Below are 57,671 nucleotides of genomic sequence, written 5' to 3'. Positions count from 1 at the left end.
GCTGCCGCGACGCGGGTCGTCCAGGTCGGCCGGGGTGAGGCGGTGGTGGGTGACGTGCACGGTGGTCTCGGTGATGCCGTACATGTTCACGAGTGCCGGACGGTCCAGTCCGTGCCGTTCGGCCCAGGGGCGCAGCCGCGCCGGGCGCAGGGCCTCGCCGCCGAAGACGACGTAGCGCAACGCGCCGGTGTCCCCGGCCCGTTCCAGGTCGGCGTCGATCAGCTGCTCGAACGCGGACGGCGTCTGGTTGAGGACGGTCACGCCCTCGCGGTGCAGCAGTTCCAGGAACTCCCGCGGTGAGCGGCTGACGGCGTACGGGACGACGACGATCCGGCCGCCGTGCAGCAGGGCGCCCCAGATCTCCCAGACGGAGAAGTCGAAGGCGTAGGAGTGGAACAGCGTCCACACGTCGTCGGCACGGAAGTCGAAGTGCCCGGCCGCGGCGGCGAAGAGCCGTACGACGCCTGCGTGCGGGACGGGCACGCCCTTGGGACGGCCGGTGGAGCCGGAGGTGTGGATGATGTAGGCGATGTCGGACGGGCTCACCGGCCCGTGCCGGTCGGCGTCGGTCAGGTCGGCGGCGGAGCGGCGGGCGAGGTCGGCCGTGACCTCGGGGTCGTCCAGCAGGACGGTGGTGACAAGGTCCCCGGCGAGAGGGGCGTGGGCGTGCTCGGTGACGAGGACGACGGGCGCCGCGTCCTCGACGACCAGCCGCAGCCGTTCGGCCGGGTGGCCGGGGTCCAGGGGCAGGTAGGCGGCGCCGGTCTTGAGGACGGCCAGCAGGGCGGGCAGCAGCCGCACGCCGCGCTCCAGGGCGAGCGCCACCACCCGGCCCGGGCCGGCGCCGTGTTCGGTCAGCAGCCGGGCGAGCCGGTTGGCCTCGGCGTTGAGGGCGGCGTACGTGAGCCGTTCGTCCCCGCAGGTGACGGCGGTCCGCTCGGGACCGGCCTCCGCCCGTTCCTCGAACAGTTCCGTGAGGGTCCGTTCGACGGGATACGTGTGGACGGGGGTGTCGCGGGGGTGTTCACCCGGCAGCAGGACGTCCAGGTCGCCCAGTGGTGTCGTCGGCTCCGCCTCGGCCAGCCGACGCAGCACCGTGAGGAACCGGTCGCGGTGCAGGGCGAGTTCGTCCTCCTCGTACAGCGCGGGGTTGGCGTCGAAGGCCAGCCACAGTCCGCCGGGGCGGGCTGCGGGGCGCACCGAGATCTGGAGGTCGTCGACGGCTCCGCCGGACAGGTGGTGCCAGGTGGTCGGGTGTCCGCCGAAGACCGGGGACTCGTCGAAGGGGACGATGTTGAGCACCGGCCCGTACAGCCGTCGTCCGGTGCCCAGCAGGCCCAGGTCGCGACGGAGGAACTCGCCCCGGTAGCGCTGGTGGCGGCGCAGGGCCTTCAGTTCGTCCGCGACGGCCCGCGCCAGCTCCGCGACGGGCGTGTCGGGGGCGGCGGCCACGCGCAGCGGGAGGACGTCGGAGGCGGTGCCGGGGGTGCGCAGGGCGGCGCTGCCCAGCCGGCTCATCGTGGCCATGCCCAGCACCAGGTCCCCGGCGCCGGTCATCCGGTGCAGGTGGACTGCGGTGGCGGCGGTCAGCAGGTCGGTGCGCTGCACGCCGAGGCGGGCCGCCGCGGCGTCGAGGGCGTCGGTCTCGGCGGGTGTCAGTTCGGCGGTGTGGCGCAGGAAGGGCGCGGTGGGGGCGGCTGTACGGGAGGTGAGCCGGGCGGGCTCCGGCAGGCCGGTCAGGCGCCGCGCCCAGTGGTCTCGGTCGCGGGCGTACGCGTCGGAGGCGCGGTAGGCCGCGTCCTCCTCCTGGAGCCGGCTCACCGGCGCGAAGCCGCAGGGGCCCGGCTCCCGCCCCTCGGCCAGGGCGTTGTACGTCTCGGCCAGGCGCCGCCCGAGGAGCTTGTAGCTGTAGCCGTCGAGCAGGAGGTGATGGGCCCTCAGCAGCCAGAGGAAGCGGTCGGGGCCCAGGGTCAGCAGGGTGTGCGCGAACAGCGGGCCCTTCTCCAGGTCCACGGGGGCGGCGAGGTCGGTGCGGACGTGGGCCCACGCGGCGGCCTCGGGATCCTCGGTGCCGCTGACGTCGACCCGGTGCAGGGGCCAGTCGTCCGCGTCCGGAGCGCAATGGCAGCGCGGGCCGTCGTCGCCGTCGGCGAAGCGCAGGGCGAAGGTGTCGGCCTCACCGACGGTGCGCCGCAGCGCGGTCTCGAACAGGGCGGTGTCGAGGGGACCGTGGATCTCCACCGCCTCCGCGGTGTTGTACGCGGCGCTGTCCGGTGCGAGCCGCCCGGCGTACCAGAGGCCCTCCTGGGCTCCGGACAGCGGTCGACGTGCGTCCTCCTGGAGTGACATAGCACAACCCTCACGTGGCAAGCCGTAATGTCCCGGACGGCGAGGCCCGGCCGGATCGGACGGGTGCGGCCACCGCTCCGTGCCGTCCTCGCGTGTGTGTACGCGCCGGGCCGGTCCACAGGGCGGAAGAGGAGGCCGCACGCCGAGGGCAGGGGGATCAGGTCACCCGCCCCGGTTTCACGGCACAGCACGGTGGTGCACCGGAACCGGCCGGGTCAAGGCGGACCGGGTTCCGGGGACGCCGATTCAGGGGTTTCCCTGAAGAATGCGGAGCCGGGGATTGTGCGCCCCGGTTCAACTTCTAGGGAAATCACGCGACTTCGCTTCACGCCGGGTTCTCGGCTGGATTCGGCCGCGTTCCGCCGTGCACTCTCGAATGGCCCCCTCGAACCCCCGCGGCCAGTCGCGGCGGCCAACCGATCCCGGGCCGTGGAAACCCCGAAACCGAACGACGGAAAGAAGGCTGACGGCATGCACCGTGCGCTGTGTCCGGTCGAGACGCTCTACGTGGGCCAGAGAAGCAGAGCCGTTCTGTCCTGCACCCTGCGCGGACCCGTGGACGTCGCGGCACTGTCGGCCGCGTTCGACGCCATGACGCAGGCGAACCCGCCGCTGCGGTCGCGCATCGAGCAGGGCGGCGCGGGCCACGTACTGGGCGTTCTCGGTGAGGACGAACGGCCCCGTCTGGTCACTCGGACCGGTGACGAGACGGAGGCCTACGCGGCGGAGCTGAACAGGCCCCTTCCGGTCGGGGGCCCGCTGAGCCGTGCCGTCCTGGTCAGCTCGCCGGACGGCGAGAGCCACCTGTTCGTACTCGTGGTGGACCACACCATCACCGACGGCCACAGCAGCATCGCGCTGCACAACGCGCTGTGGGACCGCTACCGGGCGCTGGTCGACGGGGAGTCCACGGCGGAGGCCGCCGATCGCGACCTCCCGCGCTGGCCCGAGCCCGTCAGCCGGCTGCTGCCTCCGGCCGACGAGGCCGACACGGCGAAGTACCTCGACGGTCGCCTGGAGGAGATACGACGGCACCCGGTCGAACTGGTGCCGTACGACGCCGCCACCGGCAACGCGGACGGGCACATCGAGGCCGGCAGGCTGACCCTCGACCCTGACGTCACCTCACGGCTGCGCCGGACGGCGCGCGACTCGGGCGTCTCCGTGCACGCCCTGATCGCGGCGACACTGCTGGCGACGGCCCGGCGGCGCCTGGACGGCGACGGACCCCGCACCCTCGGCTGCCTCTCCCCCATCGACCTGCGCTCCCGGCTGTCCCCGCCACTGCCCGCCTCCGCCCTGGTGCCCGCGGTCACCACCCACCTGCAGACCCTGGACGTGTCAGAGACCTCCGAGCCGTTGGAGCTGGCCCGCGCGGTGCACGCCCGCCTGGGCGACTTCCTCTCCCGCGGCGACCACTTCCACGAGATGCGCATCACGCCGGAGATCCCCCGCACCCCCGCCCTGCAACTGGCCACGGTGATCGCCACCAACATGGGCGTCGTCCCCGGTCCGCGGCTGCCGAGCGGGCTGCGGGCGGTCGACGTACGTCTGGTGCCGGCCCGCGAGCACTACTTCCCGCAGGCGGGACGCAGCCCCGTCATGGCGTGCGTCGTCTCCTTCGAAGGCCGGCTCTCCATCGAGTTCCCCCACTCCACCGCCTGTTACAGCCCGTCCTTCATCACGGCGTTCCGCGACGACGTGCGCGCCGGGCTCCTCCGCTTCGCGAGCGCGACGGAACCGGGGCGCGCCCACGCCGCCACGGGCTGAGCACGGCCCCTCCCCCGCCCCGCACCCCGCCCGGCTGCCGTAAGGAACCTGCCCGACATGACCACCGTCAGCGAACTCCCCTCTCCCCTGACGCTGCTCCCCCGAGCCCAGGCGGGCGACGAGCAGGCGTTGAACCACCTGCTGACCGGCATCACGCCCTACGTCGCCCGCATCTGCCGGTCCATCACCCACGACGACGGCGCCGACGCCACACAGGAGGCGCTGCTCGCCATCTACCGCGGTCTGGGTTCCCTGCGCGAACCGGCGGCGTTCTACGGCTGGGTGCGCTCGGTGACGGTCCGTGAGGCCGTCCGCACCGCCAAGCGCTTCGGCGAGGAACGCTGCTGCTCCCAGCTGGAGTCGCGGCAGGAGGCGAATCCCATGGACGCGGTGCACATCAGCGATGTGCTGGAGCGTCTGTCCCAGGCGCACCGGCAGGTCCTCACCCTGCGTGCCTACGGGCTCAACGAGGAGGAGATGGCCGAGGTGCTCGCCCTGCCCGTGGGCACCGTCCGCTCCCGTCTCTTCCGTGCCCGCCGCCGGTTCCAGGAGGCGTGGCAGCCCTCGGCGGCGTGAAGCGGGGCCGGCGCCCCCGGGTGCCTGCTCCACGACGAAGGCGGCCGTGTCGGCGCGGGTCACCGCCACGGCCGCCGCCCGGGCTCCGTGGAGCCCGGTTCCGTACTACCGCACACGCTCCGCGAGGACACGCGGGGGCCACTGTCCGGAGGCGAACATCCCGAGCGCGTGCGCCCGCGCCACCAGGGCGGGACGGTTGGGCGCGTCGAAGCGCCGCAGCATCTGCCCGACGCGGTACTCGATTCCCTGACGGCTCAGATAGAGGCGGGAGGCCAACTGCACCGTGGATTCGCCACTTGCGACACCTTCCAGAACCTGCGCGTCGAGGGCGCTGAGCACGGGACCGTCGGGAACCGCGTCGTCGGCCCGGCGCAGAAGGACGACGACGCCGACGATCTCACCCGCGGGTTTCCCGATGGCGATTCCGGTGACTTCCGCCGGGAAATTCCGGCCGGTGCCGTCCCGCCCCGTCACCCTTTCCGTGAATCGCCGGCAGTGCCCCGAGGAAAGGGCGGCGAACTGTTCCCGGAGTCGTGCGGGAACAGGTGAACGCAGAAGGTCGAGCAGGCCACGGCCGCATATCTCGTCGGCACTCAGGCCGAAGTGGCGGGCGAATTCGGGGTCTGCGGCCGTGACGGCCAGGTCCCCGGGGGACACGTGGGCCGTGCAGGCGCCCGCCGGGGCGGCGCCGCCCGGCGCGCCGCTTCCGGCGAGGGTGCGGCGGGCGGGGGAAACCGGAACAGCGGCTTTCTTCTTCTTGCGGGGCGAGGCGTCGGGGAAACTCGTGGTCGCCACGGACGTACCGTCCTTCTTCCTGCGCGTGGGGGCTGGGAAGGCTGAGCGAACGCGGAGCGGACCGATGCGCTGTGCCTGGGTGTCGACGAGCGTCCGGTGTCGGCACGTCACCTCGTCGGTGGCCGGGCCGGGTGTCCGCGTCGTCCCGGGCCGGCCGGCAGCGGGGCGCCGGACTCCCGGGGCGTTCAGGGGAAGCAGAGGAAGCGGCACGGAGGCGGCCGGCATCCGACTGTCGTGGATAACGTTGTCATGGCCATTCGATCTCGGTGTCCGGATTCGACGGGAAGCCGCCGGGCGGACCGGCGGGCCGCACGTCCGGCCGTCGCGAGGAGACCGGACGGGACATGTGCAGCACGAAAACCTCCACACACCGAAGAGGGGATCGCATCAAGGGGACGCCTTCGAGATTAAGGGTCGGCAACCCCTGTGGCAAGGGTTTGCCAGGTGACCTCGGTAACCTGTCAACTCCCTTGCAAGCGGACTGTTTTCGGGCAGCGCGAGAATCGATCCAAACATTCCCCGCGAGGCCGGAAACCGCCTCGACGAGGGCCATGTGACGTGGTTTTAACAGCTTGTCGCCCCTTGCCGCGGTTCATAAGGTGTTGCCAATCCACGCGCCCGACCGGGCAGGCGGGGCGCGCAGACCCTGCCGATCGCGCCACGGAACCAGAGGGGGGAGATGCTCGAGCAGCCGCATTTCGGCCGTCGGCTGAAAAAGCTCCGGCTGGCACGGGGCCTGAGCCAGGCCGGTCTCGTCGGCGAAGGCATGTCGACGGGGTACCTGTCACGTCTGGAGTCCGGTGAACGGCCTCCCACCGAACGCGCCGTGTCCTACCTCGCCCACCGCCTCGGCGTCGACCCGTCCGACCTGACCGCCCCGTCGGACGGCAGGTCCCTGACCGGGGTACTGGCCGCCGTGGTCTCGGCGCCGCCCGGCATGGACGGCACAGCGGCTCTCAGCCGCGCGGTCGAGGAGGACGCGGGCGACGATCCCGCCGCCCGCTGGCAGGCCCTGTGGCTGCTGAGCTGCGCCGCAGGCCGCGACGGCGACTACGAGCTGGAGCGCACGCGACTGCTGGAACTCATCCGGTTGAGCGATCTGCTGGAAGCACCGGAACTCCGGGCCCGGTCGCGCGTCCGGTACGCCCGCTGCACCCGCGCCCTGGGCGACCTGCGCACGGCGGAACCGGCGGCCGTGGAGGCGCTGTCCGTCGCCCGCGCCGAGGAGCTGTGCGTGTCCGACACGCTGGCCGCCCTGATGGTGCTGATCAGCGTCGAGACGGAGCTCGGCAAGCTGGAGACGGCCGGCCGGCACGTCGCCGAACTGGAGCGGGATCTGCTGCCCCGGGCCACAGCCGCCCAGGCGGCCGAGGCGTTGTGGACGGCCGCCGTGGTCAGCAACCGCCAGGGCGACGACGCGACCGCCCGGGCCAGGCTGGACACCGCGCTGGGATTGCTGAAGAGCCAGGACGACCTGACCCTGTGGACCCGGCTGCGTGCCGCCGCCACCGCCGCCGCGCTGCAGATGTCACCACCCCGGGTGGACGCCGCCGAGCGCTGGCTGGACGAGGCCGCCCGCGTGCTCGGCCTGATCGGCACCCCTCTGCAACTCCAGGAGCTGCGGGCGCTCCAGGCTCATCTCGCCTTCCATCAGGGGCGGTTGGACGACGCCCGGGCCCTCGGTCAGGCGCTGCTCACCGAGGAGGACCTGCGTCTCTCCTACCGTGACCGGGTACGGCTGTCGGTCCTCGACGGCCGGCTGATGATCCTGGCAGGCCGCGCCGACGAGGGCATAGCCGCCCTGCAACAGCTCGGACGGCAGGCGGCGGAGTCCGCACACCTCGACCTGGCGGCCCACATCTGGCAAGCCCTTGCCACGACCCTCGCCGACGTCCGCTCCCCCGAGGCGCGGACGCAGGCACCGGAGCGGGACGAGCACGGCCCACGCCGCACCTCCGCTTCCTGAACGGCCCGCACACGCCCGGCGCTTCGGGGCTCGTGGGCGGTGTTCCCGGCACCACCTGGCCACCGAACCAGGAGTGGCCGGCCTCGCAGCCGACCACCCATGGCAGCCTTGCCCCCAGCTCGCTCCGGCCCAAAGCGCCGATCCCGCCGGGCGGGAGGCCACAGCCGGCGGATCCACGACCGGGCCGCGTCGCAGTGCGGCCCTGGCACCGCGCAGACCGCCGGCACCGGATCCGCGGCCGCCGCAGTGCCGGCAGCCCGAGGAGATCTCCTCCTACGTGGCTACTGTCCACTGTCCTGCCACGCCGACCTCGGGCGAGCCGTCAGCCGCTGACCTCTTCGCGCTCGGTACGATCGTGGCCCGGGCCGCTGGTCAGTGATTCCAGTAGTCGCGATCCGGCAGTTCGACCCACACGTCGGGAGGTCCGACGACGGCACGCCTTTCGGTCAGCCGCAGTCCCGCGAAGGCGCAGCAGTAGGCCACGGCGTCGTGCTGGTAGAGGTACGAGGCAAGCACTTCCTCAGAGGTGTCGTTCTCGTACGGTCCTCCGCCCGGGTGGAGGTCCCAACCCTCGACCCTTCCGTGCCGGGCGATGCTGCCTTGGTTACCGCTCTTGGGGTTGGCGTACAGGCCGTAGCAGACCGTGTCGGCGGACAACCGGGTCAGTACGCCCGGCATTTGCGGCGCGTATCCCCAGGGCTGGGTGACGACGCAGCCGCCCGGCACGGACGTCACACCGATGATCCGCAAGCTCTCGTCCATGTCGTACTCGTACGGACCTTCCAGCAGTTCATCGATGACTTCGTCGTCCACCGGCGCCGCCTCCAGACGGCGCACCGCCTCGGCCGCGTCGATTCCGGCCACGCAGGCCAAGCCCGTTCCGTCGTAGTGGAAAGTGCCCAGTGCCGTGGTGAGCCGATCGGCCTCCTCCGCTGCCGCTCGCTCCGTGTCCGTCAGGCGCACCCCTTCCGGTACCGGGAACAGGTCCGGCGTCGGTCCAGCCAGGCTCAGACGCCCCGGCGACCAGCCGCCGATCGACAACCGCCAAGGATCCGCCCCGGCAGCGACCAGAGCTCGTGCGTTCTCCGGCTTCCTGGACAAGACGGCCTCCCAGAGCGCCGTCACCCCGTCCTCCAGTGCGTCCACGTCCGCTACGCGGCCGGCCAGCTCCGCGACGACTTCGCGGGATCCGGACACCGCTGCGCGATGCAGTGGCCGGCCCCCGCTCCATTTCTCTGGGTCGGCGCCCGCGGCGAGACGCCGGCGAATGTCGTCGGCATCCGTCCAGTCCCAACCCATGCCGGCCCAACCGTCACTTCCTGCTGCCACCGATCCCCCTCCATCGTGTCCCATACCTTCCGGCTCCACGCTCGCACACGAGTCCGACATCAGGACCGGCCGACCACGATCGGAGCGGCCTGACCAGAGACACATCAACGCGTCCGGTCAGGCACTCGATGGTGCGCCGATCGAGGTGCGGTGACGGCTTATCAGTCGCGTCGTGGCTCATGCTCTGACCGGGAAGGTTCGCCGGGGGCGACAGCCTCGCCTCGATAGTCTGCGCGGCGTGATCAACTCATATGCGAGTTCCGACGATGCCGCGGTCGCGATAGCCGGGGCGCGGGCCGGCGCGGACGTGGTCCGCACCATGTACGGCCGGCGACTCAACCGCATCGACAAGGGTGCCGGGGACTTTGCCACCGCCGCTGATGTGGAGGCCGAGAAGGCGATCCTCGGCGTCATTCGTGCCGCACGGCCCGAGGACGCGGTGCTCGGCGAGGAAGGCGGACAGCAGGGCGCCGCCGGCGCTGTGCGTCAGTGGCTGGTGGACCCCCTGTGCGGCACGCTGAACTACGCCGTCGGCAACATGCTGGTGGCCGTCAACGTTGCGCTGCGCGATGGAGCAGCGGCAGTGGCCGACCCCTTCAGCGGCGAGGTCTTCTTCACCGACGGGGAGACCGCCTGGGTGCGGCATGGCGGGGCCGACGACGCCCTACTGACGCCCTCGTCCGCTGCCCGGCTGGTGGATGTCAACCTTGATCCGCCGTTCCCGAGTGCGCCCGGATTCCGGACCGTGGATCTGCTGGCCCACCCTGGATTCGTCAGATCCTTCCGGCCTCGGGTCGTGTCCACGACCCTGGCGCTGGCCTGGGTGGCTGCGGGCAGGCGCGCCGCGTATGTCACCGATGGCGGCGACCTCTCCAGGAGCGTGCACTTCGCGGCCGGCATCGCTTTGTGCAGGGCTGCCGGCTGCGTTGTCACCGGGATCGACGGTGCCCCGGTCGGTGAGGCAGGTCGCGGGCTTGTGGTCGCCGCCGACGATGAGACCCACGGGCTGCTGATGTCGATGATGCGCAGCCGAAGCTAGTGCTCCGCAAGGCTTTCGCCGGGCTGAAAACTGTCCGGCAACGGCCGAGAGCGCCCGGGGCCAGCAGACGCTCGTGGCGTGCGTCGACGTCGTTGATCTGGAACGGCGTCGGCAGCCAGAGCCTCCTCCGCCACGTCGTCGGAGACGTCGCAGGGCGACACTGGCTGCTCGTGAGCCTCACGCTTTCGAGCGCCGCGCGGCGGGCAAGGAAACACCCCCGACCGTCGGCTCACGGCCGGCACCGGCTTCTTGTCGCCGCTACCCGCCGCGACGGCCCGTCGCCCTGTCAGGCGGCCCGCCGTCCCACGGTCCCGCCTCCCCGGTGCCGTCCAGGAAGCCGAAACCACCCGTGATGACGATTCTCAGGCGCCTTCCCGCCGGTGGCTCCGGTAGTCGTTCAGCCAGCGGAGACCTTCGCTCGTGCCGGCGCGGGGGGTGTACTCGCAGCCGATCCACCCGTCGAAGCCCAGCTCGTCGACCACGTCGAACAGGTGGCGGACGTTGAGCTCACCCCGGTCGGGCTCGTGGCGGTCGGGCACGCCCGCGATCTGCACATGACCGACCCGGCCGGACGGCAGGTCGCGGCGCAGGGTCGTGGTGAGGTCGCCCTCGACGATCTGGCAGTGGTAGAGGTCGAGCTGCACCTTGAGATTCACGGCTCCCACCTCCTGCACCACGGCGTGGGCCTCGGCCTGGGCGCTCAGGAAGTATCCGGGCATGTCGCGGCCGTTGATCGGCTCGATCAGGATGTCGACGCCCACCGCGGCGGCCCGCTCCGCGGCCCAGGCCAGATGGGTCAGGTAGGTGCCGCGGTGCGCGGCTCGCTCGACCGGTGTCGCGTCCGGCCGGACCAGCCCCGCCATCAGGTGCACCCGCGGGCAGCCCAGCGCCGCCGCGTACTCCAGTGCCCGGTCGACCCCGGAACGCACCTCCGCCTCACGTCCGGGCAGTGCCGCCATCCCGCGCTCTCCGGACTCCCACGCTCCGGGAGGCGCGTTGAACAGCACCTGTTCGAGGCCGTGGTCGTCGAGCCGGCGGCGCAGCTCGGTGGCGTCGTACGCGTAGGGGAAGAGGTACTCGACGGCCTGGAAGCCGTCGGCCGAGGCCGCGGCGAAGCGGTCGAGGAATTCGTGCTCGTTGTACATCATGGACAGGTTCGCTGCGAACCTCGGCATGCTGGCTCCTGGGTTCCGGCCGGGGACGGCCAGGGTCAGTGGTTGACGACGTGCTTCTTGGTGGCGAGCACCGCTGCGGCTCCGACGACGAGGGCGAGCGCCGCGACGTACATCGTGATCATCGCCGAGCCGGTGTCGTCTTGAGCGCGCCGATCACAGGTAGCCCGCGAGAGCCCACAGGGCCACCGGGCCGAGGGTCCTCGGCCATGAGGTCCCGGCTAGGCCGTCTCTGTGGCATGAACAGGTCCGGCCGTCTGCTCGTGCAGGACACGCACCGCGTCCTCCGCTCCGCTGCGCGGGCTGGAGAGCACGGGCTTGCCTACGGCTTCGGCGATCGCGGGAGCCAGCCGCGCCATGGACGCCTGGGCCAGCACGATCGCGTCGACCTGCGTGGCCAGCGCCCGCGCCCCGTCCAGCACCATCGCGTCGTGGCGGTCTCGGTCACCGGACATCAGCACCGAGAAGGCGCCCTCGCAGAGCCGCTCCTGGACGGTGATGTCGCGACCTGCCACCCGCGCCTTCTCCTCCACGAGGGAACGGGTCGGCGGCAGCGTCGTGGGGACCGTCGCCAGAACGCCGATGGCGTCCGCGGTCTCGACCGCTGACGCGGTCATCGCGTCGTCGATCTTGACGATCGGGACGGAGACCAGGCGTCGGGCCACGTCGATGGCCGGACCGACCGAGGAGCAGGCGGAGAAGATGACGTCGGCCCCCGCGGACTCCGCCGCCTGGGCCAGGTGCACCATGCGCTGCGTGCTGGCAGGTGAGACCTCACCGTCGCGCACCACGGCTGCGAGCACGTCACTGTCGACGAAGTGCAGGACCTTGGCGTCCGGCGCGAGTTCCGCGAGGTACTCGTTGATGACCGAATAGGGGTTGATGAACAGCAGGCTGGTGTGCAGTACGGCGATCGAAGCAGAGGTGGACATGGTGGCGCTCCAACGGGGTGCGGTATCGGCCCGCGTGCCGAGCAGGGCACGAGAGCGCGAGACAGAGCAGTGCGAACCGCGCGCAGCGCGCACGGCCGGGGGAACGTACGACGGTCTTGTGCCCGTCGGTGTGGTGCGACTCGGGGGACGCGGGGCTGAGTTCAGGTCACGCGTGTCCCCCCTCGGCCCGGGGGCTCAGGCGGCCGATGACCTCCAGGGCGGCGTCCCGGACCGCGTCGCGGCCCGCCGCCCACAGGGAGGCGATGTCGGAACCGGGCAGCGCGGACGGGAGGGTCGCGCGGACGGCCTCCAGACAGGCGCGGCGCAGTTCGGCGTTGACGTTGACCTTGGCGACGCCTCGGGCGAGGGCGCCGTGCAGCTCCTCGACGGGCAGACCGCTGGCGCCGTGCAGGACGAGCGGGACCGGTACGGCCTCGTGGATCGCGGCCAGCCGTTCCAGGTCCAGGCGGACCGGGTGCGTGGTGAAGCCGTGGACGTTGCCGACGGCGACGGCGAGCGCGTCCACGCCCGTCGCGGCCACGAACTCGGCCGCTTGCCGCGGATCTGTCATCGCCGCGGCCTGCGCGACGGCGTCGGTGGAGACGTCCTCGTCGCCCGGCAGGGCACCGAGCTCGGCCTCCACCCAGGCACCGTGGTGACGAGCCCGCCGGACCGTCTCCTTCGTCAATGCGATGTTCTCGGCGAACGGCAGATGGGAGCCGTCGACCATGACGGAGGTGTAGCCCGCCTCCAGGCAGGCCGTGATCTCGTCCAGGTCCCGGCTGTGATCGAGGTGCACCCCGAGGCGGGCGGCGGAGTGTTCGGCCGCGTCCAGCGCAAGCCGCATCAGGGCGTGGCGCCCGGCGTGCTTGAAGGGGCTGGAGCCCGCCTGGATGACGACCGGCCGTCCGGCGTCCTCGGCGGCGGCCGTGATGCCCTGGACCGTCTCCAGGTTGTAGGCGACGAACCCGGCCAGGGCGTGACCGGCGGCCGCTGCCTCCTTCAGGGCATCGGTTCCGTGCAGCAGCATCAGGCGCTCCTCAGCAGGTCGAGGGCGTCGGCGAGCGCGTCGGTTCCCCCGACGTTCCCGGCGAAGACGATGTAGGGGATGCCGGCGGCAGGGCCGTCCGCGGGCTCCCAGAGCGAGACGATGCCGGGGAGCAGCGTGCCCCGGGCCCAGGCACGGCGGATCCGAAGGCCGTGGGTGGCGGTGTCGCTGGAGGTGATACCGCCCTTCGCGACGACGAAGGCCGGCCGCCGGGTGGCGTTGACCTGGCGCACGGCCTCCACGAGCGCGGCGGAGACCCGGCGGGAGATCGCCAGGCTGTCGTCCGCGTCGGCACCCGTCACCAGTACGCGGGAGGTGCGGATCACGGCGTCGGCCGAGTCCAGCGCGCCGGCGGCCGCGGCCGCGACGTCGGCGATGTGGGCGTCACGCCGCTCCTCGTCGAGCAGGAGAGCCACGTCCAGCTCGTACTCGGCGATCCCGCCTCGCTCACGCAGCCGGTCCAACTGCCGCGTCGTCAACGCGACATGCGACCCCACGGCGATGAGACCGTGCGGGGCGTCCCCGCGCAGCGGGCGCAGCTGCGCCGGGGTGAGCGGTGCCCGCGCCGCCTGTCCGGCGCGGGCCCTGACGAAGGACGGCCCGACCCGGTAGAGCAGCCGCGTACCGTTCTCCTCCGCCTCCGCGAGGGCAAGGGCGAGCACCCGCAGGTCGTCGTCGCACACCGCGTCGACCACGGCCGTGCGTCCGCCGCGCAGTGAGGACAGCAGCCGCGCGGTGTGCGCCGGGCCGCCGCCGCGCAGGTCGTCGAGGGTGACGCGCAGGACCTCGTCCGCGGGCACGCGTCCGCCCGTCCTCTCCTCGACCCACTCGGGCAGCGACGAGCTGCGGTAGCCGAAGGTGGCGTCGCGGGCGAACTCGCTCTCGCCGACAGGCAGCAGCCCGTCGGCCGTCCGCATCCAGTGGCGGGAGCCGACGGTCAGCCGCCCCGCCTCGATGTAGGCGGGGACCAGTACCACTCCGTCCGGAGCGCCGACGTCCAGCTCGGCCAGCTCTTCGGCGAGGACATCGGTCTCCAGCGGGAAGTGGCCGCGCAGTGTCGAGTCCCCCCGGCTGGCCAGGACGTAGCCGGTACCCTCGGCCGCCGCCGCGGCGTGCAGGGCGCGGACCACCTCGCGGTTGCGGGCGGTCGCGTCCGCGGGGGACAGGCTGCGGGTGTTGGTGAGCACGAAGAAGACGGTGCTGTCCTGCCGCAGCGCCCAACGCAGGTCGTCCACCGTCCAGGACGTCAGGACGGGCACGTCGGCGACCGTCTGGGTGCCGGTCGGATCGTCGTCGAGGACGACGAGACGGGGGCCGCCCGACACGCGGGCGGCCACTTCCGCGGCGCTCACCTCGCGGACTGGAGGCAGCCCTCCCAGCACCGCGGCCTCGGGTACGGGCCGCGTCTGGGCATGGAGGGGTAGAGACATGGCGAATTCCTGACCTGTTACGAGTAGGTGCGCGGGAACGTCAGTCGAGGTCGCGCTTCATCACGTCACACGAGGCTTTGCCCGGGTCCCCCGACGACCTCGGGACGGAGCAGCTCGGCGAACGCACGGGCGAGCAAGAGGACCTTCTCCAGGGAGAGTTCGGCGAACCCGCGTCCGGTGCTGAGGGTCTCCTTGGCGATGCCGGCCACCGCCTCGTAGCCGAGCGCTCCAGGTGCGTGATGCTCTCCGGGGAACGGAACGCGCTGAGGTAGGGGTGGGAGGTCCTTGAGGGCTGTCCGGGCGGGACGAAGTGCGTCGGCGTCAGTGCCGAGCATGGTGTTTCCGCAAGCTGGTTTTTCTGGACCGCGGCTGCGACCCGGTGACGCACGGATACGACTACGTCACCGTAGTCCCTGGAGGAGCTCAAACCGATTGGGGCCAGGGCCGGCCCGTTCGGACATGACCCCATGACAGAGATGTCGATGTGGGGGTGATGTGTCGTGACCGCCGGGGATCAAGCGGCGCCGACTCCTGCCGGAGCGAGGAAGTCGATCGGGTGATCAGTGGTGCCGTCGAGTGCCAGGTCGGCGGCGATCTCTCCCATCGCGGGCGAGAACTTGAAGCCGCTGCCGGAGAATCCGGCCATGACGATGATGTCGTCCTCGCCGGGGAGATGTCCGACGAGCGGGTACCCGGACGGCGAACCGGGCGGATTCGTGTAGCCCTCCATGTAGGCCGACGTCCTGATGGGGTCGGGGTTCAGGTCGGGCATGAGTTCACGGATGAGCTCGTGGAAGACGGTGAGTTCCTCGGGGCGGACCGTACGGTCGAGCCGTTCGGGCTCGGGCACCGACGCGTGGTACCTGAAGGACAGACCGAGCTTGACGGAGATGCCGTCGGGCGACGGGATTCCGAAGCAGTCGTGGGGTGTGCCGCGCAAGAAGGCGGGAGCCCCGCCCGCGAACCAGTCGTGGCGGGTGGGCAGGTGCCAGGAGCAGATCACCCGGCGGACCTCGACGGCCCGTGGGAGGTCCGGGAGCAGGGTGTTGATCCAGGGGCCCACGGTCACCACGGCGGCGTCCACGTGGTCCGTGCCGTGGTCGGTGACGATCTGCACGCCGCCCCCAGCCGCGGGGACGACCTCCCGCACCGGGGTGTAGCGGTGCAGCCGGGCGCCCAACTGCTCGGCCCGCCCCGCGGCGGCCTGGATCGACGCCTCCGGCCTGATGATGGAGCCCTGCCGGTCGAGGACGGCGGTGTGTCCGTCCGCGAGACGATGCTGCGGGTAGCGACGGGCGAGGGCGTCGTGGTCCAGTACCTCGTGATCCAGACCATGGGCGGCGCTGGCGGAGAGGAGGAGTTGCATGTCCCGTGAGGCGGTCTCTCCCATCACGAGGCAGCCGCTGCTGCGTCGCAGCGAGCGGCCGGTCTCCGCCTGGAGCCGCTCCCACAGCCCGTCCGCGAGCTTCAGCAGCGGGGTGTATCTGGCGTCGCCGAGGTGGACGGCTCGGAACATGCGGCTCTCGCCCCCGGCCGCGCCGCGGTCGTGCCCCGGGGCGTATCGGTCGTAGCCGATGACCTCGGCTCCGCGGGCGGCCAGTCGCCACATGGCCTGGCTGCCCATGCTGCCGGCACCGATCACGGCGACGCGCTTCGGTATGCGCATGAGGTCGCTCCTTTCGATGGTGTGGTCTGGGTGGACGGCTCAGAGGAGTTCGATCAGCTTGTCGGTGAACTCGGCGGTGGTCGCGGTTCCGCCCAGGTCACGGGTGCGGGTATCGGTCTTGGCCAGGACCGACGCGATCGCGTCCGTGATGTCCCTGGCCGCGGCGGGATGGCCGAGGTGGTCGAGCATCATGCCTGCGGACCAGATCGCGCCCAGCGGGTTGGCGATGCCCTGGCCCGCGATGTCGGGCGCGGAGCCGTGCACCGGCTCGAACATCGAGGGGAAGTCGCGCTCGGGGTTGAGGTTGGCCGCCGGGGCGATGCCGATGGATCCGGCGACCGCGGCCGCGAGGTCGCTGAGGATGTCGCCGAAGAGGTTGGAGGCGACGACGACGTCGAAGCGGCCTGGTTCGAGGACGAACTTGGCCGCGAGCGCGTCGATGTGCTCCTGGTCCCAGGCGACCTGCGGGAACGACGCGGCCCGCTCGGTGACGAGCTGGTCCCAGAACGGCATGGTGTGCACGATGCCGTTCGACTTGGTCGCGGAGGTCAGACGTCCGCCGCGCTGGGAGGCGAGCGTGAAGGCGTAGTCCAGCACGCGTGTGACGCCGGCCCGGGTGAACACGGCCTCCTGCACGGCCATCTCCTCCGGGAAGCCGCGGTTGAGACGGCCGCCGACCTCGCTGTACTCGCCTTCCATGTTCTCGCGCACGACGACGACATCGACCTCGCCCGGCCGCGCGCCGCGCACCGGACTGTCGATGCCTTCGAAGACACGGATGGGCCGGAGGTTGACGTACTGGCGGAAGCTGCGCCGGATCGGGATCAGCAGCCCCCACAGCGAGACATGGTCGGGCACCCCCGGGTATCCCACCGCACCCAGCAGGATCGCGTCCTTGTCGCGCAGCTGGTCGATCCCGTCGGCGGGCATCATGGCGCCCTCCCGCAGGTACCGCTCGCACGACCAGTCGTCGTACGAGGTGTAGGACAGGCTGAAGCCGTGGCGGCGGCCGAGAACATCGAGCACCTGCCGTGCCGGGGGCAGCACCTCGGCGCCGATGCCGTCGCCGGGGATCAGGGCGATGCGGTGGTTCGTCGTCATGCCGACCATTGCAGCGCGGCGGTCCGTGGCGCGTCCAAGACGCAGAACGGATCTCCCTTATAAGGGGCGTCTATCAGCTGTCGGTTGCCGAGGTCGCGCTCGTGACGAACGCGGCGGCTGCGGGCGACAGACTGCCGCGGCGGCTGACCAGGGCGATGTCCAAGGTGGTCTCCGGCTCGATGTCCAGGACTCGGGTGCCCAGTCGCCCGGCGAGATCCCGCCAGGAGTCCGTGACGACCGCGAGCCCGACCCCGGCCAGCACCAGGGGCATGAGCGACACGCGGTGCTCCGTCTCGGCGGCGACGGTGAACTCGATGCCCTGCTCCCGCAGCGCGTCGACGTAGGCGCGCATCCCGGTACCCGGCTGCCCGACGATCAGCCGCTGTCCCGCGAGCTCCCGGCACTCCACCGCCGTCCGGCCGGCGAACGGGCCGTCGGCCGGCACCACCAGCACGAAACGCTGCCGCCCCAGCGCATGCGAGACGACCTCCTTGTCGGGGACCGGACCGGCGGACGCCAGGAGCCCCAGCTCCACGGCACCCGTACGCACCATGTCGATCACATCACGCGACGTGAACGCCGCGTTGATGGCCACGGAGACGCCGGGATACCGGTGGCAGAAGGCACTCACCAAAGTCGTCAGTGGCTCCACCGCCTGCGACGGCATCGACGCCACATCCAGGCGCCCCTCACGCAGGTCATGCACCGCCGCGACACTCGCCCGCGCCGTCTCCAGACTCCGCACTGCCTCCCGGGCAGGCTCGATCAGGGCCCTTCCGGCCTCCGTCAGCACCGCCCTGCGCCCGATGCGATGGAACAGCTCGGAGCCGAGATCACGCTCCAGCGCCCGCACGGCCTGCGACAGCGACGGCTGCGACACGTACAGAGCCGAGGCCGCACGGTTGAAGCCTCCACGATCAACGATCGCGAGGAAGTATTGCAGCTGCCGAACGTCCATACGCGCCCTCTGCCCTCGGAGACCGACCGACGACTCGGTCGGTCCCGCCCATGGTTGCGTGAAGGATCGCCTCGACCAAGTACGGACCGCCCAAGCACTGCCGAAATCGTCTCCGAGGTGCGGTCACAGCCGGCTCCGGCGTTTATGCGCGAGGGCATCTCGATGATCTCGTCCGGCTGCATGGTCCGGCTCCGCCTTTCAGCGCAGTTGCTCGGCCAGTCCGACGATGATGCCCTCCGGTCCGCGGACGTAGCAGAGCAGATAGCTGTCCTCGAACCGGGCGATCCGGCCGAGGAGTTCGGCGCCGTGAGGGTGCAGGCGGGCGACGGTGTCCTCGATGTCGTCGACGGCGAACATGACGCGGTGCGTGCCCAGAACGTTGTGCGGCCGGTTGCGCGGAACGGGGCTGATCACCTCGGGGCTGCGGTACTTCGCCAGCTCGAGCCGGCTGTGACCGTCCGGCGTCCGGAGCATCGCGATGTCACAGTGGACGCCGTCGAGTCCGGTGCACTGGTCGGCGACGGGGCCCTCGACCTCCGTCCTGCCCTCCAGCTCCATACCGAGTTCCACGAAGAACGCGATGGCGGCATCCACGTCCTCGACGACGATGCCGACGTTGTCCATCCGCTGAATCGCCATGCTGGCTTCTCCTTCTTCCTGGTGCAGCCGGTGGCGGCCGCTGATGTCCCTGGGACGGAGCCGGTGGCACGTTCTCAACATCTTCAGCCTGCCGGACTGCGAAGAATCCGGCTCGCGCCTCAGCACCGCTGCAGCAGAGCCCGCGAGCCGCAGCATGCTGTCCCGGAAGGGGAGTGGTACGAGGTGCGGGTCGCCGGATTCATCGCCATCGCACCAGCCGGCGTCCACACCGGGCCTATGCGGTGCCGTCAGCCGGCAGGCGCTCCGGCAGCCCGAGCCGCGGGAACCGGTCGTCGTGGAACGTGATGATCTCGGTGATCGCCCCGCCGGTGACGCGCAGGACGTCGATCGTCAGCGGCAGGTACGCGCCCTCCCGCTTCCGCCAGAGGTAGAAGGCGACGGCGGGCTGCCGGTTCACGGAGGTGGGGACGCCCCGCAGGCCCTTCATGCCCTCGAAGCCGCTCTCGACCCAGTCGTTCACCACCGTGTCGCGGCCCACGTACAGGCCCGGTGTGGGCGGCATCGAGCAGCGGACATCGTCCCGCAGCATCGCGGCGAGCACGCCGACGTCCGTGGCCACGCTGGCGTCGGTATAGCGGCGCACCAGCTCGCGCGTCCCGGCGTCCTGTTCACCGCCGGTCCAGTCCTGCCGTTCGGCGGGCAGGTGCTCCCGCATCCCGGCGCGGGCCCGCTGCAGCGCGCTGTTCACCGAGTTGACGGAGTCCCCGAGACACTCGGCGACGTCCTTCGCCGGCCAGCCGAGCACGTCCCGCAGGATCAGCACGGCCCGCGGGCGCGGCGCGAGGTGCTGGACCGCCACCAGGTACGCCAGCTCGATCGTCTCCCGCGCCACGGCGACGGTCTCCGGCTCGTCCGCGTCGCCCGCGGGCAGCTCGTCGAGCAGCCGGTCCGGGTAGGGCTGCAGCCACAGCACCTCGCCGCCCGTCGCGGGCTCCGGGCGGCACTTGGCGAGCAGGTCCAGGCAGGCGTTCGTGGCGATCCGGTACAGCCAGGCCCGGAACGTCGACCGGCCCTCGAACGTCTCCCGCCGCCGCCAGGCACGGAGGAACGTCTCCTGCACGGTGTCCTCGGCGTCCTCGAACGACCCGAGCATCCGGTAGCAGTGCACGTGCAGCTCCCGCCGGTGCCGCTCCACCAGCCCCGAGAACGCCGGCTCGTCGGCCTCGTCCAGCCCGCTCGCGCCCAGACCGCTCACGTCCAGCTCCTCCAGCCGCGTGTCCGCACTCATCACGTCATCCTTCCGCGTCGTCGTGTCCCCTCGTAGGTGTGACGGGTTCGGGCGCGAAAACTCATCAGAACGGCCCGGGCTTCATCGTGCGAGCCGGCGCAGTCGACGGCGCAGGTGGTTCGGGGGCATGGCTCCTGTGCGGGGAAACGCAGGGGGCGGTGGCGGAGGGGTGCATGGGCCGGGCGGCGCCGCGTTCGTGGCAGCGGGGCACGCCGGACGGGCTGCCGAGGGCGGGAGGCGCTCGCCTCACAGGGTCGGCGTCGAACCTGGCATATACCCTTTTAATACTCTTCAGGCTGATCCGCGAGGATCGGGCAGTCTCCCGGCAGGGATGAGAATGCGGTGACGAGGGAGCAGCGGACGCCGGGGCTGTCTGGCGCGCGTCGCGCGGAGCGGGTCGACGGCCTGCCGTTCCACCCTCCTGTTCTCGGCGCCGTACGTACCGTGGCCGGGGCCGCTGCCCTGACGGGTGGTCTGCTCGGGCTGGTGAGCCTGGCCGGATGGATCTCCGACACCGACGTGCTGAAGAAGGTGCTGCCCGGTGCCGCGGTGTCGATGAAGCTCAACACCGCCGTGGCGCTCGTGGCACTCGGCTTCTCCTTGTGCGTGATCGCCCGCGGTGCGGTCCGCCCGCGCGCCCTCGCCGCGGCCCGGGCGGCGGCGGCCCTGGCCGCCGTGCTCGGCGTGCTGACCCTCGTGGAGTACGCGACGGGGGCGGGCCTGGGCGTCGACGAGCTGCTCTTCAAGGACTCCACCGCCGGGGTGGGAACGGGCACGCCGGGACGGATGGCGCCGAACACGGCCGCGGCGCTCACGCTCGCGGGGGTGGCCGCCCTGTGCGCCGGGGCGTCCCGGGTCCCCGCCTGGGTGAGTCAGATCCCGGGCCTGGCCGTCGGAGCCCTGGGCATGCTGCGGCTGTACGGGTCCGCCTACGCGGTGCCCGAACTGGAGCGGTTCGGTGCCTACACGGGCATGGCCCTGCACACCGCTCTGGCTCTCGTGCTGATGGGCACGGCCCTCTTCCTGACCCGCCCGGACGAGGGTCCCGCAGGGCTGCTGTGGAACGCGGGTACGACGGGTGCGCTGGGACGATGGCTGTTCGTCACGGTGGTGGTGGTGCCGCCGCTGCTGGGCTGGGGTGTCCTTGCGGGTGAGGACGCGGGCGTGTTCGGGGTGCGGCTGGGTACCGCAGTGCTCGTCTGCGGTCACGTGGCCGTGTTCACGTCGGTGATCTTCACGACCCTGGCGGTGGGCCGACGGGTGGAAGCGGCTCACGCGCGGCTGGAGTGGCAGGTACGCCAGAACGAACTGCTTCAGGCCTTCATGGATCACACGCCCGCGGTGGTGTTCATCAAGGATCTCGACGGACGCTTCCTGGCGGTCAACACGACGTTCGAGCAGAGCCTGGGCCTGCGCCGGGAGCAGGTCCTCGGCCGCCGGGACCAGGACGTCATGCCGTCCGATCTGGGACGACGAGCGCGGGCCGCCGACCTTGCGATGCTGGCGGAGGGCAAGCCGGTGCAGCGAGAGGAACTGCTCGCCCTTCCGGGGGGCCCTCGGGAGTTCCTCTCCACGCTCTTCCCGCTCACCGACACCTCCGGCATGCCCTACGCCGTCTGCGGCGTGGTCACCGACATCACCGACCGCGTCGCGGCCCAGCGCGAGGCCCAACGGTCCCACCGGCGGTTCCGGGCGCTGCTGGAATCCGCGCCCGACGCCACCCTGATCACGGACGGCGACGGCACCGTGGTCATGGCCAACCCGCAGGTCACCCGCCTCTTCGGCCGTTCGCCGGGCGACCTCGTCGGCACCGACGTGGTCCACTTGGCGCCCGTCCCGCGGCGACGGCGGCACGGCGCCCTCCTGGGCGCCTACCTCCGCCTGCGCGATCCGAGGCCCGTGGTCTGGGACCGGGACCTGTACGGACTGCGCGACGACGGCTCGGAGTTCCCTGTCGAGGTGAGTGTCAGCAGCCTCGAGTCCGAGCAGGAGACCCTCGTCTTCCTGACCGTGCGGGACATCACCGAGCGCAGACGGGCGGAGACCGAACGCGCCGAGCGCTACGAGCAACAGCGCCGGATCGCCTACACCCTGCAGCACAGCCTCATGGGGCAGCCGCCCCGCCTCGCGTACCTGCCCAGCGCCCACCGGTACCTGGCGTCCGTCCAGGACCCCGGCGTCGGCGGCGACTGGTTCGACGTCATCCCCCTCGACAAGCGCCGCACAGGCGTCCTCGTCGGCGACGTGATGGGCCGGGGCCTGGAGGCCGCGGCCGTCATGGGGCAGTTGCGCGCCGCCTCCCACGCCCTGGCCCGCACGGGCGCCACGCCCGGTGTGCTCATGACCGGGCTGGACGCGTTCGTGAGCGACCTGGCGGACCAACTGGTCACGTGCGTCTACCTGGTGATCGACCAGGAGGCGAACGAGGTCACCCTGTGCTCGGCCGGACACCTTCCCGTCATCGCCCTGCCGCCCGGCGGACCGGTCTGCCGGCTGGGAGCCCCGGTCGGTGTGCCGCTGGGTGTCAACGACTCGTCCGGCATGTCACTGCCGTTCGAGGACGCCAGCCACCCGCTGCCGCCGGGCAGCACACTCGCGCTGTACACCGACGGGCTGGTCGAACGTCCCGGTACCGACATCGAGGCCCAGATCGACGTCCTCGCCCACACCCTCGACCGCGAACTGAAGGGCGTTCCCCCGGACCCGGACACGCTGGACCGGGCCGCGGACCGGCTGCTCGGAACCCTCGTCCCGGACACGGCCACCCATGACGACGACGTGACACTGCTCCTGCTCGGCCTGCCGGACGCGGCGCAGTAGCGGTACCGAAGGGAAACATCCCGTTCACCCGGCGGGTCTGTCACGGTCCGGGCACGCCTCGCGCATACTTCTGGCCACGCAACCGCAGTGGCCGAAAGATGTGTCTTCGAGCACGGGGCCGGCCGCCGCCGAACGGCGGCCCAGGGGGGAAGCGATGAACACGTGGGAAGTGCCCGGGTACACCGGGTCGCTCGAACTCGGGGAAGGGGCGAGCGGGCGGGTCGTCCTGGCCGTCCACGAGGAGACCGGCATTCCGGTCGCGGTGAAGTACCTCAGCGAGTCCCTGCGCACCCGGCCGGGCTTCGTGCACGACTTCCGAGCTGAGGCGCGCCTGCTGGCCGGGCTGGAGAGCGCCTACGTCGCCGGGCTGTACGAGTACGTGGAGAGCCCGGACGGCGCCGCCATCGTGATGGAGCTGGTCGACGGCGTCTCGCTGCGTGCGCTGCTGAAGCGGGAGGGCCCCCTCGACCCCGAGGCCGCGCTCGTCATCCTCAAGGGATCGTTGCTCGGACTGGCCGACGCCCACCGGATCGGTGTCGTTCACCGCGACTACAAGCCGGAGAACGTCCTGGTCGCAGCGGATGGATGCTCCAAGCTGGTCGACTTCGGGATCGCGGTGGACGCGGGCACCAGCTCGGGCGTGGCCGGAACCCCCTCCTACATGGCCCCCGAGCAGTGGACCGGTGCGCCGGCCTCCCCCACCGCCGACGTGTACGCGGCCACGGCCACCTTCTTCGAATGCCTGACGGGCCACAAGCCGTACCTGGGCGACAACCTGGCCGAACTCGCGCTCCAGCACGTCGACGCGCCCGTGCCGGCCGAGCAGGCCCCGGAGGCGCTGCGGGACCTGGTGCGCCGAGGCCTGGCCAAGAACCCCGAGGAACGGCCCGCCCGCGCCGAGGATCTCGTCGCGGAACTGGAGGCCGCCGCCGGCACCGCCTACGGCCCCGACTGGGAGGAACGCGGCCGGGACCGGCTGGCCGCCCTGGTGGCCCTGCTGCCGCTGCTCCTGCCCTCGACCCGCGAAGCACCCCGCAGCACCACGGACACGGCACGCACGGTCCTGCGCCGTCAGCCGGGACGAGGCCCGGCGCAGTCGTGGCTACCCGGCCGGCCGGGACTGCTCGTGTCCGCCGTCGCCGCGGCTCTCGGTGCCCTCCTGACCCTCGGGGTCCCGTTCGACCCGGGGACCGCCGCGCAGCGGTCGGCCCAGGCCCTGGCCACCACCAGCCCGCAGTCCGGCCGGGGGCCGGCGGCTCCGCCCGCTCCCAAGGACTCCCCGCCGTCGGCGTCCACCACGCCCACCGAGTCGGCCGGGCCCTCGCCGTCACCCACCGCATCGCCCTCGGCCCCGACGACCACCGGTTCGGATGCACCCCCGGCCCCCGCCACCCCCTCCGGCGACCAGGAGACCACCGCGCCCGGCGGCCCGGCCACCGCGGCGACACCCACGACCACCACGCCCGCCCCGCCTGCCGCGCCCGCCGTCAAGGACGTCGTGGTGTCGGCGTTCCGGCAGACAGGTCCCACGACCGCCACCGCCACCATCGGAATCACCACGGAGGGCACCGGCCCGGTCTCGATCACGATCTCCTGGTTCACGGGCCCCGCGGCGGGCCGGCTGGGCACTCAGGACGGCGCGTCCCAGACCTTCGAACGCAGCGGCGCCACCCAGTACACGCTCACCGTCGACCACACCTTCCAGACCCTGGACTGTTACTGGGCGGTACAGGCCACCACGACCCCGGCCGCCGCCGACGGAGGCGCCTCGCAGCAGCTCCTCACCAGGCGGTGCGACCTCCGATGACCGCATACGACGACCACGCTCCCCCGCCCGCCTGCGAGCCCACCGAGACGCCGGGACCGGTCGACGAGCCCACCGAGGTGCTGCCCACCGCCGGCCGGCCGGCTCAGACGCTGCCATCCATGGACGAGCGGACCGAGGTGCTGCCCACCGCCGGCCGGCCGGCTCAGACGCTGCGCTCCGTGGACGAGCGGACCGAGGTGCTCGTACCGGCACCCGAAGGGGGCGCTGCCACCCGCGTCCCCGGCACGACCCGGGACCTCCGGCCCGCCGGCAGCGGCGCCCCGGGCGACGGGCCGGGCCCGGCCGACGCCGAGTACAGCGCCACTGTGCTGGCCAGCCACTGGGTCGAGCGCCCCGAACGTGACGAGACCCTCGTCGAACAGGCGGCGCGGAAACGGCCGGTGCCGCCCGACCGCGTCGAGGGCACCGTGCTTCGGTTCGGTCCGGGCGTGACCGCCACCCTCGCGCACCGCACCCACCGGATGCTCGCCGCCGCCCCGGCTCCCCCACCCCGGCGTCACCGGCCTCGCAGACACGCACTGCCCGTGCTCGTCGTGCTCTGCGTCCTCGCGTTCCTCGCCTGGCAGCGGCTCGGGCCGCCTCTCACGGTCAGCGCGGCCACGGTCACGGCCCGGCCGACAGAACTCGGCTGCGACGGCACCGCGTCCGTCGTCGCCCTCGTCACCACGAACGGCCGCCCGGGCACCCTGTCCTACCGTTGGGTCCGCAGCGACGGCACCGCCTCGGGCGTCCTGGAAGAGGTGATGGTCCGGGGACAGAAGCGGGCACGGCTGCATCTGCGGTGGACCTTCCAGGGGCCGGGGCACCGCACGGCCCGGGCCGAACTGCGCATCCTGTCCCCGGCCGAGCGCACGGCCACCACCCGTTTCACGTACGCGTGCCCCTGACCGCTCGCCCCGTCCGGCCCCGGAACCGATCAAGAGCGGCCCACGCACCCAGCCGTCTCTCACAGCCGGGATCTGTACATTTGTACCGAAGGCAAGACAAAATGCCAGGCGTGCCGATGGCCATGCCCCTCCCATGACCCTCGCAGGCGAGGACCACATGTTCGATGTGAGTGCGCCGATCCTGACCACGTTCCTCGTGTATGTGGCCGCCATGATCGGGATCGGCGTCTGGGCGTACACCCGCACTCGTACCTTCACGGACTTCGCCCTCGGCGGCCGCAGACTCAACGCCTTCGTCGCGGCCCTGTCCGCAGGCGCCAGCGACATGTCGGGCTGGCTGTTCCTCGCCTTGCCCGGAGCGGTGTACGCGGCGGGCCTCGGTGCCAGCTGGATCGCCGTCGGCCTGGTGATCGGCACCTACCTCAACTGGCTCTTCGTCGCCCCACGGCTGCGTACCTACACCGAACGCGCCGAGAACGCCGTGAGCCTGTCGGCCTATCTGGAGGAGCGGTTCGAGGACCGCACCCGGATGCTCCGAGTGGTGTCGGCCGCCGTCACCCTGGTGTTCTTCACCGTCTATGTGGCCAGCGGCCTGGTGGCCGGCGGATTGCTGTTCGAGCAGGTCTTCGACATCCGCTTCGGCCTCGGGGTGACCCTGACCGCCCTGCTGATCGTCGTCTACGCCTGCCTGGGCGGCTTCCTCGCCGTGAGCATGACGCATGTGATGCAGGGGAGCCTGATGTTCCTCGCACTGGTCGTGCTCCCCCTGACCGGTGTCACGGTGCTCGGCGGTTTCGGGTCCCTGGAGGGCGCCCTCGACCGCAAAGCCCCGGAGCTGCTCGACATGGGAGCCCGAGTCGGCTACGCGGACGGTCAGTGGTCGGCAGACGGGTCGCTCGGAACCGTGGCCACGGTCTCGCTGCTCGCCTGGGGCCTCGGCTACTTCGGCCAGCCGCACATCCTGGCCCGCTTCATGGGCATCCGCAGTACCCGTGCGATCCCGGCGGCCCGCCGGATCGGCACCGTCTGGGTCGCCGTCGTACTCGCCGGCGCCACCCTCGTCGGCCTGGTCGGCATCGCCCAGCCGGGCGCTCCGCTCGGTGAACCGGACACGGTGTACATCACCCTGGCCCGGACCCTGCTCACTCCCTGGGTCGCCGGTGTGATGCTGATCGCCGTCCTGGCCGCGATCATGTCGACCGCCGACAGCCAGCTGCTCGTGTCGTCCACCGCCCTCACCGAGGACTTCTACCGCGCGTTCCTCCACCGGCGGGCCGGGGACCGGACACTGGTGCTGGTCGGCCGATGCGCCGTCGTCGTGGTGATCCTGGTGGCCTACGTGATCGCGCTCAGGGGCGGCGGGCTGCTGGACATCGTCGGGCAGGCCTGGGCGGGCTTCGGAGCCGCCTTCGGCCCGGTGGTGCTCCTCTCCCTGTACTGGCCGCGCATGACGTGGGCCGGTGCCATGGCCGGAATCGTGTCGGGCGCGGGCACGGTCCTGTGGTGGGACCAGATCAACCCGCTCCTCGGCCCCCTGGAGTCCGGCATCTACGAGATGGTGCCGGGCGTCCTGGTCGCCACGGCCGCCGCACTGCTCTTCGGCAGATTCGTCGGCCGGCCGCCCAAGCGCGCCTTCTGGCGGATGCCGAACGGAGGCGTGAGCCAGCTGATGGTGACGCCGTTCCTCAACGACGCGCCCATCGGCATGGCCGTCCTGGACGCGGACCTGCGCTACGTCTGGGTGAACGAACCACTGGAGCGTCTCGTCCCCCTCGAACGACGACTGGGACGACAGGTGAGGGACGTGCTGCCGCGGTCGGAGGCCGAAGCCTTCGAGGAACGGATGCGCAAGGTCCTCGAGACCGGGGAACCGGTGCTGGACCACGAGTACCGCGCCCCCAGCCAACTCGCCCCCGACCGGATCCGCGCCTGCTCCGCCTCCTTCTTCGGCATGAAGGACCGCAAAGGCCGCACCGTCGGCGTCTCCTACATGGTCGTCGACGTCACCGAGCGCTGGCGGGCCCAGGAGCGCCTGGCTCTGCTGAACGACGCCGGTGCGCGGATCGGCAGCACGCTGGAGGTGACGCGGACAGCGCAGGAACTGGCGGAGGAGGCGGTGCCGTCCGTCGCCGAGTTCGTCGCCGTCGATCTGCTGGACTCGGTCATGAGGGGCGAGGAACCCGCGCCGGGCCCGGTGGGCATGACACCCGCCATCCGCCGCGCGGGCCAGCAGTCCGTGCGCGAGGGCTGTCCGGAGGCGAGCCTGGCCGTGGGCGAAACGGTCAGGCGTGCTGCCTTGTCTCCGGTGACCCGGTGCCTGCAGGAGAGCCGGACCCTGGTGGAGCGGATTCTCGACCTTTCGGCCAGCGCCTGGGTGACCGAGGACGAGTCGCTGGGCTCGACCTTCCGCGACTTCGGCTTCCGCTCGGTGATGGTCGTGCCTGTGCGGGCGCGTGGCGTCACCCTCGGGGTGGCGACGTTCGCCCGCACCGACCGCACCGGCCCGTTCGAGGACGACGACGTGCGTCTCGCCGAGGAACTCGTCTCCCGGGCCGCCGTGTCCGTCGACAACGCACGCCGCTTCACCCGCGAACGCACCGCGGCCCGCTCCATGCAGCGCTATCTGCTGCCACAGGAACTGGCCGGAGGCTCCGCGCTGGAGGTGGCCTCCTGGTACCTGCCCGCGGACGCCCCCAGCGGTGTGGGCGGTGACTGGTTCGACGTGATCCCGCTGTCCGGTGCCCGGGTCGCCCTGGTCGTCGGAGACGTCGTCGGGCACGGCATGAACGCGGCGGCGACCATGGGCCGCCTGCGCACCGCCGTGCGCACGCTCGCCGACCTGGACCTCCCTCCGGACGAGCTGCTGGCCCACCTCGACGATCTCGTCATCGGCCATCTGGGCGCGTACGACGGCAAGGGTCCGGCGGCGGCCGGTGACGAGAACGCGGGCGCCGCGTTCCTCGGGGCCACCTGCCTGTACGCCGTGTACGACCCGGTCAGCAGACGGTGCACGCTGGCCAGGGCCGGCCACCTCCCGCCCGTGATCGTCGGTTGCGACGGCACCGCCGGCGTTCTCGAGCTGCCCGCCGGACCACCCCTCGGGCTCGGCTACCTCCCCTTCGAGTCCACCGAAGTGGAGCTGGCCGAGGGCACACTCCTCGCCCTCTACACGGACGGCCTCATCGAGACCTACGACCGGGACATCGACGTGGGTCTCAACCGGCTGGGCGACGCCCTCGGGGCGCGCGGGCCGGCGCTGGAGGAGATCGGCCAGGGCACGGTGGACGCCCTGCTGACCGGCCCACCGTCCGACGACGTGGCCCTGCTTCTCGCCCGGACCCGCGTCCTGGCCCCGGACCAGGTCGTCTCCTGGAACCTGCCCGGCGATCCGGCCGCGGTCGCCCACGCCCGGGGTCTCGTCGGCCGGCAACTGGACGCGTGGGGCATGCCCGGCCTGACCTTCACCTCGGAACTCATCGTCAGCGAACTGGTCACCAACGCCATCCGCCACGCGACCGGACCCGTCGAACTGCGCCTGATCCGGGACCGCGTCCTGATCTGCGAGGTCTCCGACGGCGCCAGCACCTCACCACGGTTGCGCCATGCCCGGACCACCGACGAGGGTGGGCGAGGACTGCTGATCGTGGCCCAGCTCGCCCAGCGCTGGGGGACCCGCTACACGACGACCGGCAAGGTCATCTGGACGGAGCAGGCCATCCCGACCGACGCGCTCGACTGAGGGCGTGCGGCCCGGAAGCCGGCGGCGCGCCCGGCCACGAGATCCTCGATCCGTACGGCCGGCACCATGCTCCGGTCGAAGACGGCGGCCGGGGGGAGGGACATGTCCCGGCGTGCGCCAGGCCGTGACGGCCTCAGTCTTCCGCGTGAGCCAGCCACAGGTCGGGGGCGCCCGATCGTGCGTGCCCTCATCCTCGGGCGTACGGCATGACCGGACCAGGACCGACCCCACTCGCCAGCTGATCGCGCATGAACTGCTGGACATCTGAGGCGATCAACCTGTGTGCTCCGATCATCCTGGCACTGGCGCCCCGGATCGTGGCGTACATCGGCGAGCCGTTCGGCTCCGACAAAGCACAGGCTCTCTTCCAGGCGTTCGGGCTGTTCTGGCAGCACGTCAGCGCGGCCGTCGACTTCAACCAGGACGGCCGGATCACTCCGCTGGAATGGCGCACAGGGCTGCGCCGCGCCTTCGCGGACGACGAGGCCGGCTTCACCGAGGGCCTCCGGCCGCTGGCCGAGGCCCTGTGGGCGCTCGACCGCGGCACCAACCGGCACCTGGCCTTCGGCCACGGCATCCACTTCTGTCTGGGCGCCCACCTCGCCCTGGCCGAATTCACCACTGACAGTTGTCAGGACCGTGCTGCTGTCAGGAGCGTGCGGGGCGTCATCGGACGGCGAACTCGGCTCAGACCGTGCCGGGACCGGGTCTGCGCCTTCGGCGGTCTCAGCAACTGCCCCGACTCGTCCGCGAAGCACGGCCACGCGTCCCGGTCCCTCACCGTGCTTCCACCCGCGGCCACGTCTCCTCGATCCCCGTGGCCACCGCATCCGCGTCACGCTCGACCGCCCGGCGCTGCGGGACCCGCACGCTCCAGCCCTGCAGCGCAGGATGCTCCAGGTCGGCGCGGAGCTGAAGCGGACATGGAAGCGCCGCGCGATCACCGTGGCGATGCGGTCCGGCGTCCACCGCTGGTCCTCGACCCAGCCGTGTGCGGTAGGCCCCTTCTCCCTCTCGGCTGCCAGCCAGTGCCGCCAGTGGGCCTTCATCCGCGACGGCCGCCCGGACGGCCCTTTGGACCGCACGGCTACGGCGGCGCTTGACTGACGCTCTGAGCGCACACGCGCGTGGCCTCGCACAAGCGCCGCCGGCCCGGGGCGCTCAGCTGGTGGCGCGCGTGTAGGTCAGGAAAACCGCACCGCTCTTGAGGGTGGTCTGGTCCTCGAGTGTCCAGGTGCGCGGGTCGAAGGCTGCCTTGCGGGAGAACAGCGGGATCCCGTCGCCGATGGTCAGCGGGGCCACTTTGAGGATCATCGCGTCGATCTCGCCGTACAGGGACCCCGCCAGCTCGGCGCCGCCGAGTAGCCAGATGTCCTTGCCGTCCTGTTGCTTGAGCTCCCGCACGGTCGCCGCCGGGTCGTTGGCAACCAGTTCGACGGCCGGGTCGGGGATCTCGGTCAGGGTTCGGGAAAACACCAGATGCCGCAAGTGGGGGTAGGCGTCGGTGATTCCAGCCGCGAGACCGATCTCGTAGCTGCGCCGACCCTCGAGAACGGTGTCGAAGCGCGTGCCCCCCGCCGTGACGGACAGTGCCTGCCGCGCCTGCACGGGCAACGTCTCCGGGTATTCAGTGACGAGGTGTTGTATGTAGTCCTCCTGAATGGGCCAGAAGCCGTTGGGCCCGGTGGGATCCGCGCCGTCCGGCCCGGCGATGAAGCCATCGAGAGTGGTGGCAATGTAGTAGACGAGTCTGCGCATGCACGTTCCTTCCGTCAGCCCGCTGTCGCGGGGCGGCCCATCGCCTCCGCAGGCGTGGCCAGGGTGCGGGGTCGCTGAGCGATCATGACACCCGATCGACCGGGCGAACCACTGGGTCGCCACATCTCAGTGCACCTTCACATGCGGACCGGGACCGACTACTGCTGCAAAGCAGACTGCTGACGGTCTGTCATTTATGACAGACCGTCACGCCGGGGCAATGGCCCTCGTCGCAGCAGTCTCCATCAGTAGACGATGGACACGAGCTGGCAGGCTGCTTCGGCGATCTGGTGGTCTCCGCTGATGCGGGCTCGGGCGAGGGCGGTGCCAGGATCGATGCCGCGGGTGCAGAGTCGCCAAGCGGTCTCCGGGTCCAGCCGTACTGATGCGGCCGGCCGGCCGGTGGGTGCTTCGGCCAGTGACCAGCGGTCCGCTGTGGCGGTCACGGTCCAGGTGCCGGCGGCTGGCTCATCGACGACTACCTGGAGTTGTGTCCCGGAGGGTGCGGGCGTGTGACGAAGCGTGTGGGGGCAAGGCCCGCATGAAGGTGTCCAGCACCGTCCTCAGAGCGTTGGGTTCCGGGTCGGTGGCCTTGCCGATGGCGTGGCGGATCTGCTGGCGGTGGGTCCAGTACTCGGTGAACTCCCTGGCGATGTCCAGCCACTTGGGTGCAGGGTCGGCCCCTGCCCAGGACACTCCGAGGCCCGTTGTGTCGAGGTTGGTGCCCTCGAATTGACGGGCGACCTGGGTCCCGGCCAGTTCCAGGGCCTCGATGAGCTCGGCGGGGCTCAGATCGGTGTGGAGGTCGATCCAAACCTGGTTGATCCGGTGGAGGAACGCTTCCAGCGTCTCTCCAGCCGCCATGGCGCGTTGGTGGCTGTCTGTGCTCCAGCCGAGGCGGCCGTGGTAGTCGCCGAGGATGTGGGTGGCAAGATCGTGCACCCTTCCCGCCACCGCTGCACCGACTCGGAGGACCGAGAGAATTGACCGGCTTGTCCGCTTTCCCCTTGCCCTTTCAAACGTCCCGTTCCATAGCGTTCGCGGCACCCCGAACGCTGCGGGAACTCCAGATGATGCAGTGCAGCGCGCACATCCGGGCGAAGCCAGGATGGTTCAACAAGATGAACGACCCCGCCATCGTCGCGAGATGGACGCAAGAGGCGGTCGCTCAGGGCCTCACCGAAGCGCAAGTCCGCTACGTGCTTGCCGAACTCGTGCATTACGCGGGGTTGCGGGACGGGCGAACGGGCGTCGAGGTGTCCGCCGTCGACGGGGTGTGGCAGTCGGACACACTGGTCGACGATGAGCTGAGATCGCGGCTGCGCAAGGCGGTTCAGGTGTTGGAGGAAGACCCCGAAGCAGAAGAGGACTGGCATCCCGGGTCCGACGGCCAGGTTTTGGATCTGGTCCACCCCTCCCTGTTCTGCCTGGTGAGAGAGGTGAGCGGCGCGCCGGAGCGGGCCTGGCAGAACCCGACAGACCGCTACTCGAAGTACGAATTCTCGGAGAAGTTCCAGTGGCTGCCCACGGACGTCGACGTCGCTGAAGACGGCGATGTCACCTTCTGCTCGTATGTCAACAACGTCCACCCCGAGAAGCATCGCGAACTGGCTTCCGTCCTACCGGACGTGTTCGCGCGTTTTCGCCCGCTGCTGGAGAACGTACTCACCGATTTGCGCCATCCGCGGCCACTGCGGATCGAGGCCGATCCTTACGGATGGTACGACTCGGAGCCGGAGTATCCAGACAAGTCCTCCTACAGCGATGACGGGGCCTACGCAGAAGCCCTCCGTGCATGGGAACAGGCTCAGGACGAGTGGTGGGAAAATCGCCGCCCGGTCATCCCGGACGCCCCGGCCTTCACACCACCCCAGGTGCCCGATGAATCCGCCCGCGTCGACCTGCGCGGTCGCCGTCTCCAGGTCATCGTCAAGCTTGCCACCATTCACCTCACCCCGGAGAAGCCCGAGTACGCCGGCGGTTCCTGGCATGTCGAGGGGATGTTGAACGAGCGGATCGTCTCGACCGGTATCTATTACTGGGACAGCGAAAACATCACCGAGAGTCGGCTGAGTTTCCGCGCGGCGCTCGACGACCCGAACTACGAACAGAACGACGACAACGGTCTGCGTGAGGTCTATGGCCTGGAGGACGAAGACGCACTGAACCAGGTGCTGGGATCGACAGTCACCCCAGCGGGCCGCTGCCTGGCGTTCCCCAACATCCTGCAACACCGTGTCGGCTCGTTCCGCCTCGCGGACCCCACCCGCCCGGGATATCGCAAAATCCTCGCGTTCTTCCTGGTCGACCCGTCGGTAAAGATCGTCTCGACCTCCGATGTGCCGCCGCAACAACCATGGTCCGACACCTCGACCATGACGCTTGAACAAGCCAAGAACTACCGCGAAGAACTCATGCAGGAACGCAAGTTCTTCGTCGACGAACACAACGAACAGCTCTATGAACGAGAGTTCTCCCTTTGCGAGCACTGAACATCTTCCATCCCGGAGGCGCGCAGGTCAGAAAGGTGCGTACGGCTGGGGCATGGCCCAGCGCCCCTACCTGCTCCCCACCTCGCTGACAGTGGCCGACGCCGCGGGCTCCCCCGCCACACTGCCATGGCTGGCGATCGTCATCCTGGTGCCCTGGTGCTGGTCGTTCCGGCCGTCGTCCTCCCCTACTGGCTGGACACCCGTGGCGAGCTCCAAGAGCTCACCGACGCCGAACTGCGAAGAGGCGACGGTACGGCCTCCGGTCTCTGACCGCCGGTTCGCACTCCCCTGGACGCCCCCGCACCGGGATACCGAGGAAGGAAGCCGCTGTGACCGACGACGAGATCTTTCTCGGACTCGCCCTGACGGTGGTGCTCGCCACCGGATCGCAGATCCTGGCGAGCAGGCCGCGCGTCCCCGCCCTGATCATCCTGCTCCCCGTCGGGTTCGCCGCCGGTGCCCTGACGGACATCATCCACCCGGACAAACTGCTGGGGCAGGACTTCTCGGACCTGGTTGACCGAGCCGATTCCGAAGCCGGGCAGGGCCGTGGAGGAGGCCGGCGTGCCGGCGGTGACGGCGACGGTCACGCCGGTGATGCCTCGACCATCCGGAAGAGGACCAGACCGCCGCGGGTTCTGAAACGCCCGGAGGGGTGCCCGGGACGGTTCCGGAGGGTGCCGGATGTCAAGATGGGGGCATGACTATCAAGGTTTTCTTCGACATCACCATCGACGACGTTCCCGCCGGCCGGATCAACATGAACCTGTTCGACGACGTCGCCCCCAAGACCGTGGAGAACTTCCGCGCGCTGGCGACCGGCGAGAAGGGCTTCGGCTACAAGGGCTCGTCCTTCCACCGTGTCATCCCGGAGTTCATGCTCCAGGGCGGTGACTTCACCCGCGGCGACGGCACGGGCGGCAAGAGCATCTACGGCGAGAAGTTCGCCGACGAGAACTTCACGCTCAAGCACACCAAGCCCGGCCAGCTCTCCATGGCCAACGCCGGCCCGAACACCAACGGCTCGCAGTTCTTCATCACCACGATCGTGACGTCGTGGCTCGACGGCAAGCACGTCGTGTTCGGTGAGGTCGCCGACGAGAGCAGCATGGAGGTGGTGCGGAAGATCGAGAGCTACGGCTCACAGTCCGGCCGTACCTCGGCCACCATCACCATCGCCGACTGCGGGACTCTCTGACCGTAAGGGGGCATCTCCTTCGGGCTGGTTCGGCAGTCTGGTGTGGTGGGGATCGTTGAGCGTCTCGTGCGAGATGAACTGCGGGAGCTGTTCGAGCGGGTGGGTGACGCCCGCTCCCTCTCCGCCACGGGGGCAAGGCCGGCGGCCGTCGCCGGTGCGGAGACCGTGACGTCCTGGCGGCGGGCATCTTCGTGGCGCCGCCGGGCCACATGTGACGGCTGTTTCCCCTTCGTTCGGGCCCTACGGGCCGACAGCACACCGGCGGTTCGTGTACCTGCCGCCCCGTTCCGGTAGGTGGAAGACGGTTCACGACCGTCGGGCCCGCGCAGCCTCACATGCGGGATCTCAGCACGTCGACCTCACAGCCCGGCGCGAACGGGTCGAAGCCGTGCTCGATCAGCCAGCGAACTATCAGCAGGCTTCGCAACGACCACCACGCGTGGATCACGTCGAGGTCGATGTCGGTGCCATAGCCGGCTATGACGTCGTCGAGGTGCTCTTCGTGCCCGAGCGTGAAGGTGGCGAGGTCGTACAGGGCATCACCCTGGCCCGCCTCGGACCAGTCGATGATGCCCGTGACGTCGTCGCCGTCGACGAAGACGTGGTCGATCTGCAGGTCGCCGTGCGTGAACGCCGGAGTCCACGGACGGAGCGCGGCTTCGGCGACCTGTCGGTTGCGGGTGACCAGGTCGGCGGGCAGGAGGCCGTTCGTCACGAGCAGCTCGCACTCGTCGTCGAGTTCCGCCGCCAGCGCGACGATGCTCCGGCCGGCCTGTCCGGTCCGGGTCGGCAGGGGCGCGTCGTGCAGCTTCCGGATGGCGGCGCCCGCCGCGGCCCACGCCGCGGGCGACCCGGTCGACGGCCCGCCGAGGCGCCCAAGCGTCGTCCCCGGGAGTGCGGCGGTCGCGAGCACGGACGGCTTGCGCCACAGGACCTCCGGTGTGGGGACGGGCGCGAGGGACATCGCCTCGACCTCGGCGTCGATCCGCGCCTGATCGGCGTCCACCTTCAAGAACACGTCGCCGACGCGCAGAGTCGCGCGCTCGGAATGGGCGACGACGACTTTGACCTCATCCATGGGCTATCAGTATTCCGGGGATGGTCGCCGACGTCGCCGGCTTTATCGCGTGCGATGACGCGGCTGACGGCGGCCCGCTATCCAGCGGCCTCGTGCACGACACCGACTTCTGACGGTCAAGCCCATCACTTTTGCCACCGTGTGCGTATGCAGCTGACTCGTGGTGTCGGCGCCATGCCGGAGCACTGTCGGTTGGTTGTCGGCGGCTCATAGGTGGCGGCTGGCACCTTTCCGAAGGAGGCCCGCCGGGGTTCACCGGGCGGTCCGATCCCGAAGGAGCCACCATGCACACACCCGTCACGATCATCGGCGCCGGACTCGGCGGACTCACGCTGGCCCGCGTCCTGCACGTACGCGGCATCCCGGTCACGGTCTACGAGGCGGAGTCCTCCCCCTCGGCGCGCGCACAGGGCGGATTGCTCGACATCCACGACTACAACGGGCAACTCGCCCTCAAAGCAGCCGGATTGCTGGACGAGTTCCATGCCATCGTCCTGGAGGGCCGGCAGGCGCTGCGGGTCCTCGACCGGGACGGGACCGTCCTGCTGGACCAAGCCGACGACGGCACCGGCGGACGCCCCGAGGTGCAGCGCGGCGACCTGCGCCAGGTCCTGCTCGACTCCCTCCCGGCCGGCACCGTGCGGTGGGGGCAGAAGGTCAGCCGCACCCATGCCCTGGGTGACGGGCGTCACGAGCTGACGTTCGCCGACGGCACCACCGTCGTCACCAGCCTGCTGGTCGGCGCGGACGGCGCATGGTCACGGGTCCGGCCGCTGCTGTCCACCGCCACACCCGAGTACATCGGCAAATCGGTCGTCGAGACCTACCTGTTCGACGCCGGCACACGGCACCCGGCCGCCGCGAAAGCGGTCGGCGGCGGGATGCTGATCGCTCCTTCGCCGGGCAGGGAGATCTTCGCCCACCGGGAAAAGGACGACACTCTGCACGCTTACGTGGGACTGTCCCAGCCGCAGGACTGGTTCGCCGCCATCGATTTCACCGACGCCGCCACCGCCACCACGCGGATCGCGCAGGAATTCGACGGCTGGGCACCGGAACTCACCGCGTTGATCACCGACAGCGACGTCGCGCCGGTTCTGCGTCCCCTCTACGCCCTGCCGTCCGGGCACCGATGGGACCGGGTGCCGGGAGTGACCCTGCTCGGCGACGCCGCCCACCTCGCGGCTCCCAACGGGGAGGGCGCCAACCTGGCGATGCTCGACGGCGCCGAACTCGGTGAAGCCCTCACCGCGCACCCGGACGACGTCGAGACGGCGCTCATCGAGTACGAGCGGGCCATGTTCCTCCGCGGCGCCCAAACCGTCAGCGACGAGATGCCCGGGATCGACTCCGCCGACAACACGGCCCACGGTGTGATCGCCATGTTCACCGAGAAAGCCCGATGAGCCATTCGAGCCTCCGAAAGGAGGGTTTCTGACCGCCTGAGCGCCTGCAGAATCTGCACACCGTCGCTTCGAAGATCGCCCTGCGAGACCCCTCCGGGCCCGCAGGGCCTTCTCACGTCCGTTCAAGAACCCGGGGTCGGCGCACGGCACCGCGCCTGCCGACGTCCGCGCCGGTCGGGGCAAGCAGCCGCAGGTCCCTGTCAGTGCCTGATGGCAGCAAACAACTCGATGCGGCCGGCCCCCTGGACCCGGACCAGCAGTTGCTGCGCGCCCTGCTCGACGACGACCAGTCCGTCTTCGAACAGGCGCTGGCCGAGCGGCTCCTGAGGCACCGCGCTGGCATCGGCCCCGATCCGACGCCTCGCACCCTGCTGCCGGTCAGGACTGTCGCGGTGGCCGCACTCGCCTCCCTCGCGCACGGATGGCAGTTGGGCGTCCGATCCGGCTACCTGCCCGGCTCCCTGCTGCCCCCCCCCACTGACCGAGCGACCGCCGGACTGTTGGGCTCGGCCTGCTCGCCACAACGGCTCCGGCAAGAGCGGTTGTGAGGTCGTCCGCGTGCCTCAGTCCTGGGCCGGCATCACGCGGGTCACCTTGCCCTTCAGGTCGGCGTTCAGATAACCGGTGACGTGTTCGTCGGCGAGATAGACGGCCAGTTCCAGCGGGGTGCCGAACGTGTCGTCGGCAGGGCGGACCAGGACGTAACGGTTGGTCGGCCGCTTCACGTTCAGGTCCTTCTCCGCCCGCTTCAGCAAGGGGGGAAGGACATCCCAGTCGAAGGCGTCCAGGCTGAACGGGCGTTCGCCGCCGATGAGCGAGCTGCTGATGATGCCCTTCTCGACGCCCCGGCCCGGTCGGTAGGTGTAGCTGTCGTACTTGGTGTCGCTTCCCTCGACCATGATGTCCACGGACACATAGCCCGGATAGACGGTGAGGTCGCACGCTCGGTCCGTGCCTGTTGCGTCTTTGATCTCCTTCAGCGCCGTCCGGATGCCGTCCGGGGTGAGCAGATCGGTCTTCTCGCCGGCTTGGGACGCCGATGCAGAACGGGACGCCTGCGGCGTTGCGGGCGTCGGGGCCTTCGTCCCGGTCGAGGCCGAACTGGGTTGGCCGGCTGAATTTCCGTCGTCGTGGTCGCCGCCGTCCGGAAGCAGGGTCCACACCAGGACTCCCGCCAGCACGGTCCCGACGACGGACGAGGCGACCGCGATACGGCTCTTGGCACGGCTGCCCCCTCGTGGCGGCGTCGGCCGTGTGGGGCCCGCCGGATACGGGGTCGGCCGTGTGGGGCCCGCCGGGTAGGGGGTCGGCGGCCCGAGCGGGCCAGGCGCGGCGTCGCGCGGTCCCGCCGGTCCGAAGCCGGTCGGCGGCCCGAAGCCCGAAGGCGGTCCGAAGCCGGCCGGCACGGAAGGTATGGGTGTCTGCCCCGGCGGAGACGCCAGGTGGTACGAGGTGGTCGTCGAACCCGCCCCGGCCGGAGCGCCCGGAGCCGTGTTGCGGCCCTGCGCCGCGTCTGCCAGCATCCGGTCGGCCGTCTCCGCGTCCGGCCGTCCGGCCGGGTCTTTGACGAGCACGGCGTTCAGGAAGCCGGTCAGCACTCCGGCCTGGCGGGGCGGCGGAAGCTCCTCGCTCAGGACAGCCGCCAGCGTCGCGAGGGTGGTTCCCCTGCGCAGCGGGTGCTGCCCTTCGACCGCGACGTACAGCATCATCGCCAGCGACCACAGGTCGGAGCCCGGACCGCCCTCGCCGCCGGAGATGCGCTCGGGCGCCATGTAGTCGGGTGTGCCGATGATGGACCCGGTCACGGTCAGGACGGTCGACTCCCTGATGGCCGCGATGCCGAAGTCGGTGAGGACGGGACGCCCGTCGGGCCTCATCAGGACGTTGGCGGGTTTCACGTCCCGGTGCTGGATGCCGACGTCGTGCGCGGCGCGCAGCGCGGCCAGCACCTCGCGGCCGAGCCGGGCGGCCTCGACGGGCGCCAGCGGCCCCTCGTCCAGCCGGTCCTGGAGCGATCCGCCGGTCACCAGCTCCATGACGATCCAGGGGTAGGCGTGTTCCTCGCCGTCCACCACGTGGTGAATGGTCACCACGTTGGGGTGGTCGACACGCGCGAGGGCCCGTGCCTCGCGCAACACCCGGGCCCGGAGCATCGCCGCGGCCTCCGGATCGTATTCGGCAAGACCCGGATCGGACGGCCGTACCTCTTTGAGCGCCACGGCTCGGTCGAGGATGAGATCCCGAGCCCGCCACACCATGCCCATGCCGCCGCCACCGAGCCGCGCCTGCAGTTCGAAGCGCCCGTCTATGACCCGTCTGCCGGATTCCCCGTCGTTCATGGCCGGGAGCCTACGGGATGGTGGTGACACGGCCCCGCACAGGTGAGCGGCGCCGAAGGCGGGGGGTCAGCGCGGGCCATGCAGGAACGACTGGGCGGGCGGCGACCTCGTGTGGTTCAGCCTTGTCTTGCCGCCGCGACTGCCCTACGCAGCGCTTGCAGGAAGAATTCGCCGTCGGCGTCGGCTCCCAGCGCGACATGGCAGGAGCCCTGCTCGGACTGGCCGGACCAGAGGGCGGTGATGCTGACACCACTGTCCTCGGGTAGGTCCCTCCCGGGGAATCGGTCGATCAGTGCGCTGTGGTCGGCCAGGGTCATGCCGTCCAGGCGCGCGGACAGGACCGCCGTTCCGGTCGATGCCCTAGTCACCGCCACGACGAACCAGTGAGGTGTGAACAGTGCGAGGGTTCGATGCTCCGGGTCCGGATCTGCCATGCCTTTCCAGCGGGAACGCAGACCCGGTTTGTACAGGCGGGTGCTGACGGTCAGGCAGCACGCGACCGCGTTCGCCAGGACGTCCCCGAGCGAGCACGCTTCCGCGTGGGCGGCGATCGCCTCACGCGTGCCCGGCTCGATGTCCTCCGGTTCGCAGTAGCTGCTGTCACGCTGGTACAGCCGCGCCATGGCGCCCTCGCTTCAGGTTGAGATCCGGGCCACGAAGGCCACGAGGTGATCCTATGCAGGGCAGCGTCGGCACGAATGAGCAATAGGACCGCCGGGATATGCGGCGCTCACCAGGGTTCGCCAGGCAACTCGGTTACCCCTGGCCGCGGAGTCGCGGGACCTGAGCGCTGGGAATGCCGCGCTGGGGACCGCCTGACAATCCGCGTCGGATCAGGCCGGGCGCGCCTGATCCGACGGGCCGCCCTCACCAGGCGTTCGGTGGCACGAGATCCACTGTGCTGCAAGCGGCGCGATGCAACGAGCGAACAGTGATGGGACGACTTCGGCACGGACCACTGCCGTTGGTACGTCTGGCAGTAGCAGCAGAGCGGTCCGACCGCCGGCGGTGGCCGGGTGGGCCGTCACAGCGGCCGTACGGTTCGCGCACCCGAACCACCGCCTGGGTCCGAATCGCGTGGCAGAACGGGCGACTACGGAGTGCCTGCCAGGAGGGTGTTGCCTACGGTTTCCGTGCCCCTCGTCGTAGCCGACGGCCGCCGACCGGTTCGGGCCCGGGTGAAGCCCGGGCCGAACGGCCACCCTGGGATCGCGCCGCGCAACTCCGCGGGGCGACCGCTCAGGGAGAGGTGACGGCTGCGTGTGCGAGGGCGGCGGTCTCCTCCGGCGTACCGTCGATCGGGATGGCCGCCCCCGCTTCGTCCTCCCCCATCGGTTCGAGGTCGGCGAACTGGCTGCGCAGCAGCTCGGGTGCCATGAAGTGGCCCCGCCTGGCGGTGATCCGTGCGGCGATCAGCTCGGGCGAGCCGTCGAGGTGCAGGAAGAAGGTGCGCGGCGCGGCGGAGACCAGCCGGTCACGGTAGCGCCGCTTCAGCGCCGAGCAGGTCACCACCCCTCCGCTGTCCGCATGGCCGGCGAGCCATCGTGCGATCTCCTCCAGCCAGGGGCGGCGGTCCTCGTCGTCCAGAGGGTGGCCGGCCCGCATCTTCGCCACGTTGTGTGGGGGGTGGAAGTCGTCCCCCTCGGCGTAGGGAACACCCAGACGCCGGGCCAGTGACCGGCCCACCGTGGTCTTCCCCGAGCCTGACACGCCCATGACCACAACCAAGGGAGCCCAGTCGTACGACATGCAGAACCTTCCCTTCGAATCTCGTCTCCGCGGTCTAGAACTCGATGACTACCTTCACGTCGTCCGGTTGCTCCCTGAACGCCTCCGCTGCCCGCTCCAGCGGCACCCGTCGGGTGATCACGCGCTCGAGCCATGTCAGATCGGCTTCGGCCAGGGCGTCGGCGGCCTGTCGGTAGTGGCGCAGGTTGGCGTTGACCGAGCCCACCACCGCGTCGTTCTGCAACACGATCTCCCTGTTCACGGCGCCGGCGTCCACGGTCGCCCTGCGGCCGGCGGGTGACACCCCGGTCAGGCACACCACTCCGTAGGGGGCGGTGCCGGTGAGCGAGGCGAGCACGGGCTCGTTCGCGCCGGTCGCTTCGATGACGACGTCCGGGCATAGGGCGGAGATGACCTTTTCGATGTCCTCGGCGTGGTACGTGGCACCCAAGTCCCGGACCAGACCGGGTTTCGGGCCCTCGGTCACGCGGTCCAGCACATGCACGTCCAAGCCCCGCTGGACGCCCAGGAGGGCGGCGAGCAGGCCGATGGGCCCGGCACCGGTCACCAGGACGCGCTGCGGCTCGAACCACGAACGGGCGCCCACCCGCTCCACCTGTTCCCACGCCTTCGCCACCACGGTGGTCGGCTCCATGAGCACACCGACGCGGTCCAGATGCGGCTCCAGCTTCACCGCGTAGTCGGCCTCCACGCACCACGCCTCGGCCCCGTAGCCGTCGATCTCCTTGATGCCGCGTTCGGTGTAGCGGCCGTTGCGGCACATGTCGAACTCCCCACGGGCACACGCCCCGCACGGCTCGGGGTCCGGGCGGCGCACCACCCCGGCGACCAGGTCACCGGCCGAGAAGCCGCTTCCGGGTGGCGCCTGCCGCACCCGCCCGAGGGACTCGTGCCCGAGGATCAGCCGCTCACCGCCTGGTGGGGCCGCACCGTACTCGCCCCGGACGATCTCCTTGTCCGTCCCGCACACTCCCACCGCCAGGGCGTCCACCAGCAGGTCTCCGGCGGCCGGGACGGGGTCGGCCACCTCCCTCACCTCTACGGAGTCCTTGGCGCCGGGCCGCACCGTCACTGCACGCATCGCCCACCTCGTCCCTCTCTCGGGCGGCGCAGGATGGCGAGGCGCCGCTGTCTGGCCGTCTGTCCCTCTCAGAGCGTTTCAGTACCTGCCGGCCGGCACCGGAAACACGACGGTGTCACCTGCGATCAGGACTGCGATCAGGACCGAGCGGCCCATCGGCCCCGGTGACCGGCGGCACACGCCGAGGACCTACCAGGACTTCACCCGCCCAGTCCCGGCCCGGCGCCGGGACTGGGCGGGTGGCCTCTTCGGCCCTCGCCGCAGGCAGACCATCCCCGTCCATGCTCCCGACCTGCATGAAAGGGCTCCGGTCGGGGCAAGCGGTTCTCCTGGAATTTGGAGGATGCCATGACCATGACGGAGCGGCCGGTTCAGCTGCCGGAACGGGACACCGCCTGCAGCGCATGCCACGACAGCCACAGCTCTGGGCCCGGCGCCGACGCGCCGGAAACCGCGCGTGAACGGGTCAACCGGCGGTGGAACGAGATCCTTCAAGAGACACGGGTCACCCAGACGGGCGTGCAGATCCTCTTCGGGTTCCTGCTCAGTGTGGCTTTCACTCCGCTGTTCCGGGAGCTGGAGACGTTCGATCGCGTCATCTACGTCACGACCGTGGTGCTCGGTGCGGCAGCCACGGGATCGCTGATAGCACCCGTCTCCATCCACCGCTTCCTGTCCGGCCAGCGTATGAAGGACGAGGTGGTGGAAGCCGCCGGCCGCTTGATGATGTGCGGCATGGTCCTCCTCGCACTGACCATCGGCTGCACCCTCCTGCTGATCCTGCGTGTCGTCGTTCCCGGCGTCCTCGCCGAGGTGCTCGCCGGCGGGGTCATGCTGTGGTTCGCCCTGTGCTGGTACGCGCTGCCGCTGCGTCTGCGACGCCGCGCCGCTCGGCGCTCCCGGCCCGACGGGGCGTAGCGCGCCCTCGGGGTTGGGATGGGTGAGGCTCCCCGGCCGGATGCCGTGACGGGGCCGTGCCTCGCCCGGGCCGCGGCACCCTGGGGCGTGGCGGGCCGGCCCGACGGCCGGTCCCATGTGACGCGACACCTCCGTGCGGCGATCGGTGGCCGAGCGTGCCTGTAGCGGTACGGGGGACACAAGGCGGTATGGCGAGAAAAGGGAACAGAGTGGTGGCGGAGACGGGGGAACAGGGAGGGACTCAGGAGGGGACAGCGCTCAAGCGTGCGATGACGACCCCGCTGCTGTACTTCTTCATTCTGGGTGACGTGCTCGGCGCCGGCGTATACGTCCTGGTCGGCCAGGTAGCGGCCGACGCCGGCGGAGCGGTGTGGGTACCGCTGGTCGTCGCGCTGCTGCTGGCGCTGCTGACCGCTGCCTCCTACGCCGAATTGGCGACGAAGTATCCGCGGGCGGGCGGAGCCTCCCACTACACGACGCGCGCTTTCGGACCGTTCGCCGGATTCGTCGCGGGCTTTTGCATGCTGGCCGCCGGCATCGTCTCCGTGGCCGCGCTCGCCCGTGGTTTCGGCGGCGACTACTTGTCGGCCTTCGTGACGCTGCCCGTGGGGCTCGTGGCCGTGCTGTTCCTGGCCCTGCTCGCCCTGGTCAACGCGCGGGGCATCAAGGAGTCGACCCGCGCCAACGTCGTCGCCACCGTCGTCGAGGTGGGCGGTCTGGCCGTCGTCGTCGTCCTGGGCGCGTGGCTGCTGCTGCGCGGCGACAGCGACGTGGGGCGCCTCACGCAGCTGGGGACGCCGGAGAAGGGAGCGGCGGCGGCCGTGCTGAGCGGCTCGGTACTGGCGTACTACTCCTTCGTCGGGTTCGAGACCTCGGTGAACGTCGCAGAGGAGACGCGCGATCCGCGGCGCTCCTACCCGCGCGCCCTGTTCGGCGCCCTCGCCACCGCCGGGGCCGTGTATGTGCTGGTGGGCATGGCCGCCTCCGCGGCGGTACCGACCGCTCAGCTGGCCGGGTCGAGCGGGCCGCTGCTGGAGGTCGTCGAGGAGGCGGGCGGTGTGCCGCCCCGTCTGTTCAGCGCCATCGCGCTCGTCGCCGTGGCCAATGGCGCACTGCTGACCGGCATCATGTCCTCCCGCCTCGCCTACGGCATGGCGAGGGACGGGCTGCTGCCCGCCGCCCTGACCGAGGTGCTGCCCGGCCGTCGTACGCCGTGGGTCGCGATCGCTGTCACCACGCTGCCGGCGATGCTCCTCGCGCTCACCGGCAGCGTCGCCACTCTGGCGTCCACCCTGGTCCTGCTGCTGCTGGTCGTCTTCCTCATGGTCAACACGGCGGTGCTGGTCCTGCGCCGGGACCCGGGCGAAGCCGACCACTTTCGCACCCCGACCGCGCTGCCGGTGCTGGGCATCGCGTCCTGTGTCGTGCTCGCCACGCAGATCGAGGCCCAGGTGTGGCTGCGCGGACTGACGATCGTGGCCGTCGGTACGATGCTCGGCGCAGTCAGCGCCGTTCGGCGAACCAGGCGGGCGGACAGGGACGCGCGGGACCCCGACTGAACGGGCGCCTCTCCCCCGGCCTGCCAGAACGACGCGGTCAGGCCCCGACGTTCCCGCTGCCCGGCGACCAAGATCTCGACTGTGCGGGCTGAGAAGTGCCATAGCCGCTGAGAGACTCTGGCCGGGCGGGGTGGACGAGCCGGTCGATCTCGACGAGCACGCGGTCCACGAGCGGACGCACCTGCGCCCGCAGGGCATCACTCCAAGTCTCCTCGGAGTAGGGGCAGTTGAGCCAGAGCTGCCTGGCGTGTTCCAGGGCGGGGCGGCGCTCGGGCGGGAGCTGGGCGAGGACCCAGTCGGCGGCGGCGTCCTTCGACTTGATCCGGCCGGTGGCGTGCGTGGTCCAGATGCGAGCGAAGGTCAGCAGGACGTTGCGGGTGTCGCCGTCCAGGTCGTCGAGCAGGCCGGAGATACCCGCCACGCTCGCCCGGACCGGGTCGGTCCGCGGAACCGGGTCGAGAACCTGCGCCGGGAGCGGGCCGGTGAGGGGGTGGTCGCCGGTCAGCGCCATGGTGATCAGCAGGGCCAGATCGGGCATCGGCCCCGGCTGGGGTACCTCCCCGGCCTCGTATGCCGCGCGCAGCCCCTCACCGGACCAACACGTCCACGTCGCCGGCGGGCCTCAGTCCGCCGAGCACGGACGAGCCGTGGAGGTAGGTGCCGATGACATCTCGGCCCAGCACGCCGCCGGCCAGCCGCACGATCTCCTGAACCTGATTCACTTCGTCTGTGTCTCTGCCGTCCGGCGGACTGCACGGCATCAGCGAGTTGGGGAGAACTCACGGCCTCTCGCACCGAGGCGCTTGAGTCTCCAGTGGCTGGAAGGTCCAGGATCTCACCCATGGACGATGAACGCCCCGAGGTGCTCACCATCGGCCGGCTCGCGGACCGCACCGGACTTCCGGTGCGTACCCTGCGCTTCTGGTCGGACGAGGGAGCGGTACCGCCCGTGGCCCGCTCCGCGAGCGGCTACCGGTTGTACGACGCCGAGTCCGTGGCCCGCGTCGAGCTGGTCCGCACGCTGCGGGAGCTGGGCCTCGGGCTCGACGATGTGTGCCGGGTGCTGAGCGGTCGGACGACGATCGCCGAGGTCGCCGACGCGCACGTGGCGGCACTCGACGCGCAGATCCGCTCCCTCAAGGTGAGCCGGGCCGTTCTGTCCACCGTGGCGACACGTGGTTCGACCGCTGAGGAGACGGCATTGATGAACCGATTGGCCCGGCTGTCCGCCGCCGAACGCGAGCAGATCGTCGACGAGTTCAAGGAGGAGGTGTTCGGCGGCCTCGACATCGAGCCGCGTTTGCGCGACCGCCTGCGCGCCGTCAGCATCGAGTTGCCCGACGATCCCACACCTGACCAGGTCGACGCCTGGATCGAACTGGCCGAACTGGTGCGGGATCCCGGCTTCCGCGCCCGGTTGCGCACCTGGATGGAGCTCAACACGCCCGCCCCGGGGCAGGATCCTCCTCCCGGGGCGTCCATCTGGTGGGCCAGGCAGGTCGTGCAGACCGTCGCGGAGGTCAGAGAACGCGGGGTGGCCCCTGAGGGACCGGAGGCGGCCGGCACGCTGTCCGAGCTGTTCGGTGACGCCGACCGGGCCGCCGTGCTGCGCAGCCTGGACGCCGGGATCGAGGCGGAAGCGGAGCGCTACCGCAGGCTCGTCGCCCGCGTCCGCGGACAGTTTGCGTCACCCGACGCGACCGAGGAACTGGAGTGGCTGGCGCGGGCCCTGCGCACCGCAGACCAAGGCTGACCGAGCAGTCCGCGAAACCACCGGGGCAGCCGGTTCCGAGGTCGGGCACACCTTGGAACCGGCGACGCGGCAAGGGTGAGCCGCCCAGACGGTGGCCCGGCGGGCCCGAGGGTCTGATCAGCCCGCCTCGCGCCACCACGCGGGCGACACGCTGAGGCTCCAGACCTCACCCGCCGGCCCCTGGTCGTCTTCGTCGGCGCGCACGAGGATCCGCACGCCTGACTCGGGCACCCTGTAGCGGTGGATGTCGCCGACCGTACCGGCCTCGTCCGGTTCGGGTTCGATCGAGCAGCCGAGCCCGGCGATCGCGGTGGCCAGTCCTCGAAGCGCGTCGAAGAGGCGAACTCGCCGTACGCGCCGCGCAGGGCCGCCGGTACGGACGACTCGGTGTCCCACCGCAGGCGGTGCGCCCGCACGCTCACGCCGAGGCAGGGCCAGGCGCCGCCCTCCTCCTGGAACGACAGCTCCACGAGCCCGTAGTCCCGGCGCAGCAGGCTTCCGTCCCCGGTGTCGAAGCAGTCGGCGCCGAGTTTGTTCTCCCACTCGGCGAGCTGCGCGCCGATACCCGCGCCCAGGACGTCACCGTGGGCGGAGAAATGGAGAACTCCCCCTGAATTACCGGGCGGTAGCTTACTTGAGGGGCGGCACCGTCCACGCCCCGTCTCCGCCTGGAGCAGGGGGTGTGTACCGACCGCACACTCATACGGTGTGATCGCCCGTTGGTGAGTTCTTCCCTCTTCTCCCCCCGGCGTGACGGAACGCTGGGGAAGGCGGCGCGGGACCGGCGCCGGAGGTTTTTCTGCGGGTGGGGGTAGGCATGGCACTGGAAACGGAACGCCCGGGAAATCTGGAACGGCACACGGTGTTGCTGGTGGCGGGTCTGACCGATCTGGCCGTCAGCAGCCTGGGGTCGGCGCTCGGCACGGTGCGGGGGCTGCTGCGTCGCTCGGACACGGCGGAGCTGGCGGCCGAGGCCGAACAGGAACTGATCGCGCGCGGGCGCTTGGCGCTCGACCGGTACGCGGCCGCACCACCGGCCCATCTGGAGGTGCTCGCCCGTCACGCTCTGGCCCGGCGGGCCGGCCACGGTGTCTGAGCGCTGGGAGGCCGTTGCGTTCAAAGCCCGTGTCGATGAGGTGCTGTGCTCCTTCGTCGCCGATGAGGCAGACCGGTTCGCGGCGATCGATCCGGCTCTGGATGTCGTGGCCCGGCAGGTGGAGCAGTCGGTAGCGGGCGGTAAACGGCTGCGGGCGGCCTTCTGCTACTGGGGCTGGCGTGCGGCTGGGCAGCCGGACAGTGACGCGCTGGTGCGGGCCGCGGGATCGATGGAACTGGTGCACGCCGCCGCGATGGTGCACGACGACCTCATCGACGACAGTGCGCTGCGCCACGGCCGTCCCACCGCGCACATGGCCCTGCGGAGCGCGCTGCGGCGCCGCCCGCGGGCGGCGAACGCGGCCCGCTCGCTGGCGATGCTGGTGGGGGACCTCCTGATGTCTCTGGCCGGTCAGCTGTTCGCCACCAGCGGTCTGCCCGCCGCCTACCTCGGCCGGGCCCGCCCGCTGTGGGCGGCGCTGGCCCGCGAGCTGATCGCCGGCGAGTGCCTGGAGATCCTGCACACCGGAGCCACTCCGGACACCACCGCGTCGCTGAAGGTGATCCGGTACAAGACCGCCAAGTACACCGTCGAGCAGCCCCTGCTGATCGGCGGCGCCCTGGCCGGCGCCGGTGAGCGGCTGCGGGAGGGCTATTCCGCCTACGGCTTGCCGCTGGGCGAAGCATTTCAGCTCAGGGACGACCTGCTGGGCCTGTTCGGGGATCCGGAGCGCACCGGCAAGACCAACCTGGACGATGTGCGCGGCCACCGGCCCACCGCCCTGCTGGCAGAGACCTGGCGTATCGCCAGTGGCGAGGAGCGTGAGCAGTTGCGTGCCCTGCTGGGCCGACGCGACCTCGACGGAAACGGTCTGGAGGCGGTGCGCGCGGTGATGCGGCGGCTCAAGGCGCCGGATCGCATCGAAGAGATGATCACCGCGCGGGTCGAAGATGCCACCCGCTGCCTGCACGACCTGGATCTTCCCGGGCATGCCACCGCTGCCCTGACCGTGCTGGCCCGTTCGGCGGCGGTCCGCCACCACTGACGCCCTCGCACCACGGCACGGCCGCGCCGCACCGCCTCCTGCCGGATATGGCCACCTCGCCCCGCACGACCTAGGAGCCCTGTGATGAGCTACACCGAGGCGTCGATGGACGCCCTGCGCCAGGCAGGTGACGAACTCGCCGACGCCACCGTCGCCACCTTGTTCGAGCGTGACGAGGTCGGCACGTTCAACACCCTCATGCGGTACGTGTCCACCGTCGGCGCTCCCCTGCCCGACGGGCTGCCCGACGTGGCCCGGGAGTACCTCCAGGTCACCAGCGCCCCGCCGACCTGGGTGGACTGGGGGGAGATGGAAAGGGCCCGCCTGTTCTTCATCGACAACAACGTGCACATCTCCACCGCGCTGTCCTTCGCCTCCATGCCGGCCTGCTACGTCGTCCCGCACGTGGCGCGGCTGTTGTCGGCCACCCACGGACTGAAGTACCCCGCCAAGCGGATGGCGGAGACCGGCCAGTTCACCGTCTACCTCATGCAGCCCGGCGCGTTCGAGGCCGGCAGCCGCTTCATCCCGGCCGCCCAGAAGGTCCGTCTCCTGCACGCCTCCATCCGCCACCATCTCAAGCGCGACAACCTCTGGGACACCACCACGCAGGGCGTGCCGATCTGTCAGGAGGACATGATCGGCGGGCAGATGTTCTTCTCCCTGCTCGTCCTGGACTCCCTGCACCGCCTCGGCATCCACATGTCCACCGAGGGCGCCGAAGCCTACTTCTACGCCTGGCGAGTCGTCGGCGCGATGCTCGGCGTCGACCAGGAGACCGTCCCCGAAACCCTCGACCAGGCACGCGAGTTCCTCGACCTGTACATGATCCGGCACATGGCGCCGTCAGAAGAAGGCGCGCACCTCACCCGGCAGTTGATCGATCTGTACGAGGAAGTCGTCCCCGGCACGTTCTTCGACCCGATCGTCTCCGCGCTGATCCGTCACCTGATCGGTGACACCTGCGCCGACTGGCTCCACGTCCCTCGCACCCCCTGGGACACCGTGGTCAAAGCAGTTCCCCAGCTGCTCGGCATCCTGGAGACCATCGAGGACCGCGCACCGCTCGGCGCCTGGGCACTGGACCGGCTCGGCCATCTCACCACCGTCCTCGAACTGTCGTCCCTCACCCGCGGACGCGTCATGCACTACGCCATCCCCGAACACCTCAAGCACGACTACGGCGTGACCGGCACGGTGCTCCGCACCCGCCGCTGGACACCACCCGCGCCCAGCATCACCTGACGCAGGACCCGGCCGGAACGCCACGATCACAACGACCGCGACGCAAGCGGCACCGGACCTGTGGGTCTCATGGCGAGGCCGCCGTCGCCTCGCCCGCTGTATGACGCTGAGGCACTGGCCGTCGTCGGGGGCGTCCTTGGAGACCGGACCCGCGTAACCGGCGCACGAGCCGGAGTCCTGGCCTCTCCGCTGCTGCAGGGCCACGTGTCCGGTGGCGGTGGGTCGCCCTGCCGCGTGACAAGGTGTGACCGTGCTGCTGCTCACCGCGCCGACGGTGCGCTGAGGGCGTGTCGACCCCGACCGTGGGCGTCAGCGCAGCGGCTTGTCCAGGATCGCCTTGCGGTGGCTGAAGGTCTCGATGGAGTAGCGGCCGTGGTAGTTGCCCATGCCGCTCTCCCCCACCCCGCCGAAGGGCAGGTCGGAGACGGTGAGATGGGCGAGCGGCAAGCCGTACCCCAAGCCTCCCGAGGAGGTCTCGGCGGCGAACCTGCGCCGCGTTCCCTCGGACTCAGTGAAGACGTACAGGGCGAGCGGCTTGTCCCGGTCGTTGATGAAGTCGATCGCCTCGTCGAGGCCGGGGACCGTGACGATCGGCAGGACGGGGCCGAAGATCTCCTCCCGCATGACGGGCGCGTCGGGGTCGACGTCGGCCAGGACGGTGGGTGCGAGGTACTTCGCCGTCCGGTCACTCGTGCCGCCCACGACGGTGCGACCGGAGTCGAGCAGGCCGACGAGCCGGTCGAAGTGCCTTTCGTTGACGATCCGCCCGTACTCGCCGGAGGCGGCCGGGTCACTGCCGTACAGCGCCTTCACGGCGTTCGCGAGCAGCGTCTCCAGGGCCGCCGCGGTCTCCGGATCGGTCAGGACGTAGTCGGGGGCGACGCAGGTCTGTCCGGCGTTGAGGAACTTGCCGCGGGCGAGCCGGTCCGCGACGACAGCCAGGTCGGTGTCACGGTCGACGAACGCCGGTGACTTGCCGCCGAGTTCGAGGGTGACCGGGGTGAGGTGCTCGGCGGCGGCGCGCAGCACGATACGGCCGACCGTGCCGTTGCCGGTGTAGAAGATGTGGTCGAAACGCTCGCCCAGCAGGGCCGTGGTCTCGGGGACGCCGCCCTCCACCACGGCGACCGCGTCGGCGTCGAGGTAGGCCGGCAGCAGCCGGGCCAGGGTGGCGGAGGTGGCCGGGGAGAGCTCGCTCGGCTTGGCGACGACCGCGTTGCCCGCGGCCAGGGCACCGACGACAGGGGCCAGCAACAGCTGGGCCGGGTAGTTCCAGGGCGCGATGACGAGCACGACACCGAGCGGGTCGTACTGCGTCCAGACGGCCACGTCCGCGCCGAGGTGGGCCGGGGCCGGGGCGGGCTCGGGGCGCAGCCAGTCGGCGAGGTGGTCGAGAGTGTGGTCGATCTCGCGGACGGTGAAGTCGATTTCGGTGCGGTAGGCCTCGGTTTCGCTCTTGCCCAGGTCGGCGTGGAGGGCGGCGGCCAGGTCCGCGCCGTTCTCCGTGAGCATGTCGCGCAGTCGACGCAGTTGGGCCGTGCGCCACTCCACCGGCTTGGTGCGGCCGGTGCGGAAGGTGGCGCGCAGGCGGGCGACGACGTCGGCGGGCTGCTCAGGGGCGGAGTGGTTCACGGGTACCTCACAGGCTCACAGTCGGATGTATATGCCAACCATCTGGTCGGCGCCCTGCATTCCACCGTTCCCGCACCACATCCGTGCCGTGTGTCACAGCCGCAATGACCTGGGCGGCTCGAAGCCTGACCGAGACGTGGGAGTGTTCGTGCCGCGTGGGCGCGCCGCGGCATGAGTGAGGCGGCTGCCGGTCCGGCAGCCGCCTCACTTCGCGCTAGTGGTGCCCGCTCAGCCGCGGACGATGTTCTGCGCCTGCGGCCCCTTCTGTCCCTGGCCGATGTCGAAGGTCACGTGCTCGCCCTCGGTCAGCTCGCGGTACCCGTTGCCCTGGATCTCGGAGTAGTGCGCGAAGACGTCCGGGCCCCCGCCGTCCTGTGCGATGAAGCCGAAGCCCTTCTCAGAGTTGAACCACTTCACGGTGCCGCTGGCCATACCATCGATCCTTCGTTCAAACCAGGGAGCAGCCCTTCACCGCGGGCCTGCTCCAGCCCCTGCAACTGCACGAGCCAGAAGCCGTTCTACCCCCGATCACCCTGCTTATCCGACCGACGACACACCTCAAGCCAAACCCGCCTCCCACGCGCGGTTTTCCAGGGCGAGGGAGACGGGCGGCGGGGGCCAGCGGGTGCTGGGCCTACTGCTGGAGTGTCCGACGGACATCCGGCGCGATACGGCGTCAGTTCACGCCGATACCGGCGTCCGGTCAGCGGGTGGCGAGGAACTGCAGCGTGTCGATCACGCGGTTCGAGAAGCCCCACTCGTTGTCGTACCAGGCGACCACCTTCACGTGGCGGCCGTCGACGCGGGTGAGAGCCGAATCGAAGATCGACGAGGCGGGGTTGCCCACGATGTCGGAGGAGACGAGCGGGTCGTCGGAGTACTCCAGGATCCCGGAGAGCGGCCCCTGCGCCGCGGCTCGGTAGGCCGCGAGCACGTCCTCGCGGGTCACGTCGCGGGCGACCGTCGTGTTGAGTTCGACGATCGAGCCGACCGGCACCGGAACGCGGATCGAGTCGCCCGACAGCTTGCCGTCGAGGTTCGGCAGCACCAGGCCGATCGCCTTGGCGGCGCCGGTCGTGGTCGGCACGATGTTGACGCCGGCGGCCCGGGCGCGACGGGCGTCGCGGTGCGGACCGTCCTGCAGGTTCTGCTCCTGCGTGTAGGCGTGCACCGTCGTCATGAACCCGTGCTCGATACCGGCGAGGTCGTCGAGCACCTTGGCCAGCGGGGCGAGTGCGTTGGTGGTGCAGGAGGCGTTCGAGACGATCGTGTGCAGCTCCGGGTCGTAGGCGTCGCTGTTGACCCCGAAGGCGAGGGTGACGTCGGCGCCGTCCGAGGGCGCGCTGACGAGCACCTTCTTCGCGCCCGCGTCGAGATGGGCGCGGGCGGCCTTGGCCGAGGTGAAGCGGCCCGTGGCTTCCAGGACGATGTCGACGCCGAGTGCGGCCCAGGGCAGCTGAGCCGGTTCGCGCTCGGCCAGCACCGTGATCCGACGGCCGTCGACGACGAGGGCATCCCCCTCGACGGTCACCGGACGCCCGAGCCGGCCGGCCGTGCTGTCGTAGGCAAGCAGCCGGGCGAGCGTGGCGGGCTCGGTGAGGTCGTTGACGGCGACGACCTCGAGGGAGCTGTCGCGCTCCAGCAGGGCGCGCAGCACATTGCGTCCGATGCGGCCGAATCCGTTGATGGCGATGCGAGTCATGAGTGATGTCCCTTCCCTTCGCCACCAGGCTCGCCCGCGGCTCGCGCCGCCGACAGTGGCGCGATCGCCACGGTTCAAAAGGATCCCGCCACACGATCCGTGACAGGCGCTACTCACCCCGGGTGAAGGTGCGCCGGTACTCGCTCGGGGTGGTGCCCAGGATGCGCTGGAAGTGCAGGCGCAGGTTCGCCCCGGTACCGAGTCCGACGTCGGCGGCGATCTGTTCGACGCTGCGCTCGGACCGCTCCAGCAGTTCGCGGGCCAGGTCGATGCGGGCGCGCATCACCCACTGCATCGGTGTGTAGCCGGTCTCCTCGACGAAGCGCCGGGAGAACGTACGCGCCGACACCCCGGCCTGCCGCGCCAGTACGTCGAGGGAAAGGGGCTCGCCGAGCCGGTGCAGCGCCCACTCACGGGTGGCGCCGAAGCGCTCACCGAGCGGCTCGGGGACACTGCGCGGCACGTACTGCGCCTGGCCGCCGCTGCGGTAGGGGGCCGCCACCAGACGGCGCGCCGCGTGGTTGGACGCGGCCACCCCCAGGTCGCCACGCAGGATGTGCAGGCACAGGTCGATGCCCGAGGCGGCGCCGGCCGAGGTGAGCACGCTGCCCTCGTCGACGAACAGGACGTTCTCGTCGACCTGGACGAGTGGATGCCTGGCCATGAGCGCCCGCGTGTAGTGCCAGTGCGTCGTGGCGCGCCTGCCGTCGAGCAGACCCGTGGCGGCGAGAGCGAAGGCACCCGTCGAGATGGCGGCGAGCCGCGCGCCCCGCGCATGGGCGGCGATCAGGGCGTCCACGACGGCGCGCGGCGGGTCCTCGCGGTCCGGGTGCCGGTAGCCGGGGACGAAGACGATGTCGGCCCACGCCAACGCGTCCAGGCCGTGGGCGACGGAGTAGGACAGGCCATCGCCGCCGGTCACGAGACCGGGGGTCGCCCCGCACACCCGCACCTCGTACGGCATGCTCGCGCGGGTCGTGAACACCTGTGCGGGAATACCGACATCGAGCGGCTTGGCGCCCTCGAGCACAAGGACGGCGACGCGATGCAGTCGGGAGGCCGGCATGGGAAAGAGGCTACGTGGGACGTGACGTCGTTACGCTCACGGCCCGCGCCGACTTCGCAGTGCGGTCCACCGCTGGTTCCGCCCCCGGCACGAGGGCTTCCCGCCCGGTGTGTTCCGGTCGCCGGCGAACAACCTGGCCGGCGACGGCGTCATCGGCGTCCCGGCTCCCGCATGCCGCCTGGGCGCTTCCTGCCGCTACTTGGCGTGTGCCGGCTTCTTTCCTTTCTGGTCCTTTCGCGCCAGACCCGGCGGTTGGTCGGCGCCCTTTGCTTCGCCTTGCGCGGCTGTGTCGGGCGCGGTCTGCTCAAAGGTGCCGGGGGTCCGGGCGGGGTGTGTGGCGGGCCTTGGGCCGCCGGAGGGCGGACGAGCGTTGCGCGTGGAGGGGGAATCCTTCAGCGGCTGAGCGGAGACGGAGGGGCTGCGCGAGGGCGGGGTAGCCGATGCGGAGGGCGTCTCGTCGTCGTGAACGGCGGTGTCCGGGAGCGTGGAAGGGGCCACCGGATCAGAGGCGGACGGGGCGGCTTCGCCTGTGGCGTCGCGGTGCGAGAAGCCGTCGGTGACCACCAGACCGGCGGCGATGAGGGCGGCCAGTGCGGCCGCCGCCCCACGCGTTCGGATGCGGCTGCGGATGGGGGCGGACCGTGGCACCCCCTCGGCTTTCTCGGCGGGCGACGAGCTCCGGTGTGTCCTGTCGGCGTGCTCCGCGACGGCGGGAGGTACGGCGCTGAGAACGGGCCGGGCCACGGATGCGGAAGGGTGCGCCGTGCTCGTTTCGGCGAGACCGGTCAGGGCTTGGGCGCAGTCGCGCGCCATGGGGCGATCTTGTTCTTCCAGGCTGGTCATGTCCCGTAGGAGGGTGGCGAAGCCGTCGGGCAGGAAGTCCGGGAGGACGGGCCGGCGATGGAGGCGCGCTATCGCGGCCTCCAGAGGGCCGCCGTCGTATTCGAGCCGGCCGGTGACGCTTTCGAGGAGGACCAGGCCGAGGGCGTAGATGTCGGCGGGTCGGCCGACGGGCCGGCCAAGCACCTGTTCCGGGGAGAGATAAGCCGCCGTCCCGGTCAGGGTGCCGGTAGCGGTGCGGGTGGTCGCGTCCAGCAGCCGGGAGATACCGAAGTCCGTCAGATGAGGATGGCCGGAGGAGTCCAGGATGATGTTGGACGGTTTCACGTCCCGGTGGACGATGCCCACCTCATGGGCGTGCGCCAGAGCGTCGGCCAATGCCGCCCCGAGCGCAGCCGCGGCTTCGCACGACAGGGGGCCCTCGGCGATGCGGCTCTTCAGGGTCTGCCCGTCGATCAGCTGCATGACCAGGAAGGCGTCACCGTCGTGCTGTCCGGCGTCGAAGGCGGTCACCAGTCCCGGATGCTGCAACCGGGCCAGGATCACGGCCTCGCTGCGGAAGGCCTCCTCCGTGTCGAAGCCGGTACCGGCGCGGAACACCTTCACAGCGACCGGCCGCCGCAGCCGCAGGTCGAGACCGCGGTACACGTCAGCGGCGCCACCCGAACCGATCAGCGCATCCAGACGGTAGCGGCCCGCCAGAATCCGCGCACAGCCTCGAAAAGCCCGGGCCTCCCTCGCCTCGCGCAATCCCACCTCGATCTCCCCACTCCGCACACTCGCACCGCTCGGACGCCCGTCGTCGACGAGCCGCCGCACGCAGGTACCCATCCATCCGCTTCTTGCACACAGTCGTGGTGCCGTCCCGCGCAAGCGCCCCGATGGCCGCTGCCAGGATCTGCGCCGGGTGCGCCTCCATGACGTGCGGCGGCGGTGCGTGCACGCCGGCGAAGCGGCGCGCACCGTCGTCACTCCACCAGGAGTCAGGTGCCGTACCGCAGGGGGTGACAGGCCTGGTACTGGCTTCCCGCGGTCAGACCGGGCCCTGGGGTTGGGGGGCGTCCGTTGTCAGCCGTGAGGCAGGGCGCGGCGCGCTGCGGGGTCTGCCGGTGTGAGCCGGGCCGCTGGACGGGGCTTCCCATTCGGACGGTCGTGGTCCCGGCGTCGGGTCGTCGCAGCGGTCCTCGCCGCTGTCGTCGCGGGCGCACGCGTGACGGGCCTGCTGCTCCTGCTCTCCCCGCAGGGCGGTCCGAGTACGACGCCCGCGCAGGACGCCGCAGCCGGAGCAAGCCCGGGCGGCAGTGCGGGGCTCCTCGTCCACAACGTCGAGAAGGCATGCCAGGAGCCCCGCACGCACAGATGCGCACTGTCGCTGGCATACAACCCGTACCGGCCCTACACCACCACCAACGCCGCCGGCCGCGTCTGGCACCGCGACCTCCTTCAAGCCCGCTGCACCATCGCCAACGGCGTCACCGTCACCGACGAGAACCACAAACACACCAGCATCTGGATCCAGGTCACGCACGACGGGCAGCGCCTCTGGCTTCCCGGGACCCGCGTCCGCCCCGATCACCTGACCCAACTCACCACGGTTCTGCCCGCCTGCGCCCCAGTGGCCCAGCGCCCAGCGTGTCCCACCAGGGGCCTCAGGTGAACGCCGCTGCCGGAAGCTCCGCCTCCGTCTCCTCGAAGGGGAGGTGGATGCCGAGCTCACCCTCCAGGAACCGCAGGAACGCCACATCGCCCGGCTCGTCACCGCCGTGCACGAAGCCGAGCGCCACCTCGGCGAGGGCACCGTTCGTCAGGTGCGGCAGGCCGGGCTCGAAGGACGTCACCACATCCCCGAGGCGGGCATGGCCGACGGTGCTGAACCCCTTGGCGTTGCGATGCACGGAGAACGCCCGCCCTCGCTCGGACAGTGCTGCGAGGTACGTGCTCGTCCGGGAGCAGAACTCCTCCAGCGCATACGCCCAGCCCGCCACCGAGCCCGCTCGGACGATGGTGCCCGGCGGGGCGGGCAGAAAGCCGGCGCTTGTCAGCCGGGCAACCGCGGCTTCGTCTTCCCAGTCCAGGAAGTCGAGGTCAGTGATGGGGTCCGCCTCATCCCTCAACAACAGTTCGTGGGCCGCGTCGCGGCTGAGCGGGACGATATGGCGCTCCTCGGCGCCGACGCGACACAGCAGTTCGTACGGCGAGAGACCCTCGCCGAGTGTGAGCGTGAAGCCGATGCTGTAGGCGTCCGCCATCCACCGCAGCCCGTTTTCCGTAGGTTCCCGGTTCATCAAGCCCCTCCCCGCACGGCGGCGCGCGATGACGGGCGCGCCCCTGTCAACAACTCGACGCGCAGCAATATCACGTCATGCGAAGACACACCCGTCGCTGCTCTGCCAACGGCAGAACACTGGTCCCACCCGGTCC

At 70.9% G+C, this 57,671-nt stretch carries 46 protein-coding genes and 3 pseudogenes (1 of these 49 running past the window's edge); 21 read left to right on the top strand and 28 right to left on the bottom strand.

The features are described 5' to 3' along the window. Positions 1-2,349, bottom strand: the beginning of a protein-coding gene (locus tag ACFY9E_RS17095) for an amino acid adenylation domain-containing protein (protein ID WP_390984313.1). It extends 6,267 nt beyond the left edge of the window; 2,349 of the gene's 8,616 nt are visible here — the first part of the coding sequence; it begins with the start codon at positions 2,347-2,349; its stop codon lies beyond the left edge, outside the window. A 471-nt stretch (positions 2,350-2,820) separates the two neighbouring features. Here ACFY9E_RS17095 and ACFY9E_RS17090 point away from each other — a divergent pair, with 471 nt between their 5' ends. Continuing rightward, positions 2,821-4,119, top strand: a complete 1,299-nt coding sequence (locus tag ACFY9E_RS17090; protein WP_390984310.1) for a condensation domain-containing protein — start codon at positions 2,821-2,823, stop codon at positions 4,117-4,119. Positions 4,120-4,176: 57 nt separating this feature from the next. Continuing rightward, on the top strand, positions 4,177-4,695 hold the full coding sequence (locus ACFY9E_RS17085) for a sigma-70 family RNA polymerase sigma factor (RefSeq protein WP_390984307.1): 519 nt from the start codon (positions 4,177-4,179) through the stop codon (positions 4,693-4,695). Between the two features lie 105 nt (positions 4,696-4,800). On the opposite strand, the gene ACFY9E_RS17080 is transcribed toward ACFY9E_RS17085, so the two are convergent. Continuing rightward, positions 4,801-5,490, bottom strand: coding sequence for a PAS domain-containing protein (locus ACFY9E_RS17080; protein ID WP_390984305.1), 690 nt, complete (start codon positions 5,488-5,490; stop codon positions 4,801-4,803). Positions 5,491-6,169: 679 nt separating this feature from the next. Here ACFY9E_RS17080 and ACFY9E_RS17075 point away from each other — a divergent pair. Then, positions 6,170-7,456 carry a helix-turn-helix domain-containing protein gene (locus tag ACFY9E_RS17075; protein WP_390984302.1) on the top strand — a complete coding sequence of 429 codons (1,287 nt, stop codon included), beginning with the start codon at positions 6,170-6,172 and terminating at the stop codon, positions 7,454-7,456. A gap of 372 nt (positions 7,457-7,828) precedes the next feature. Here ACFY9E_RS17075 and ACFY9E_RS17070 read toward each other — a convergent pair whose 3' ends face one another. Beyond that, positions 7,829-8,785, bottom strand: coding sequence for an ankyrin repeat domain-containing protein (locus ACFY9E_RS17070; RefSeq protein WP_390984300.1), 957 nt, complete (start codon positions 8,783-8,785; stop codon positions 7,829-7,831). Between the two features lie 238 nt (positions 8,786-9,023). On the opposite strand from ACFY9E_RS17070, the gene ACFY9E_RS17065 reads away from it, so the two are divergent. Further along, on the top strand, positions 9,024-9,824 hold the full coding sequence (locus ACFY9E_RS17065; RefSeq protein WP_390984297.1) for an inositol monophosphatase family protein: 801 nt from the start codon (positions 9,024-9,026) through the stop codon (positions 9,822-9,824). Positions 9,825-10,186: 362 nt separating this feature from the next. Here ACFY9E_RS17065 and otnI read toward each other — a convergent pair whose 3' ends face one another. The 10 genes from otnI to ACFY9E_RS17015 form a co-directional block, all read right to left on the bottom strand. Continuing rightward, complete coding sequence (gene otnI, locus ACFY9E_RS17060; protein WP_390984295.1) at positions 10,187-10,999, bottom strand: 2-oxo-tetronate isomerase; 813 nt, start codon at positions 10,997-10,999, stop codon at positions 10,187-10,189. Between the two features lie 218 nt (positions 11,000-11,217). Beyond that, complete coding sequence (locus ACFY9E_RS17055) at positions 11,218-11,928, bottom strand: aspartate/glutamate racemase family protein (RefSeq protein WP_390984292.1); 711 nt, start codon at positions 11,926-11,928, stop codon at positions 11,218-11,220. A gap of 166 nt (positions 11,929-12,094) precedes the next feature. Continuing rightward, positions 12,095-12,958 carry a ketose-bisphosphate aldolase gene (locus ACFY9E_RS17050; protein ID WP_390984289.1) on the bottom strand — a complete coding sequence of 288 codons (864 nt, stop codon included), beginning with the start codon at positions 12,956-12,958 and terminating at the stop codon, positions 12,095-12,097. Next, positions 12,958-14,406, bottom strand: a complete 1,449-nt coding sequence (locus tag ACFY9E_RS17045) for a four-carbon acid sugar kinase family protein (RefSeq protein ID WP_390984286.1) — start codon at positions 14,404-14,406, stop codon at positions 12,958-12,960. Before ACFY9E_RS17045 ends, ACFY9E_RS17050 begins: the two co-directional genes overlap by 1 nt. Positions 14,407-14,471: 65 nt before the next feature. Continuing rightward, positions 14,472-14,741, bottom strand: a complete 270-nt coding sequence (locus tag ACFY9E_RS17040; protein WP_390984283.1) for a hypothetical protein — start codon at positions 14,739-14,741, stop codon at positions 14,472-14,474. A gap of 179 nt (positions 14,742-14,920) precedes the next feature. Beyond that, a complete protein-coding gene (gene solA, locus ACFY9E_RS17035) occupies positions 14,921-16,072 on the bottom strand; it encodes an N-methyl-L-tryptophan oxidase (protein ID WP_390984280.1) in 1,152 nt (383 codons plus the stop codon). A gap of 39 nt (positions 16,073-16,111) precedes the next feature. Beyond that, positions 16,112-17,173, bottom strand: coding sequence for a tartrate dehydrogenase (locus tag ACFY9E_RS17030; protein ID WP_390984278.1), 1,062 nt, complete (start codon positions 17,171-17,173; stop codon positions 16,112-16,114). Positions 17,174-17,246: 73 nt separating this feature from the next. Beyond that, a complete protein-coding gene (locus tag ACFY9E_RS17025; RefSeq protein ID WP_390984275.1) occupies positions 17,247-18,131 on the bottom strand; it encodes a LysR substrate-binding domain-containing protein in 885 nt (294 codons plus the stop codon). A 198-nt stretch (positions 18,132-18,329) separates the two neighbouring features. Beyond that, positions 18,330-18,770, bottom strand: a complete 441-nt coding sequence (locus ACFY9E_RS17020) for a VOC family protein (protein ID WP_390984273.1) — start codon at positions 18,768-18,770, stop codon at positions 18,330-18,332. 235 nt (positions 18,771-19,005) lie between these two features. Then, the gene (locus ACFY9E_RS17015) at positions 19,006-20,019 is read right to left on the bottom strand and encodes an RNA polymerase subunit sigma-70 (protein WP_390984270.1); all 1,014 of its coding nucleotides are present in this window, start codon (positions 20,017-20,019) and stop codon (positions 19,006-19,008) included. A 342-nt stretch (positions 20,020-20,361) separates the two neighbouring features. Here ACFY9E_RS17015 and ACFY9E_RS17010 point away from each other — a divergent pair, with 342 nt between their 5' ends. The 4 genes from ACFY9E_RS17010 to putP all read left to right on the top strand — a co-directional run bounded on the left by ACFY9E_RS17010 (position 20,362) and on the right by putP (position 29,293). Continuing rightward, positions 20,362-22,839 (top strand): PAS domain S-box protein, encoded by a 2,478-nt coding sequence (locus ACFY9E_RS17010; protein WP_390984267.1) that lies wholly within the window; start codon positions 20,362-20,364, stop codon positions 22,837-22,839. A 154-nt stretch (positions 22,840-22,993) separates the two neighbouring features. After that, entirely contained in the window at positions 22,994-24,646 is a 1,653-nt protein-coding gene (locus ACFY9E_RS17005; protein WP_390984265.1) for a protein kinase, read from the top strand. Then, entirely contained in the window at positions 24,643-25,554 is a 912-nt protein-coding gene (locus ACFY9E_RS17000) for a hypothetical protein (RefSeq protein ID WP_390984263.1), read from the top strand. The genes ACFY9E_RS17005 and ACFY9E_RS17000 overlap by 4 nt, the downstream gene beginning before the upstream one ends. 157 nt (positions 25,555-25,711) lie before the next feature. Beyond that, the gene (gene putP, locus ACFY9E_RS16995) at positions 25,712-29,293 is read left to right on the top strand and encodes a sodium/proline symporter PutP (RefSeq protein WP_390985098.1); all 3,582 of its coding nucleotides are present in this window, start codon (positions 25,712-25,714) and stop codon (positions 29,291-29,293) included. Between the two features lie 1,161 nt (positions 29,294-30,454). Here putP and ACFY9E_RS16990 read toward each other — a convergent pair. Continuing rightward, positions 30,455-31,051, bottom strand: a complete 597-nt coding sequence (locus ACFY9E_RS16990; RefSeq protein WP_390984260.1) for a dihydrofolate reductase family protein — start codon at positions 31,049-31,051, stop codon at positions 30,455-30,457. A 245-nt stretch (positions 31,052-31,296) separates the two neighbouring features. Next, a pseudogene (locus ACFY9E_RS16985) lies at positions 31,297-32,098 on the bottom strand (hypothetical protein). Here ACFY9E_RS16985 and ACFY9E_RS16980 point away from each other — a divergent pair. From ACFY9E_RS16980 to ACFY9E_RS16965, 4 genes and pseudogenes are all read left to right on the top strand, one after another. Next, positions 32,035-33,543: a DUF4246 family protein gene (locus ACFY9E_RS16980; protein WP_390984259.1), complete on the top strand. Its 1,509-nt coding sequence runs from the start codon at positions 32,035-32,037 to the stop codon at positions 33,541-33,543. The pseudogene ACFY9E_RS16985 and the gene ACFY9E_RS16980 overlap by 64 nt on opposite strands. 126 nt (positions 33,544-33,669) lie before the next feature. Beyond that, a complete protein-coding gene (locus ACFY9E_RS16975; protein ID WP_390984257.1) occupies positions 33,670-33,813 on the top strand; it encodes a hypothetical protein in 144 nt (47 codons plus the stop codon). Positions 33,814-33,872: 59 nt separating this feature from the next. Beyond that, positions 33,873-34,070, top strand: a pseudogene (locus ACFY9E_RS16970) (sodium:proton exchanger); the annotation flags it as partial. A gap of 173 nt (positions 34,071-34,243) precedes the next feature. After that, positions 34,244-34,741: a peptidylprolyl isomerase gene (locus tag ACFY9E_RS16965; RefSeq protein WP_390984255.1), complete on the top strand. Its 498-nt coding sequence runs from the start codon at positions 34,244-34,246 to the stop codon at positions 34,739-34,741. Positions 34,742-35,072: 331 nt separating this feature from the next. Here the strand turns inward: ACFY9E_RS16965 and ACFY9E_RS16960 are convergent, their stop codons facing one another. Continuing rightward, a complete protein-coding gene (locus ACFY9E_RS16960; RefSeq protein WP_390984252.1) occupies positions 35,073-35,819 on the bottom strand; it encodes a phosphotransferase in 747 nt (248 codons plus the stop codon). Positions 35,820-36,103: 284 nt separating this feature from the next. Between ACFY9E_RS16960 and ACFY9E_RS16955 the strand changes: the two genes are divergently transcribed. Both ACFY9E_RS16955 and ACFY9E_RS16950 read left to right on the top strand, forming a co-directional pair. Then, a complete protein-coding gene (locus ACFY9E_RS16955) occupies positions 36,104-37,225 on the top strand; it encodes an FAD-dependent monooxygenase (protein WP_390984250.1) in 1,122 nt (373 codons plus the stop codon). A 203-nt stretch (positions 37,226-37,428) separates the two neighbouring features. After that, a complete protein-coding gene (locus tag ACFY9E_RS16950; protein WP_390984248.1) occupies positions 37,429-37,773 on the top strand; it encodes an Imm49 family immunity protein in 345 nt (114 codons plus the stop codon). A 15-nt stretch (positions 37,774-37,788) separates the two neighbouring features. Here ACFY9E_RS16950 and ACFY9E_RS16945 read toward each other — a convergent pair whose 3' ends face one another. The 4 genes from ACFY9E_RS16945 to ACFY9E_RS16930 all read right to left on the bottom strand — a co-directional run bounded on the left by ACFY9E_RS16945 (position 37,789) and on the right by ACFY9E_RS16930 (position 42,394). Further along, positions 37,789-39,564, bottom strand: a complete 1,776-nt coding sequence (locus ACFY9E_RS16945) for a protein kinase (RefSeq protein ID WP_390984245.1) — start codon at positions 39,562-39,564, stop codon at positions 37,789-37,791. A gap of 116 nt (positions 39,565-39,680) precedes the next feature. Next, complete coding sequence (locus ACFY9E_RS16940) at positions 39,681-40,187, bottom strand: hypothetical protein (RefSeq protein WP_390984242.1); 507 nt, start codon at positions 40,185-40,187, stop codon at positions 39,681-39,683. A gap of 616 nt (positions 40,188-40,803) precedes the next feature. After that, positions 40,804-41,313 carry a gluconokinase, GntK/IdnK-type gene (locus ACFY9E_RS16935; protein ID WP_390984239.1) on the bottom strand — a complete coding sequence of 170 codons (510 nt, stop codon included), beginning with the start codon at positions 41,311-41,313 and terminating at the stop codon, positions 40,804-40,806. A gap of 34 nt (positions 41,314-41,347) precedes the next feature. Further along, positions 41,348-42,394 (bottom strand): alcohol dehydrogenase catalytic domain-containing protein, encoded by a 1,047-nt coding sequence (locus ACFY9E_RS16930; protein WP_390984237.1) that lies wholly within the window; start codon positions 42,392-42,394, stop codon positions 41,348-41,350. Positions 42,395-42,742: 348 nt separating this feature from the next. Between ACFY9E_RS16930 and ACFY9E_RS16925 the strand changes: the two genes are divergently transcribed. Then, positions 42,743-43,312: a DUF6328 family protein gene (locus ACFY9E_RS16925; RefSeq protein WP_390984234.1), complete on the top strand. Its 570-nt coding sequence runs from the start codon at positions 42,743-42,745 to the stop codon at positions 43,310-43,312. Between the two features lie 269 nt (positions 43,313-43,581). Continuing rightward, positions 43,582-44,871, top strand: a complete 1,290-nt coding sequence (locus ACFY9E_RS16920) for an amino acid permease (protein WP_390984231.1) — start codon at positions 43,582-43,584, stop codon at positions 44,869-44,871. Between the two features lie 37 nt (positions 44,872-44,908). Here the strand turns inward: ACFY9E_RS16920 and ACFY9E_RS16915 are convergent. Further along, positions 44,909-45,593 (bottom strand): annotated as a pseudogene (locus ACFY9E_RS16915) (DUF4111 domain-containing protein). Positions 45,594-45,712: 119 nt separating this feature from the next. Here ACFY9E_RS16915 and ACFY9E_RS16910 point away from each other — a divergent pair. Then, positions 45,713-46,624, top strand: a complete 912-nt coding sequence (locus ACFY9E_RS16910; RefSeq protein ID WP_390984228.1) for a MerR family transcriptional regulator — start codon at positions 45,713-45,715, stop codon at positions 46,622-46,624. 117 nt (positions 46,625-46,741) lie between these two features. Here the strand turns inward: ACFY9E_RS16910 and ACFY9E_RS16905 are convergent, their stop codons facing one another. After that, positions 46,742-47,020, bottom strand: a complete 279-nt coding sequence (locus ACFY9E_RS16905) for a hypothetical protein (RefSeq protein ID WP_390984225.1) — start codon at positions 47,018-47,020, stop codon at positions 46,742-46,744. A gap of 421 nt (positions 47,021-47,441) precedes the next feature. Here ACFY9E_RS16905 and ACFY9E_RS16900 point away from each other — a divergent pair, with 421 nt between their 5' ends. From ACFY9E_RS16900 to ACFY9E_RS16890, 3 genes are all read left to right on the top strand, one after another. After that, complete coding sequence (locus ACFY9E_RS16900; protein WP_390984222.1) at positions 47,442-47,720, top strand: polyprenyl synthetase; 279 nt, start codon at positions 47,442-47,444, stop codon at positions 47,718-47,720. Next, positions 47,713-48,765 carry a polyprenyl synthetase family protein gene (locus ACFY9E_RS16895; RefSeq protein ID WP_390984219.1) on the top strand — a complete coding sequence of 351 codons (1,053 nt, stop codon included), beginning with the start codon at positions 47,713-47,715 and terminating at the stop codon, positions 48,763-48,765. Before ACFY9E_RS16900 ends, ACFY9E_RS16895 begins: the two co-directional genes overlap by 8 nt. 84 nt (positions 48,766-48,849) lie before the next feature. Continuing rightward, entirely contained in the window at positions 48,850-50,010 is a 1,161-nt protein-coding gene (locus ACFY9E_RS16890) for an oxygenase MpaB family protein (protein WP_390984216.1), read from the top strand. Between the two features lie 309 nt (positions 50,011-50,319). Here ACFY9E_RS16890 and ACFY9E_RS16885 read toward each other — a convergent pair whose 3' ends face one another. From ACFY9E_RS16885 to ACFY9E_RS16865, 5 genes are all read right to left on the bottom strand, one after another. Then, entirely contained in the window at positions 50,320-51,642 is a 1,323-nt protein-coding gene (locus ACFY9E_RS16885; RefSeq protein ID WP_390984213.1) for an aldehyde dehydrogenase family protein, read from the bottom strand. Positions 51,643-51,870: 228 nt separating this feature from the next. Then, on the bottom strand, positions 51,871-52,074 hold the full coding sequence (locus ACFY9E_RS16880; RefSeq protein ID WP_107458844.1) for a cold-shock protein: 204 nt from the start codon (positions 52,072-52,074) through the stop codon (positions 51,871-51,873). Positions 52,075-52,345: 271 nt separating this feature from the next. Continuing rightward, positions 52,346-53,344 (bottom strand): type I glyceraldehyde-3-phosphate dehydrogenase, encoded by a 999-nt coding sequence (gene gap / locus ACFY9E_RS16875; protein ID WP_390984210.1) that lies wholly within the window; start codon positions 53,342-53,344, stop codon positions 52,346-52,348. 109 nt (positions 53,345-53,453) lie between these two features. Beyond that, positions 53,454-54,410: a helix-turn-helix domain-containing protein gene (locus ACFY9E_RS16870; RefSeq protein WP_390984207.1), complete on the bottom strand. Its 957-nt coding sequence runs from the start codon at positions 54,408-54,410 to the stop codon at positions 53,454-53,456. Between the two features lie 195 nt (positions 54,411-54,605). Beyond that, positions 54,606-56,222: a protein kinase gene (locus ACFY9E_RS16865; RefSeq protein ID WP_390984205.1), complete on the bottom strand. Its 1,617-nt coding sequence runs from the start codon at positions 56,220-56,222 to the stop codon at positions 54,606-54,608. 238 nt (positions 56,223-56,460) lie between these two features. Here ACFY9E_RS16865 and ACFY9E_RS16860 point away from each other — a divergent pair, with 238 nt between their 5' ends. Then, complete coding sequence (locus ACFY9E_RS16860) at positions 56,461-56,907, top strand: hypothetical protein (protein ID WP_390984203.1); 447 nt, start codon at positions 56,461-56,463, stop codon at positions 56,905-56,907. On the opposite strand, the gene ACFY9E_RS16855 is transcribed toward ACFY9E_RS16860, so the two are convergent. Then, positions 56,900-57,535 (bottom strand): DUF6461 domain-containing protein, encoded by a 636-nt coding sequence (locus tag ACFY9E_RS16855; RefSeq protein WP_390984200.1) that lies wholly within the window; start codon positions 57,533-57,535, stop codon positions 56,900-56,902. The genes ACFY9E_RS16860 and ACFY9E_RS16855 overlap by 8 nt on opposite strands. Positions 57,536-57,671: the final 136 nt, after the last annotated feature.

It is taken from the genome of Streptomyces sp. NPDC012466, from assembly GCF_042955215.1.
Lineage (GTDB): Bacteria > Actinomycetota > Actinomycetes > Streptomycetales > Streptomycetaceae > Streptomyces.
Note: the sequence above shows the minus strand (reverse complement) of the source record. Positions and strands in the feature narration are given on the sequence as shown.

Bases quoted from the DNA above. Each gene is read 5' to 3' on its own strand.
- ACFY9E_RS17090 (WP_390984310.1), top strand. From the start codon at position 2,821: ATGCACCGTGCGCTGTGTCCGGTCGAGACGCTCTACGTGGGCCAGAGA.
- ACFY9E_RS17085 (WP_390984307.1), top strand. From the start codon at position 4,177: ATGACCACCGTCAGCGAACTCCCCTCTCCCCTGACGCTGCTCCCCCGA.
- ACFY9E_RS17075 (WP_390984302.1), top strand. From the start codon at position 6,170: ATGCTCGAGCAGCCGCATTTCGGCCGTCGGCTGAAAAAGCTCCGGCTG.
- otnI (WP_390984295.1), bottom strand. From the start codon at position 10,999: ATGCCGAGGTTCGCAGCGAACCTGTCCATGATGTACAACGAGCACGAA.
- ACFY9E_RS17055 (WP_390984292.1), bottom strand. From the start codon at position 11,928: ATGTCCACCTCTGCTTCGATCGCCGTACTGCACACCAGCCTGCTGTTC.
- ACFY9E_RS17050 (WP_390984289.1), bottom strand. From the start codon at position 12,958: ATGCTGCTGCACGGAACCGATGCCCTGAAGGAGGCAGCGGCCGCCGGT.
- ACFY9E_RS17045 (WP_390984286.1), bottom strand. From the start codon at position 14,406: ATGTCTCTACCCCTCCATGCCCAGACGCGGCCCGTACCCGAGGCCGCG.
- ACFY9E_RS17040 (WP_390984283.1), bottom strand. From the start codon at position 14,741: ATGCTCGGCACTGACGCCGACGCACTTCGTCCCGCCCGGACAGCCCTC.
- solA (WP_390984280.1), bottom strand. From the start codon at position 16,072: ATGCGCATACCGAAGCGCGTCGCCGTGATCGGTGCCGGCAGCATGGGC.
- ACFY9E_RS17030 (WP_390984278.1), bottom strand. From the start codon at position 17,173: ATGACGACGAACCACCGCATCGCCCTGATCCCCGGCGACGGCATCGGC.
- ACFY9E_RS17025 (WP_390984275.1), bottom strand. From the start codon at position 18,131: ATGGACGTTCGGCAGCTGCAATACTTCCTCGCGATCGTTGATCGTGGA.
- ACFY9E_RS17020 (WP_390984273.1), bottom strand. From the start codon at position 18,770: ATGGCGATTCAGCGGATGGACAACGTCGGCATCGTCGTCGAGGACGTG.
- ACFY9E_RS17015 (WP_390984270.1), bottom strand. From the start codon at position 20,019: ATGAGTGCGGACACGCGGCTGGAGGAGCTGGACGTGAGCGGTCTGGGC.
- ACFY9E_RS17005 (WP_390984265.1), top strand. From the start codon at position 22,994: ATGAACACGTGGGAAGTGCCCGGGTACACCGGGTCGCTCGAACTCGGG.
- ACFY9E_RS17000 (WP_390984263.1), top strand. From the start codon at position 24,643: ATGACCGCATACGACGACCACGCTCCCCCGCCCGCCTGCGAGCCCACC.
- putP (WP_390985098.1), top strand. From the start codon at position 25,712: ATGTTCGATGTGAGTGCGCCGATCCTGACCACGTTCCTCGTGTATGTG.
- ACFY9E_RS16990 (WP_390984260.1), bottom strand. From the start codon at position 31,051: ATGCGCAGACTCGTCTACTACATTGCCACCACTCTCGATGGCTTCATC.
- ACFY9E_RS16975 (WP_390984257.1), top strand. From the start codon at position 33,670: ATGGCTGGCGATCGTCATCCTGGTGCCCTGGTGCTGGTCGTTCCGGCC.
- ACFY9E_RS16965 (WP_390984255.1), top strand. From the start codon at position 34,244: ATGACTATCAAGGTTTTCTTCGACATCACCATCGACGACGTTCCCGCC.
- ACFY9E_RS16960 (WP_390984252.1), bottom strand. From the start codon at position 35,819: ATGGATGAGGTCAAAGTCGTCGTCGCCCATTCCGAGCGCGCGACTCTG.
- ACFY9E_RS16955 (WP_390984250.1), top strand. From the start codon at position 36,104: ATGCACACACCCGTCACGATCATCGGCGCCGGACTCGGCGGACTCACG.
- ACFY9E_RS16945 (WP_390984245.1), bottom strand. From the start codon at position 39,564: ATGAACGACGGGGAATCCGGCAGACGGGTCATAGACGGGCGCTTCGAA.
- ACFY9E_RS16940 (WP_390984242.1), bottom strand. From the start codon at position 40,187: ATGGCGCGGCTGTACCAGCGTGACAGCAGCTACTGCGAACCGGAGGAC.
- ACFY9E_RS16935 (WP_390984239.1), bottom strand. From the start codon at position 41,313: ATGTCGTACGACTGGGCTCCCTTGGTTGTGGTCATGGGCGTGTCAGGC.
- ACFY9E_RS16930 (WP_390984237.1), bottom strand. From the start codon at position 42,394: ATGCGTGCAGTGACGGTGCGGCCCGGCGCCAAGGACTCCGTAGAGGTG.
- ACFY9E_RS16925 (WP_390984234.1), top strand. From the start codon at position 42,743: ATGACCATGACGGAGCGGCCGGTTCAGCTGCCGGAACGGGACACCGCC.
- ACFY9E_RS16920 (WP_390984231.1), top strand. From the start codon at position 43,582: ATGACGACCCCGCTGCTGTACTTCTTCATTCTGGGTGACGTGCTCGGC.
- ACFY9E_RS16910 (WP_390984228.1), top strand. From the start codon at position 45,713: ATGGACGATGAACGCCCCGAGGTGCTCACCATCGGCCGGCTCGCGGAC.
- ACFY9E_RS16900 (WP_390984222.1), top strand. From the start codon at position 47,442: ATGGCACTGGAAACGGAACGCCCGGGAAATCTGGAACGGCACACGGTG.
- ACFY9E_RS16890 (WP_390984216.1), top strand. From the start codon at position 48,850: ATGAGCTACACCGAGGCGTCGATGGACGCCCTGCGCCAGGCAGGTGAC.
- ACFY9E_RS16880 (WP_107458844.1), bottom strand. From the start codon at position 52,074: ATGGCCAGCGGCACCGTGAAGTGGTTCAACTCTGAGAAGGGCTTCGGC.
- gap (WP_390984210.1), bottom strand. From the start codon at position 53,344: ATGACTCGCATCGCCATCAACGGATTCGGCCGCATCGGACGCAATGTG.
- ACFY9E_RS16870 (WP_390984207.1), bottom strand. From the start codon at position 54,410: ATGCCGGCCTCCCGACTGCATCGCGTCGCCGTCCTTGTGCTCGAGGGC.
- ACFY9E_RS16855 (WP_390984200.1), bottom strand. From the start codon at position 57,535: ATGAACCGGGAACCTACGGAAAACGGGCTGCGGTGGATGGCGGACGCC.